The 57,671-nt window shown below is 44.1% G+C and carries 49 protein-coding genes, 1 riboswitch and 1 other annotated feature (2 of these 51 only partly in view); of the genes, 26 read left to right on the top strand and 23 right to left on the bottom strand.

Annotated elements, in window-relative coordinates; genetic code table 11:
• The 12 genes from L4D74_RS09140 to L4D74_RS09085 form a co-directional block, all read left to right on the top strand.
• Positions 1-1,539 carry the 3' portion of a sigma 54-interacting transcriptional regulator gene (locus tag L4D74_RS09140; RefSeq protein ID WP_428751820.1) on the top strand. Its footprint begins 42 nt before the window's first position, so 1,539 of the gene's 1,581 nt are visible here — the last part of the coding sequence; the start codon falls outside the window, past its left edge; the stop codon is at positions 1,537-1,539.
• A complete protein-coding gene (locus L4D74_RS09135) occupies positions 1,523-2,593 on the top strand; it encodes a glycosyltransferase family 4 protein (RefSeq protein WP_428751819.1) in 1,071 nt (356 codons plus the stop codon). The genes L4D74_RS09140 and L4D74_RS09135 overlap by 17 nt, the downstream gene beginning before the upstream one ends.
• A gap of 223 nt (positions 2,594-2,816) precedes the next feature.
• Entirely contained in the window at positions 2,817-4,049 is a 1,233-nt protein-coding gene (locus L4D74_RS09130) for a glycosyltransferase (protein WP_428751818.1), read from the top strand.
• Positions 4,042-5,220, top strand: a complete 1,179-nt coding sequence (locus tag L4D74_RS09125; RefSeq protein ID WP_428751817.1) for a glycosyltransferase family 4 protein — start codon at positions 4,042-4,044, stop codon at positions 5,218-5,220. Before L4D74_RS09130 ends, L4D74_RS09125 begins: the two co-directional genes overlap by 8 nt.
• Entirely contained in the window at positions 5,213-6,622 is a 1,410-nt protein-coding gene (locus tag L4D74_RS09120) for a lipopolysaccharide biosynthesis protein (RefSeq protein WP_428751816.1), read from the top strand. Before L4D74_RS09125 ends, L4D74_RS09120 begins: the two co-directional genes overlap by 8 nt.
• On the top strand, positions 6,623-8,002 hold the full coding sequence (locus tag L4D74_RS09115; RefSeq protein ID WP_428751815.1) for an O-antigen ligase family protein: 1,380 nt from the start codon (positions 6,623-6,625) through the stop codon (positions 8,000-8,002).
• Positions 8,003-8,100: 98 nt separating this feature from the next.
• Positions 8,101-8,835 carry an acyltransferase gene (locus L4D74_RS09110; protein ID WP_428751814.1) on the top strand — a complete coding sequence of 245 codons (735 nt, stop codon included), beginning with the start codon at positions 8,101-8,103 and terminating at the stop codon, positions 8,833-8,835.
• A 52-nt stretch (positions 8,836-8,887) separates the two neighbouring features.
• The gene (locus L4D74_RS09105; protein WP_428751912.1) at positions 8,888-10,009 is read left to right on the top strand and encodes a glycosyltransferase; all 1,122 of its coding nucleotides are present in this window, start codon (positions 8,888-8,890) and stop codon (positions 10,007-10,009) included.
• The gene (locus L4D74_RS09100; protein WP_428751813.1) at positions 10,006-11,430 is read left to right on the top strand and encodes a GumC family protein; all 1,425 of its coding nucleotides are present in this window, start codon (positions 10,006-10,008) and stop codon (positions 11,428-11,430) included. The genes L4D74_RS09105 and L4D74_RS09100 overlap by 4 nt, the downstream gene beginning before the upstream one ends.
• A 229-nt stretch (positions 11,431-11,659) precedes the next feature.
• Positions 11,660-12,775, top strand: a complete 1,116-nt coding sequence (locus L4D74_RS09095; protein ID WP_428751812.1) for a glycosyltransferase — start codon at positions 11,660-11,662, stop codon at positions 12,773-12,775.
• A gap of 74 nt (positions 12,776-12,849) precedes the next feature.
• Positions 12,850-14,031, top strand: a complete 1,182-nt coding sequence (locus L4D74_RS09090) for a glycosyltransferase family 2 protein (RefSeq protein WP_428751810.1) — start codon at positions 12,850-12,852, stop codon at positions 14,029-14,031.
• 10 nt (positions 14,032-14,041) lie between these two features.
• Positions 14,042-14,683: a sugar transferase gene (locus L4D74_RS09085; RefSeq protein ID WP_428751809.1), complete on the top strand. Its 642-nt coding sequence runs from the start codon at positions 14,042-14,044 to the stop codon at positions 14,681-14,683.
• Between the two features lie 66 nt (positions 14,684-14,749).
• Here the strand turns inward: L4D74_RS09085 and arnF are convergent, their stop codons facing one another.
• The 7 genes from arnF to L4D74_RS09050 all read right to left on the bottom strand — a co-directional run bounded on the left by arnF (position 14,750) and on the right by L4D74_RS09050 (position 22,353).
• Entirely contained in the window at positions 14,750-15,172 is a 423-nt protein-coding gene (arnF, locus tag L4D74_RS09080) for a 4-amino-4-deoxy-L-arabinose-phosphoundecaprenol flippase subunit ArnF (RefSeq protein WP_428751808.1), read from the bottom strand.
• Positions 15,172-15,519 (bottom strand): DMT family transporter, encoded by a 348-nt coding sequence (locus tag L4D74_RS09075; RefSeq protein ID WP_428751807.1) that lies wholly within the window; start codon positions 15,517-15,519, stop codon positions 15,172-15,174. The genes arnF and L4D74_RS09075 overlap by 1 nt, the downstream gene beginning before the upstream one ends.
• Positions 15,519-17,171: a lipid IV(A) 4-amino-4-deoxy-L-arabinosyltransferase gene (gene arnT / locus L4D74_RS09070; protein ID WP_428751806.1), complete on the bottom strand. Its 1,653-nt coding sequence runs from the start codon at positions 17,169-17,171 to the stop codon at positions 15,519-15,521. The genes L4D74_RS09075 and arnT overlap by 1 nt, the downstream gene beginning before the upstream one ends.
• 99 nt (positions 17,172-17,270) lie before the next feature.
• A complete protein-coding gene (gene arnD / locus L4D74_RS09065; protein WP_428751805.1) occupies positions 17,271-18,185 on the bottom strand; it encodes a 4-deoxy-4-formamido-L-arabinose-phosphoundecaprenol deformylase in 915 nt (304 codons plus the stop codon).
• On the bottom strand, positions 18,185-20,167 hold the full coding sequence (arnA, locus tag L4D74_RS09060) for a bifunctional UDP-4-amino-4-deoxy-L-arabinose formyltransferase/UDP-glucuronic acid oxidase ArnA (protein WP_428751804.1): 1,983 nt from the start codon (positions 20,165-20,167) through the stop codon (positions 18,185-18,187). The genes arnD and arnA overlap by 1 nt, the downstream gene beginning before the upstream one ends.
• 26 nt (positions 20,168-20,193) lie before the next feature.
• Complete coding sequence (gene arnC / locus L4D74_RS09055) at positions 20,194-21,189, bottom strand: undecaprenyl-phosphate 4-deoxy-4-formamido-L-arabinose transferase (RefSeq protein ID WP_250616733.1); 996 nt, start codon at positions 21,187-21,189, stop codon at positions 20,194-20,196.
• 3 nt (positions 21,190-21,192) lie between these two features.
• Entirely contained in the window at positions 21,193-22,353 is a 1,161-nt protein-coding gene (locus L4D74_RS09050) for an aminotransferase class I/II-fold pyridoxal phosphate-dependent enzyme (RefSeq protein WP_428751803.1), read from the bottom strand.
• Positions 22,354-22,834: 481 nt separating this feature from the next.
• Here L4D74_RS09050 and L4D74_RS09045 point away from each other — a divergent pair, with 481 nt between their 5' ends.
• Positions 22,835-23,770: a 1-aminocyclopropane-1-carboxylate deaminase/D-cysteine desulfhydrase gene (locus L4D74_RS09045; protein WP_428751802.1), complete on the top strand. Its 936-nt coding sequence runs from the start codon at positions 22,835-22,837 to the stop codon at positions 23,768-23,770.
• Between the two features lie 141 nt (positions 23,771-23,911).
• On the opposite strand, the gene L4D74_RS09040 is transcribed toward L4D74_RS09045, so the two are convergent.
• Entirely contained in the window at positions 23,912-24,691 is a 780-nt protein-coding gene (locus L4D74_RS09040) for a tetratricopeptide repeat protein (RefSeq protein ID WP_428751800.1), read from the bottom strand.
• Between the two features lie 296 nt (positions 24,692-24,987).
• Between L4D74_RS09040 and L4D74_RS09035 the strand changes: the two genes are divergently transcribed.
• Positions 24,988-25,434, top strand: coding sequence for a dCMP deaminase family protein (locus L4D74_RS09035; RefSeq protein ID WP_428751799.1), 447 nt, complete (start codon positions 24,988-24,990; stop codon positions 25,432-25,434).
• A 219-nt stretch (positions 25,435-25,653) separates the two neighbouring features.
• Positions 25,654-26,532, top strand: coding sequence for a TonB-dependent receptor (locus L4D74_RS09030; protein WP_428751798.1), 879 nt, complete (start codon positions 25,654-25,656; stop codon positions 26,530-26,532).
• Between the two features lie 69 nt (positions 26,533-26,601).
• On the opposite strand, the gene L4D74_RS09025 is transcribed toward L4D74_RS09030, so the two are convergent.
• The 3 genes from L4D74_RS09025 to L4D74_RS09015 all read right to left on the bottom strand — a co-directional run bounded on the left by L4D74_RS09025 (position 26,602) and on the right by L4D74_RS09015 (position 31,274).
• Positions 26,602-29,115, bottom strand: a complete 2,514-nt coding sequence (locus L4D74_RS09025; RefSeq protein WP_428751797.1) for an efflux RND transporter permease subunit — start codon at positions 29,113-29,115, stop codon at positions 26,602-26,604.
• A gap of 252 nt (positions 29,116-29,367) precedes the next feature.
• Positions 29,368-30,066 carry a DUF2057 family protein gene (locus tag L4D74_RS09020; RefSeq protein WP_428751796.1) on the bottom strand — a complete coding sequence of 233 codons (699 nt, stop codon included), beginning with the start codon at positions 30,064-30,066 and terminating at the stop codon, positions 29,368-29,370.
• A 167-nt stretch (positions 30,067-30,233) separates the two neighbouring features.
• Complete coding sequence (locus tag L4D74_RS09015; RefSeq protein ID WP_428751795.1) at positions 30,234-31,274, bottom strand: porin; 1,041 nt, start codon at positions 31,272-31,274, stop codon at positions 30,234-30,236.
• 534 nt (positions 31,275-31,808) lie between these two features.
• Between L4D74_RS09015 and dinG the strand changes: the two genes are divergently transcribed.
• The 4 genes from dinG (at position 31,809) to rsmS (ending at position 35,420) form a co-directional block, all read left to right on the top strand.
• Positions 31,809-33,899 carry an ATP-dependent DNA helicase DinG gene (dinG, locus tag L4D74_RS09010; RefSeq protein ID WP_428751794.1) on the top strand — a complete coding sequence of 697 codons (2,091 nt, stop codon included), beginning with the start codon at positions 31,809-31,811 and terminating at the stop codon, positions 33,897-33,899.
• Between the two features lie 14 nt (positions 33,900-33,913).
• A complete protein-coding gene (locus L4D74_RS09005) occupies positions 33,914-34,684 on the top strand; it encodes a TSUP family transporter (RefSeq protein ID WP_428751793.1) in 771 nt (256 codons plus the stop codon).
• Between the two features lie 62 nt (positions 34,685-34,746).
• The gene (locus L4D74_RS09000) at positions 34,747-35,256 is read left to right on the top strand and encodes a primosomal replication protein (RefSeq protein ID WP_428751792.1); all 510 of its coding nucleotides are present in this window, start codon (positions 34,747-34,749) and stop codon (positions 35,254-35,256) included.
• Positions 35,256-35,420 carry a pleiotropic regulatory protein RsmS gene (rsmS, locus tag L4D74_RS08995; protein ID WP_428751791.1) on the top strand — a complete coding sequence of 55 codons (165 nt, stop codon included), beginning with the start codon at positions 35,256-35,258 and terminating at the stop codon, positions 35,418-35,420. Before L4D74_RS09000 ends, rsmS begins: the two co-directional genes overlap by 1 nt.
• 98 nt (positions 35,421-35,518) lie before the next feature.
• Here rsmS and L4D74_RS08990 read toward each other — a convergent pair whose 3' ends face one another.
• On the bottom strand, positions 35,519-37,636 hold the full coding sequence (locus L4D74_RS08990) for a methyl-accepting chemotaxis protein (RefSeq protein ID WP_428751790.1): 2,118 nt from the start codon (positions 37,634-37,636) through the stop codon (positions 35,519-35,521).
• A 180-nt stretch (positions 37,637-37,816) separates the two neighbouring features.
• Here L4D74_RS08990 and xthA point away from each other — a divergent pair, with 180 nt between their 5' ends.
• The gene (gene xthA, locus L4D74_RS08985; RefSeq protein ID WP_428751789.1) at positions 37,817-38,623 is read left to right on the top strand and encodes an exodeoxyribonuclease III; all 807 of its coding nucleotides are present in this window, start codon (positions 37,817-37,819) and stop codon (positions 38,621-38,623) included.
• Between the two features lie 140 nt (positions 38,624-38,763).
• On the opposite strand, the gene L4D74_RS08980 is transcribed toward xthA, so the two are convergent.
• The 10 genes from L4D74_RS08980 to hisG all read right to left on the bottom strand — a co-directional run bounded on the left by L4D74_RS08980 (position 38,764) and on the right by hisG (position 48,289).
• Positions 38,764-39,441, bottom strand: a complete 678-nt coding sequence (locus tag L4D74_RS08980; protein WP_428751788.1) for an ABC transporter permease — start codon at positions 39,439-39,441, stop codon at positions 38,764-38,766.
• A gap of 2 nt (positions 39,442-39,443) precedes the next feature.
• A complete protein-coding gene (locus tag L4D74_RS08975; protein WP_265673431.1) occupies positions 39,444-40,184 on the bottom strand; it encodes an ABC transporter permease in 741 nt (246 codons plus the stop codon).
• 122 nt (positions 40,185-40,306) lie between these two features.
• Complete coding sequence (locus L4D74_RS08970; RefSeq protein WP_265673430.1) at positions 40,307-41,077, bottom strand: ABC transporter substrate-binding protein; 771 nt, start codon at positions 41,075-41,077, stop codon at positions 40,307-40,309.
• 110 nt (positions 41,078-41,187) lie between these two features.
• Positions 41,188-41,958: an ABC transporter ATP-binding protein gene (locus L4D74_RS08965; protein WP_428751787.1), complete on the bottom strand. Its 771-nt coding sequence runs from the start codon at positions 41,956-41,958 to the stop codon at positions 41,188-41,190.
• Positions 41,959-42,443: 485 nt separating this feature from the next.
• Positions 42,444-43,184, bottom strand: a complete 741-nt coding sequence (hisA, locus tag L4D74_RS08960) for a 1-(5-phosphoribosyl)-5-[(5-phosphoribosylamino)methylideneamino]imidazole-4-carboxamide isomerase (RefSeq protein WP_428751786.1) — start codon at positions 43,182-43,184, stop codon at positions 42,444-42,446.
• A gap of 128 nt (positions 43,185-43,312) precedes the next feature.
• Entirely contained in the window at positions 43,313-43,936 is a 624-nt protein-coding gene (hisH, locus tag L4D74_RS08955; RefSeq protein ID WP_428751785.1) for an imidazole glycerol phosphate synthase subunit HisH, read from the bottom strand.
• Positions 43,936-45,009, bottom strand: a complete 1,074-nt coding sequence (gene hisB / locus L4D74_RS08950; RefSeq protein WP_428751784.1) for a bifunctional histidinol-phosphatase/imidazoleglycerol-phosphate dehydratase HisB — start codon at positions 45,007-45,009, stop codon at positions 43,936-43,938. The genes hisH and hisB overlap by 1 nt, the downstream gene beginning before the upstream one ends.
• A gap of 27 nt (positions 45,010-45,036) precedes the next feature.
• A complete protein-coding gene (gene hisC / locus L4D74_RS08945) occupies positions 45,037-46,089 on the bottom strand; it encodes a histidinol-phosphate transaminase (RefSeq protein WP_428751783.1) in 1,053 nt (350 codons plus the stop codon).
• Positions 46,089-47,387, bottom strand: a complete 1,299-nt coding sequence (gene hisD, locus L4D74_RS08940; RefSeq protein WP_428751782.1) for a histidinol dehydrogenase — start codon at positions 47,385-47,387, stop codon at positions 46,089-46,091. Before hisD ends, hisC begins: the two co-directional genes overlap by 1 nt.
• Before the next feature lie 5 nt (positions 47,388-47,392).
• On the bottom strand, positions 47,393-48,289 hold the full coding sequence (hisG, locus tag L4D74_RS08935) for an ATP phosphoribosyltransferase (RefSeq protein ID WP_428751780.1): 897 nt from the start codon (positions 48,287-48,289) through the stop codon (positions 47,393-47,395).
• Between the two features lie 44 nt (positions 48,290-48,333).
• Positions 48,334-48,468: a sequence feature (His leader region), on the bottom strand.
• A gap of 447 nt (positions 48,469-48,915) precedes the next feature.
• On the opposite strand from hisG, the gene L4D74_RS08930 reads away from it, so the two are divergent.
• The 6 genes from L4D74_RS08930 (at position 48,916) to L4D74_RS08905 (ending at position 55,711) form a co-directional block, all read left to right on the top strand.
• Entirely contained in the window at positions 48,916-49,404 is a 489-nt protein-coding gene (locus L4D74_RS08930; protein WP_428751778.1) for a toxin-activating lysine-acyltransferase, read from the top strand.
• A 39-nt stretch (positions 49,405-49,443) separates the two neighbouring features.
• Positions 49,444-50,826: a protein adenylyltransferase SelO family protein gene (locus L4D74_RS08925; protein WP_428751777.1), complete on the top strand. Its 1,383-nt coding sequence runs from the start codon at positions 49,444-49,446 to the stop codon at positions 50,824-50,826.
• Positions 50,827-50,832: 6 nt separating this feature from the next.
• Positions 50,833-52,005, top strand: coding sequence for a glycosyltransferase family 2 protein (locus L4D74_RS08920; protein WP_428751776.1), 1,173 nt, complete (start codon positions 50,833-50,835; stop codon positions 52,003-52,005).
• 90 nt (positions 52,006-52,095) lie between these two features.
• The gene (locus tag L4D74_RS08915; RefSeq protein ID WP_428751775.1) at positions 52,096-52,269 is read left to right on the top strand and encodes a hypothetical protein; all 174 of its coding nucleotides are present in this window, start codon (positions 52,096-52,098) and stop codon (positions 52,267-52,269) included.
• A 92-nt stretch (positions 52,270-52,361) separates the two neighbouring features.
• Positions 52,362-53,624 carry an HlyD family secretion protein gene (locus tag L4D74_RS08910; protein WP_428751774.1) on the top strand — a complete coding sequence of 421 codons (1,263 nt, stop codon included), beginning with the start codon at positions 52,362-52,364 and terminating at the stop codon, positions 53,622-53,624.
• Entirely contained in the window at positions 53,621-55,711 is a 2,091-nt protein-coding gene (locus L4D74_RS08905; protein ID WP_428751773.1) for a peptidase domain-containing ABC transporter, read from the top strand. Before L4D74_RS08910 ends, L4D74_RS08905 begins: the two co-directional genes overlap by 4 nt.
• A 92-nt stretch (positions 55,712-55,803) precedes the next feature.
• Here the strand turns inward: L4D74_RS08905 and L4D74_RS08900 are convergent, their stop codons facing one another.
• Positions 55,804-57,405: a Na+/H+ antiporter NhaC family protein gene (locus tag L4D74_RS08900; RefSeq protein ID WP_428751772.1), complete on the bottom strand. Its 1,602-nt coding sequence runs from the start codon at positions 57,403-57,405 to the stop codon at positions 55,804-55,806.
• Positions 57,406-57,536: 131 nt separating this feature from the next.
• Positions 57,537-57,671, bottom strand: a riboswitch (Lysine riboswitch) (it continues 48 nt past the right edge of the window).

Genomic DNA, 57,671 nt, shown 5'->3' with positions numbered 1-57,671 from the left:
GCTGTACTCTATAAACAGTTTTTGAAAGATGAACCCTACGACGTCATTCATGTCGCGACTGGCGGTGAAGCAAAGCGCATGCTTGAACGCACATTGCCTGCCCTAGTTATTCTCGATTTGCAACTTCCAGATATGCAAGGTGAAGTGATATTAGAATGGATTGCAGAAAAAAACCTGCAAGTTCCTGTCATTATCGCCACTGCACACGGCAGTGTTGATATTGCGGTTCACTTAATACAGAAAGGGGCAAAAGACTTTTTAGAAAAGCCCATTCGAGCCGACCGTCTCAAAACCTCGATTAGCATTCATTTGAAGCAAGCAAAACTTGAGCACATGTTGGACGATATCCAACAACGTTTAGACCGACAGCATTTTCATGGTTTCATCGGTGCCTCACTGCCAATGCAGGGGGTATATAAGATTATTGATGCGGTCGCAAACACCAATGCCAGCGTCTTCATTATTGGTGAAAGTGGCACGGGTAAAGAAGTGTGCGCTAACGCAATACATAATGAAAGTGACCGTCGCGACAAACCATTTATTGCTATTAACTGCGGTGCTATCCCAAAAGATCTCATGGAGAGTGAAGTTTTTGGTCACATGAAAGGCGCATTTACAGGCGCGACAACCGATCGAAAAGGCGCAGCAACCCTCGCCCATGGCGGTACGCTATTCTTAGACGAACTGTGCGAGATGGATTTAGAGATGCAGAAGAAGCTTCTGCGATTTTTGCAAACCGGAACCTTTACACCTCTAGGTGGTACGAAAGAACATAAAGTCGATACACGCATTATCTGTGCGACCAATCGTGATCCCCTTCTCGAGGTCCAAGAAGGACGTTTCCGGGAAGACCTTTACTATCGGGTTCACGTGGTCCCTGTCCATATGCCTCCATTAAGAGAGCGGGGGCAAGATATCGTTACGCTTGCTGAACATTTCTTAAACCAGTATGCCAAGCAAGATAACCGTCGCTTCCAAAGTATTTCACAAGATGCCCAACGCTATTTTAAAAAATACGCGTGGCCAGGTAACGTGAGACAGCTTCAAAACATTATCCGCAATATTGTCGTACTTAATGACGATAAATCGCTTGGTGTCCAACACTTACCCCCTGAAGTGAAATCTGGTAGCCCCTCGGTTTCTCTGAGCGTTGTCTCACCGCAACATCCCTCAATCACCACTCCCCCTTCGCAAATACGCGAAGTTTCGTCAACAAACCATGATGTTGCAGCTAGAGACGTATTACCCAATGGTATCGAACGCCGTAAGTCTGATATTCACCACCCCGAGATGGAGCCAGAGCCTGTCTTTTCTCAGCAGCACACTGCAAGCAACGATGCCTCCTCATCAACATCAGACATTAGTAATAGCAATGGCATAAGACCAATGTGGCAAATAGAAAGGGAAGCTATCCAACAAGCTATTGATTTTTGTGATGGAAATGTCCTGAATGCAGCGGTATTGCTCGAACTCAGCCCATCTACCGTGTACCGTAAAAAGCAAGCATGGGAATCTGAGGAAGATGCCTATCAACAATAACGTTTGGCTTGTTTTAGACAGCAGCCAATTTGGCGGCATAGAAACGCATGTTCTAGAGCTTGCTAAAGGATTGAAGCACCACCAGCAAAACGTCGTTGTGGTCATATTTGACCAGTACGACGAGTCACCACCTTTAATTGAAAAACTCAAACAACATCAAATTGCTACGCTAATACTCAGTACCCACTACCCCAACGTTCCAATATGGCGACAGTTACACTGTGCGATTCAGCAGGCAACCGCGTCATCAAATACCCCCGCAGTCATCCACTCCCACGGTTATAAAGCCAACATTCTAGCGAGGGTTACTCGCGTTTGGGGCCGTTACCACAACATCGCTTTTGTCGCCTCATTCCATGCCGGCGAGACCCCATCGGGCAAAGTTCGGCTATATGACTGGTTAGACCGTTATAGTTCAGTCTATAACCATTTGCGTATTGCTGTCAGTGAAGCAATATTGGCAAAGCTACCTCGTAGACAGGATGCAGCACTGGTTAATAATTTTGTTCCACTTCAGCCTGTTCAATCGCATTGCCACAACCGAATCGCTTTTGTTGGGCGTCTGAGTGAAGAAAAAGGACCGGATCGCTTTCTAGAGATCGCAGCATCCTGCCCAAGTGGTCACTTCGATATTTATGGAGACGGGATCATGCTATCGCAGCTGCAAGATAATGCTCCGTCCAACGTGACATTCCATGGCCAACAAAAAACCATGGATGTAGTGTGGGAGCGCATCGATCTACTGCTCATTACCTCCCGATTTGAAGGGTTGCCCATGGCTGCATTAGAAGCCATGTCTAGGGGCATACCCGTGATGAGTTTCCCGCTAGGGCAACTGCCCACATTAATTGAAACCGACAAGAATGGCTGGATTGTCGAATCCAATCTAGAAATGGTGACCGCACTCAATAGATGGCTAGAAATGCCAGCTAAACAGCGCCAACGGCTCAGCCAAGCGGCTCATCGACAAATTCAACAGCACTACTGTACTGACATTATCATTCCACAATTACTTGACCTATACCAACACGCCTCACCAGAAACATCACTGTAGTATTGAGAGCAATAAACCATCGGTTTTCTGTCTTTAACTCTGCTCTCAAGCGAACCCACTCACATTGCAAACTGATTCCTATATTGAGAATCCCTGTCACTCGTCCTTAAAAGCACGCCAGTAAAATTGTAAGTTATTGTTTTTAATCATATATTTTGTTGGCATTGCAATTGCTCTAGTAAAGTATCGATTGAACTATTGCGTGAATGATTGCGAGGCCAATATGAAAAACATCTTGTATGTCCACTTTGGAGAAAACTGGATTCGTGGTAGTGAGCAATGCCTCATTCAACTCATCGACCACTTAAACACCGCAGAGTACCACCCGGTTGTCTGGACGAATAACCACACTCTTAATGATCTGCTGGCGACCCACTCCATTGACTCCCAACTGGATAATTTCACACTACTAATGGGAGGATACCAACCGAATTTCAACGTCAAAAACTGGTTCCAACTCATCAGTAAAGGGATCGCGCTCATTAAGCAATTCGACATTGATGCTATTCATGTCAACAGTGGCGCACCATGCCAATGGATGAACCTCGTTGCCAAGGTAACGGGTACACCTTTGGTCACCCAGCTACACTCCGACTATATTCTACGCGATCGTTTTTGGCTTGGGTTACATCTCTCACCACGAGTCGTGACTGTAAGCCATGCCATCTCTAAAAACCTGCTTGCTGACGGCTTCCCAAAAGATCAACTTGATGTGATTCACAATGGTATACCTAATACCTCAGCCTCAGAGACTGCACCAGAACAGTATCAAGAACTGCCGTCATCGTGGGTAAAACAGGAACTTCAACTCCCTGATGACACGCTTCTATTTGCAACGGTAGGTTCTCTTATTCACCGCAAGGGCGTCGATCGGTTGCTACATGCTTTAGCTCGACTTACTCCCCACTACCCGAACCTGCACTTGGTAGTTATTGGCGATGGGGAATTAAGGCAAGCGCTGCAATCCCTCACTATGCACCTTCGCATCGAAAAGCATGTCACTTTCGTTGGTGAACAATCCAATGTCTCGCAATGGCTGATCGGGGGTGTCGACGGTTTTATCAGCGCAGCTCGAGAAGAAGCATTTGGCCTAGTTATCGCCGAAGCAGCCTTAGCTAAGTTGCCCATTATTGCCCCAAACACAGGCGGTATCCCAGAATTTGTCACCCACAATACCAGCGCTCTTCTCTTCGACAATCATGGTGACGATGAGCTCTTAGTCCAATGGTGCCGACTCATTGATGAGTTTCCAAGCTTATCTCCAGCACTAGCCGACCATGCTTATAGCTATGTTTCTAAGCACCTCAGTGTAGAAACCAATACCCGTGCAATTGAGCATATCTACGACAAAGTAATCAAGAACCAAGCTCAGGAGAGTGTGTCTCTTTTTGCAGCATTAAGACCACTAAAAACGTATATTCAGCGCCGTTGGGTGGGAGGTGTCCGTCATGTCTAATTTGAATCCAGTTCCTGACAGCAAGTCTACACCAAACCGCCACGCGGTGATCTTTGATCCAATGCCTTTCCATGGTGGTTCAAAGGTCGCCACTCAAGCCATTCTCTCAGTTTGTGATGAGCCTGATTTTTCAGTCAGCGTTATTACCGCTCACCCTCGCGGGTGGCAAGAGTATGCTCGAAGTGAGGGAAAGGAAATCAAAATACTCACTATTCCTTTTTCATCTTGGATGTCGTCGATCACGGGGCGAGCATTTTATTTAGTACTGCTATTTCGCCTATGCTTGTGCATGGCTTATCTCACTTGGTTACCCAAGGCTACCTTACTAATAGGGACAACTCAGCCAGGGTCGGACATGGTACTTTACCTGCTCAAAACCCTACTTAAACTGCCGATTATTCAATTCATCCACGGACCGGTTGGCAATTCTCGCTCTGTCGCATGGTGCCTAAAACAAGCTGACCAGATTTATTACTTAGAAAGCACAAAAGCCTCTATTCAGCTCGCATTATCGATGCTAAATGATGGCACTCAACTTCGCCATATTAATGCGACACCATTCATTAATGGGCTCAGCGTATCGCAATGGCCAAGTCTTCGCCAACAATCTCAAGCACGAGTATTTTGGGCAGCATCACTGCTAAAATGGAAAAACCTCGACCTTCTTACGGCTGCAATAAAGAGCATGAGTTGCCCTGTTGAAGGCGATATTTGTTACATCAAACCTAGTTCAATGATATCGCAACACGATCAATGCGCCGCCCCTCAGCCAGTGCCGACACTAAGTTGGCACGAGCAACCAGACAATCTTGATGATATTCGCAAACAGTGCAGTATTTTCGTCTCCACCAGTACCCATGAGCCTTTTGGTCTTTCAGTACTTGAAGCGATGGCGACAGGCTTATGCCCTGTCATTCCAGAAGACGGCGCGTACTGGGACCAAGTACTCACCGATAACGTTGATTGCTTGAAGTATCAAGCAAACAATGCACAGTCTCTTGCAGATAAACTTGTGTTACTCAGTCAGTCACCACTGTTACGCGAAGAAATCAGTATTGCAGCATTAGAGAAAGCTCAAAACTACCGTGCCGATATTTGTTATCACGATGCCGCTCATTCAATTTCGATACTTTCTCAACCAATGTGCCTACGAGAAAGTTCTCATGAATAAGTCGTGGCAACACTTCATCACTTATGGCTTTAGCATTGTCGTGACACGAGGGCTTTCACTCATCATGCTGCCGTTCATTACTCGATATTTAGCGCCAGAACAAATTGGTAAGCTTGAACTACTGGCAACAATTAGCGTGTTTGTTGGCTTATTCATTACCTTTTGCCTTCATGAAGCCCTTTATCGATATGCTGGTCACTTTACCTCTGTAAAAAAACAATACGTAATCGCTAATCGACTCTTTAGTTTATCGTGCTTAGTAGCCGCTATTATCGGTCTACCACTTTGTTTGTTAGCGTTTACTCTAGACCACCAGCTTCTGTCTCCTATAACGCATAAAGAACTGCTACTGGTATTAGTGAGCGTACTCTTTACTGGACCACTCTCTGTCTCCACTGCTTGGCTTCGAATGCAGGACAAAGCTCGCTCATTTTTCATCATTAGTGCAATCGCCAGTCTCATTCAAGTCATCTGGATCGTTATAGCGCTCAATCTACACGCAACAGTGGGTGCCATTCTTTGGGCAGGCCTGGTGGCGACATTATTCCAAATGGTGGCGCTACAAGTCGCAAACCAGTTTCGTTTGCGAAAAATGCCAAGTTCACAGGTGAAACAGTACCTTATTTACAGCCTACCCATTGTCGGTTCAGGCCTTGTTGCCTTTGGCCTAAGTGGTGCGGAAAGATGGATACTCGCGGCGAATACATCACTACTGGAACTTGGGCTATACGCCATCGCGGCTAAATTTGCGCTTGCCATGTGCCTATTAGTTCAGCCTTTCGGTATGTGGTGGATGCCAAAACGATTTCAGATGATTAAAGAACAAGGCCGCACGGCAGTCATCAGAATATCGCAAGCCGGACTCATCTATATTTTTATGCTTGTCGCAGCGATGAGTTATGCTGCCCCGCTGTTTATTTCAATCGCGTTGCCCATCGACTACGAGCCTGCCATCACTTTCATCGTTCCCGCCCTTATGATCGCCATGTTCAAGGAAATGGGTGAAATCACTAACATCGGCATTCTTTATCGCAAACAGACTCAACACCTATTCACCATCAACTTAATCAGTGCCGTCGTCGGCGTTTCTAGCGCTTTTTTTGCAGGCCAGTGGGGAATAATCGCCATACTAACGGTCCTATCCCTAGTGGGCATTGGACGGTTTGTCGCTATTAGTATCGTCAGTCACCGTTTGTACCGTCTCTATTATGACTGTGGTTCATTACTTGCTTTAGCGACACTATCCATAAGTTTTTGTTTCCTGTCTATCTATGTACAGGACATGACGACTCGCTTGCTCATGAGCGTCCTCTCACCTATTTTTATTCTATTAACCGCATTATTGCTGCAGCGTTTTGCATTAACCCAACTGCCAACCCTACAGCAGCAGAGTGAGCCTTAAATGACAACAACGCATGCTAACCCAACCGCAAAACATGGTTTGCTCAGCCTTGGGGTTACCTTGTGCGTTGGCCTTATTTGGTGGTTCATTCCTCACCCGGTATTGGGGCTAGCACTCAGTTTATTGCCCATAGCAATTTTATTTGTTCTTAGTCAAACCTTTTGGCTCGTGACCCTCTTCATTGTCTTTTCATTTTTCCGAATCCATGAGGTTTTCCCGGTCCTTTACCCTTTAAAGTTCCCACTAATACTGTCTGCAGGGGCACTTGGTGCTTTACTTTGGCATACGCTCATCAGCCAGCAAGTCAAACTCTATTGGCACCAAACCTATATTTGGCTGCTTGCCTTTTGGGGACTGGTCATTGTCGGCGTGATTCTCGCAGCCAATAGAGGAGTCGCTCTGGCTATGTTCAATGGCACCTATTGGAAAATCATGGTCATGACATTGGCGGTATCGTGGCTTATCACGTCTCCCAAAGAGCTGTCTCGCTTCTCTTTTTTGATGGTAACTTCTGGGTTACTCGTGGGTTGCGTTGCCTTGTTTAATTCCGTTAACGGTATTGGGTTGGTTGAAGGCTCACGTGTAACTATTGGGCGAGATTTTGGCTCTATGCTTGGCGACCCAAACGATCTCGCGTTAGTGCTAATGTTCCCACTGGCGTTTTCTGTCGGCGCTGCGACGACAAAAGGGATAGGTGGCTTTTTTCGTACTTTTTCTTTCATTACCTCTATCGTGTTGTTGCTCGCCGTTATCGCGACTCAAAGTCGTGGAGGGTTGCTTGGCTCAATGTCCGTATTCGGAGTCTATGCTTGGCGACTTATTCAATCTAAAACCTTATTCTTTTCTATCGGCGGAATTGCCGCACTTGTTTTATACGCGGTTGCCGGTATCTCTGACCGCGCTTCTGGCGGTTCGGAAGAAGCTGGGATTGATGCGTCCGCAATGGGGCGGCTGTATGCGTGGGAAGCGGCTTATAAAATGGCACTAGATAATCCAATCTTTGGTGTAGGTTTGGATAATTTTTATTATAACTATTTTTTCTACAGCCCCCATTGGGATGGCGTCAATCATGCGGTTCACAGTACATGGTTTGGCGTGTTAGCCGAAACCGGTTTTTTAGGTCTAGGGCTATTCATCATGTTTATCTATTCTTTAGTAAAATGCGCTCGCCAAACCCTTCAGACCATCGATAGCCAAATCGATGTTCCCCCTTATCTTTTATCAATGGCACTCGCCGTCTACAGTGGATTAATCGGCACCATCGTTTCTGGTACCTTTCTTACTCAAGGCTTCAATTGGCCTATTTATCTCCTCGCTGCACTCACTATCGCCGTGTCACAAATTGCTTCTCAATTTGAGAACGCTCACGAACACCAATAACAACAGTTCGTAAGTAACTGTTTTAAAACAACTAAAATAGTTGGCTCGCTTCTTGTAATTCTATGAAGACCTCTAGCTTTTTGACAAGGACTTCAAAGATGAACGCCACTACTTCATTTGATTTTAAAACTTGGTTACGCTCGCACCCGAATCCTAAAATGCAAAAGCTGTTTGTCTTTTTGAAAAAAACACGAGCAGCTGGCCTCCCAACACCAAGGTTCTACAATAAAGTCCTCTATGCGGTGGTGACCTTATGTCGCAATAGTATTGAGACCTTCACTCGTTTAGTTATTTATACGCCGGCATTCAAAGGGCGTATCGCCAGCTACGGCCACTCATTGTATCTTTATAGTGGCCTCCCCCTTATTACCGGGCCACTGACCATTGAATTAGGTAACGAATGCCGGGTCTCTGGCCACACAACATTCAGCGGTCGAACCACTCCCCACCCTGATCCTCAAGTACAACCCAAACTGCTAGTGGGTAGTAATGTCGACATTGGTTGGCAAGTCACCATCGCCGTGTCAGAGCTAGTTGAGATTCAAGATAACGTGAGAATTGCGGGTCGTTGCCAGCTATTTGGTTACTCAGGACATCCTCTCAACGCAGAAAAACGTGCATTAGGCGATCCTGATGAAGACCACCGTATCGGCAGTATCATTCTTGAAAAAGATGTTTGGCTAGCTACAGGCGTCACCATACAACCTGGAGTGACTGTCGGCGAAGGCACAATTGTCGCTGCTGGAAGCGTCGTCACCCATGACTTACCTTCAAACGTGATTGCGGCGGGTAGCCCAGCAAAGGTAGTCAAATATATCAACCAAGATCAGTAATGGATCAGCGCAAGTGAATAGCCGTCATTGCCACTCAAGTAAGGAAATAATGATGAGAGATCTGATTGTATTTGGGGAAGATTTTGGTGCTCTGCCGTCAAGCACGCAGCACTTGGTCAAGCGTCTAGCCAAGCAAAGAAAAGTGCTGTGGATCAACTCAATTGGCTTACGTCAACCCCGTTTTAGCCGCCACGATCTTCACCGAGCGGCGAACAAACTTCTTGGCAAAGACAAGTCTCATCAACTTGATTTAGATACTGAAACGGTGCCGAATTCGATAACAATCGTTAACCTCATTACCATACCCGCGCCTCGTTCAATGGTCGCAAGAAAGCTGGCCGCAAACCTAATGGCTTATCAGCTTCGTCCCATCATCAATAAGTTATCATTAAATAACGCGCTCGTATGGACGTCGCTTCCAACCGCGGTTGACGTCTGTCCACTACTAGGAGACTACCCTGTTGTTTACTATTGCGGCGATGATTTTGGTGCGCTTGCCGGTGTTGACCACCGCACCGTGTTGGAACACGAGGAGAGACTGGTTGCTACTGCCAATATGATCATTACAGCAAGCGATAAATTACTTAGCAAGTTTCCAGGCTCTAAAACGAATGTCTTAAGCCATGGTGTTGACTGCGGAAAATTTTCCACTCCTGCAATTAGAGCTACCGATCTTCCTAATAATAACCGTCCTATTGCTGGCTTTTATGGCAGCCTGTCCGATTGGTTGGATTATCCACTGTTGAATGACGCTATCCGAGCATTGCCCCATTGGGACTTTGTTTTTATTGGGCAACTAGAGCTAGATAGTTTTCCTATCATTCAAGCCGATAACGTTCACTATCTTGGCCCTCGTCCTCACTCTCAGTTGCCGAGCTATAGCCAGCACTGGACGGTCAGCCTACTGCCCTTTGTGTTGAACGAACAAATAATCGCATGTAATCCACTCAAACTTAAAGAGTATTTAGCCTCTCGACGCCCGATCGTAACCAGTAACTTTCCTGCACTCGAACCTTACCGCGAGCACGTGAACGTCGTCCATGACTCTGCGTCACTGATAGAGGCACTAAAACGTCTTGAGTTACACTCCGCAGAGTTGCCCAAAGGGATTGTAGACAGCGAAAGTTGGGATCAGCGAGTCATAACACTAGAGCGTTATTTGGAGGTGATATGAGTGAATTAAAGCTGCGCCTTCTCATTATTTTCACCGCGGCATGGCGACGACGTTATGCCATCGCGATTCCAATATTGGTCATGCCATTTATTGCCTATGCGATTGCCACTTTAGCGCCATTAAAATACAAAGCTCATACCAGTATGCTGATTCAAGAAACAGCAAAAATGAATCCGTTCCTTGAAGATCTTGCCGTGTCTACCATGCTCAAGGATCGCATCGCTGCCTTAAAAACACTGCTCAACAGTCGCCACGTTTTATTATCTGTTGCCGCTGATCTCGGGCTAACCAATGATCAAATGCGCCCAGAAGAAGTGGAACAAGTCATTAATAAAATGTCTGCAAGCTTGATGGTGACACAACTCAGTAAAGATTTTATCAAAATAGAACACACTGCCTCTCGACCTGAAGGTATGCAAGCGATGCTCGAAGCCGTCAGTGTCCACTTTATAGAAGAGTTACTTGCGCCAGAGCGCTCATCCATTCGTGATTCCAGCGAGTTTCTCGCCATACACATAGACAAACGACAAGAAGATCTTGATTCAGCAGAACAAGCACTGGCTGATTATTACAACCAGTATTCATCTTCAACACCCGAGATGCAAAATGAGAACCTTAGCCGCCTAGCCTCTTTACGCCAAACCCTCGCGGAAAAAGAAGCTGAGCTATCTGGGGTAGAAAAAAGTCTCGGGACGCTAGACCAACAGTTATCTAAAACCAATCCTATTGTCGGAAAGATTGAAGAACAAATCATAGAAACCCGCAGTGCCCTCACGCTACTCAAGGCGAAATACACCAATAGCCACAGCGCTGTGCAAGCGCGGGAGAGAGAACTCGATAGACTCGAGCAGGAAAGAACCTTACTTCTCAACTCAGAGCAATCCAGTTTAGATAATGATCAACTATGGGACATTGCCAATGCTTCTGTCAGTACGCAAGCAAGTGAGCTACAACCGCTACTTATTACGCAGCTACTGAGTCTGCAAGTCGTCAGAAGTCGCTACGAGTCGCTAAAACAAGAGACTGGCAGCTTAAAACGAATGATAAACGACCTCTCTGATACAGCCCAAAACTACGGTAGTACAGCAAAACAACTGTTAAAACTGCAGCGAGACGTGGCGTTAAAACGCCAGTTATATGACGAGCTGGTCGAGCGTTACGAAATGGCTCAATTAACGGGTTCCCTTGGGGTCTTTGAACAAAACAAACGAGTTAAAATTATTGACCGCCCTTTTACCCCTAGTGCCCCAGTCAACATTCCACCGATTGTTTTCCTTTTGGCTGGGATTTTTGCTGGGTTAGCACTTGGTATAGGTATGGCCATTGTCTTAGAGCTTTTTGATACCACCATTAGACGTAGACAACAACTCGAAACGATATCAGGTGTTCCACTCATCACAGCTATACCAAAATTTGAATAGCGTGTTTATCTCGCTTCAAACTGATTCTCAATTTAGGAACTGGCTACCACAACACCTGGGATGGTTTTAACTCACTGAAATAACGCTATTTAATTTTTGGCATGAGGAATGCAATAACTATTTATCAATTATTGAAAACCCAAATTATCAACTATCAGATACTCAAACATCCACATTCCCCTCCCTTAAGGATGAGTGCAGGACAAGTTAGACATTAAAGGAGAACACCATGAAAACGTCGCCTCTGATTGCCCACAAAGGTAAAGGATCCACTTTAAAAGTCATTCATGTTGTACAACATATGGCACCCGGTGGCCTTGAGACCATGGTCCTAGAGCTATTAAAGCAAGCTAACGATACCGAACGCGTTTTTATAGTAAGCTTGGAGGGTGAAATGGAACAAGCATTGGAACATTGGCCAAAGCTACGTCCATACCGCTCACATTTATTCTTTCTTGCTAAACCATCAGGTACTCAAATCACCTTAGTAAGAACGCTTTCGCGTCTGTTTAAAGTTCTGTCACCTCAAGTTGTTCATACTCACCATATAGGTCCACTTCTATATGGCGGTATCGCGGCAAGACTCGCTAAAGTACCGATTCGCATTCACACCGAACATGATATGTGGCACCTCAATTGCGAAAAGCGTCAGAGCGTAGAAGGCCTTGCACTTAAACTGGTGAAACCCATCTTAGTAGCAGATGCGTGTGGCGTACAACAACAGCTTATCGAGCTATTCCCCAACACTGAACCGCTGCTCATCAAAAATGGCATCGACTGTGACCGTTTCATACCTGGCGATCGTCTAAGCGCCCGTAGAGCACTCAACTTACCGGCTCACCCAATGATGATTGGTACTGCGGGTAGATTAGAAACCGTCAAGGGCCAGGCCTTCTTGCTCAAAGCATTAGCTCGAATGCCTAAGCACATCCACTTAGCCATCGCAGGAATTGGTTCACTCGACACCGACTTGAAACAACTGTGCCATAAGCTTGATATTCAAGACCGAGTCCACTTCCTTGGTCTTGTCGACCAAATGCCGACATTTTACCAATCCCTAGACGTTTTTTGTTTACCGTCTTTGCAAGAAGGCTTTCCTCTATCACCTTTAGAAGCACAAGCATGCAATATTCCAGTTGTCGTTACTGATGTTGGCGCTGCAAAAGAAACATTGTGTCCGCTATCAGGGGTAGTGACTGAACCCCAAAACGTCACTTCGCTTATTGATTCTCTTACTCTTACCCTTCAAACCAAGCATCTATTTTGCCCTCGGGATTTTGTTGTAGAAAACAACGATGTGAGAGCAATGAGTCAAGCCTATCGCAATCTGGTATTCAAGGCTTAGCGTAATACCACTAAATCATAACGGTCAATGTCATCTACAAAGTAAGTACAACATCTTTGCATAGGAGCAATTCAATGGACGGAATCTGGTTAGGTATATTTTTGATATGCGCGGCGCTCATTATTTACCATCATGCTGGCTACCCTTTGCTACTACGTTGGTATTCGAATAAACATCCGCTCAAAGCTGTGGCGTCATCGAACCGAGGCTATCACGAACAAAATAAAGACCGCGTCCTACCTAGCATTACCATTTTGATGCCAGCATTTAATGAAGAGCTGTGGATTGCGGAAAAAATTCGAAATATCGCCAGCCTTGATTATCCCCAACGCAAGCTTCGTGTGCTTATTATTGCCGACGGCTGTACCGATGACACTGTACACGTAGCAGAGTCAGCGATACAGGAAGCGATATGTTCAGAAGCCCATTTTGAAGTCATCGCCCACGAGAAGAACCGCGGTAAAGTGGCTATATTAAATCAAATGTTACCCTGTATCTCTTCCGACATTACCGCGATAACCGATGTATCATCACTTATCTCTATCGATGCTCTCCTTATTGCCGCTCAGCAATTTAATGACCCAGAGGTTGGGGTAGTGAACTCCACTTATCATTTGCTCAATGAAGAAAGTAGTGAAGCGGCATACTGGCATTACCAAAACCAGATCAAATATAGAGAAACGACATTAGGCTCGACTATTGGCAGTCACGGTGCATTGTACTTTATCCGTACCGCACTATTCGAAACACTGCCCGCCAACGCCATCAACGATGACTTTCTCATTCCAATGCACATTGTGCACAAAGGGTATCGCGCCGCCTATTCACCTGACATGAACGCCGTTGAACTAGAAGCGACCCAAGCTGGGGATGACTTCAAACGTAGGATCAGGATTTCCGCTGGTAACATGCAGCAAGTTGTTCAGTTATTTGACTTATTTTCCCCGCGCTTTAAAGGGGTCGCTTTTGCCTTTTTCTCAGGAAAAGGACTAAGACTACTTACGCCTTACTTAATGATCACCTGTCTCATAACATCGGGTTTATTGAGCCAAAACCTTTTGTTTCTATGCTTTTTTATTGCTCAAATTGCGATCTATAGCTTAGCGGCTTTAGCCTATTACTTCCCTCATTTACAACGAGCTAAACCCGTACAGCTTTTAACGTATTTAGTCGTTGGTCACACTGCAAATTTCATTGGTGGCTTGCGCTACCTGCTAGGACTTGAAAACGGAAAATGGAAACGTGTTTTACGTTAGGAGAATTACCATGAAAAATAACACCTATGAAAAGCCAACCATTCGCATCGCTAAACGTATCTTCGATCTCATTGGCGCAAGTATCGGTGTGGTAATCTTAGCGATTTCCTTTCTTCCCGTTGCTATCGCGATAAAGTTAACATCTAAGGGCCCGGTTTTTTATCAGCAATTAAGAGTGGGCAAGTTTACCCCGACAAAAGTCGACCTTATTCACGTCCTTAAATATCGCACCATGTACATTGATGCGGAGAGCCGAAGCGGCGCAACTTGGGCGACGGAAAATGATCCAAGAATAACGCCTGTAGGACGCTTTTTAAGAAAAACTCGACTCGATGAGTTACCGCAGTTTATTAATGTCATCAGAGGCGATATGTCCTTAATTGGACCAAGACCTGAACGCCCTGATTTCTATACAAAGCTTGAACAAGATATCCCATTTTTTACCGAGCGAACCTATGATGTTTTACCCGGTATCACGGGATTAGCACAAGTCAACCAAGGTTATGATACCTGTGTCGACGATGTAAGAAGAAAGGTAGGATTTGATCACAGCTACGCATTATCGCTATCATCATTAAAAACATGGTTCATTACAGATGTCCATATCGTCATCAAAACATTGAAGATCATGGTTGATGGTCGTGGCCGTTAAGCCGTTAAGCCGTTAAGCCGTTAAGGGTAACTAATCCTGTGGCTACAAATATAAAAAAATCCAGCCTTAGCTGGATTTTTTTGCGGTAAAGATGCACATCAGTCCGACAAGAATAAACCCAATGCCAAACAGCTTCACTCCATTAAATGGCTCATTCAACCACGGAAGCGTTACGGCCAGCGCATAAACTAAAACATAACTCAAACTCAATAACGGATAAGCAACGCCTAAAGGTAAATGTTTAAGCGCCATGACCCAACATGCCATTGAGGTGGCATAGCATAACAAGCCTATCGCGACACAAACTAACGCAGGCCAAGTCGCTAGCCAGAGTTGTACTAACGCATATTTGCCAAGCAGCTCTGCTATTAAGGTCCACTGAGAAGATAAATTTCCCATCCCCCACTTCATCGCCAATTGAGCGACGGAGATGAGCACGACGCTTAGCAGGGCAACCGGAAGTCCTGCTTTTAAATCTTTCAATACCATTAGCCAGCACCACCCAAAATACCGACACCAATCATGATAAACATCACACCAAGCCACTGCTTCGGAACGATTACTTCTCCAAATGCAAACTTCGAAACCAACAGCATGATGACAAAATTAATACTCAATAATGGGTAGGCAATGGATACATCCCACTGACTCAGAACCCCAAGCCATGTAACAGCACTGGTTCCTAAAAACGTAATGCCAAGCATCATAGGGAAGCTAAAAAGCTTCCCTATGACCGATAAGTGTGGATTTTCTTCAAAGTGCATCGCCGCCCGTTTTTGCCAATATTGGCTTAACGAACTGGCGAGCACTGAAAGAACAAACAAAAAAACCGTCATTAGTTTTGCGCTTTCTTATCAAAAATCAATGCATGATAACGACCTAAATCAACATGATCACTGGATTTAGGAAAACCTTCAGGCAGCGCTGGTAAGTCTCTAAAGTGTAGCAATACAGGTCCTGTTAATTGCTTTTCTTTAATGAACTCACCTAATTGATTCCACTCAACATAGCGATGTTTTGAGTCTTCATACTCAAGGCCATAGTCCACTTCACCCATCCCCTTAGTTAAGTACACGTCGCTGCGTTTTAGGTACCAGTTTAATGCGGACATTGTGTCAGGGTAATCGGCAATCAGCACCATGTCGTCTGAGACTTTTGGCGCTAACATTGTCATAAAGTCTTCTGGCATTTTTGAGTGAATCGTTGTGTTAGGCACAGCAAAAGAAAACAAAGCAAACAACGCTAGTGGTGACACCATGTACGCAGCAAACTTTCTCTCAAATGACGACGTTTTGGTGGCGTAGAAGGCACAAACAGCCCAAAAACCAAGAATAAACGCAGCTACTGCAACGCGGTAAGATTCGGATGCCTCGAGTGGCAGTTTGCCCATAAAGAACATCACCACTAATACCGTAGCGACTACAGCAAAGAACAAACCATTAATGGCTGAACCAATTGTTAAACCTTTTACTTTTTTCTCGCCCGCTTTCAAAAGACCATGAGTCAAAAGAATCGCGATAGGCGCCATACAAGGAAGGATGTATGTCGCTAACTTCCCACTGGCATATGAGAAAAATAGGAAAGGAACAATCGCCCAAAGCAATGAGTAGCGAATGAGCGGTTTTGATACTTCACCTTTGAGTTGCGCCACAGCCGACGGAGCCCAAAATACCCACGGAAGCGTGCCCAAAAACAGGAATGGCACGTAGTACCAAACAGGTGCAACGTGTTGAGCGTCTTCAGCGGTAAAACGGTGAATATGCTCTTCCCAGAAGAAATAATTCCAATAATCGGCTTCGGCTGCATGCACAGCAAGTGACCATGGTAAGCAAGTGATAAACGCCACAAGCATAACCCACCAGCCCCAACGCAGTATTTCCAGAAACTGCTTTTGCATGATCATATAAGGGACAACAACGATCACTGGTAGCGCCAGCGCCAGGAAGCCTTTGGTTAATACAGCGCATCCACAGAAAAACCCTGCCAGACCATAATTAAGCCAGCGCTGAGCACTGGTTTGAGATTGGGTAGCAAAGAAGAATGCGACGTAACAAGCACTCAACCAGAACGCAAGCATGCCATCCAGTACGCTGTAGGTGCCAACCGCTGCCACCATGAACATACTTAGGAATACGCCAGCCGTTAACCAACCTTGACGGCGTGTCGTCATCTTACCGACAACTAATACTAAACTTAGAGCAACACCTAATGTGGCCAGTGCCGAGGCAATACGCACAGAAAAGTTATTCTCACCAAAAATCACCTGAGCGATCGCATTGAACCAATAGCCCATTACCGGCTTTTCAAAATAACGCAGGTCATTAAACGTCGGTACAATCCAGTTTCCGGACGCGACCATCTCTCGAGAGATTTCACCGTAACGCAGCTCATCAGGAGACCAGAGTGGACGAATATCCAACGGTAATATGTAGAGAGCTATAAAGAAAAGCGGAACCCATACCGCCCAGTTGATTCGAGATTGTTGCATTCTTCATCCAATTGAATAAAAGCCCACGACGATCATGGGCTTATGTTTTTGTATACAGCTAGCTTTATATACAGATAGTTTTATATACGATAAGGCGACTTAGAGTCCCATTCGTTCAACGAATGAGGCTTGGTGAGTCAACCAACCTTCACGTCCTTCCATCTCGATATTTTTTATCGAATCATGAGGAAGTGGATCAACTGCATCATTAAGCAGATCAATCATAGGCACGAATTCTATATTTTGTTGCTTAGCTCTGACAATCAATTCTTCAAACATTTCGGCACATACGATACCTTCCACTTCGGCATGAATCGTATAAACGTTCAGACCATCGCGTTTAATCAGCTTAAGAATAGCGTCATTATAGTTGCTATTGTCCACGCCATCTTGGCCAACCAATTCATCATACGTTGGCAAGGTGACAGGGATCTGTGGTGCCATCCCTTCTCCTGGTGAGAAAATGGAATCGCCACGGCAGTCACTGTTGTACTTGAAAGGAAAGGCATTTTTCTCAATCAAAGTCTGATCAGTACAACGCCATCCAGCGACAGCACTACAAGGTAAGTTTTTACCGGTGATGTCTTTGAGAAGATTATAGCCAAGGGTTATTTGATTGCGAAGTTCCGCATCAGACATGGTATCTGTTTTCATTTGCCATTTATGGTGATCCCACGCGTGGAGACCAATCTCATGGCCAGCGCGATCGGCGGCTTCAATGATAGGACGTAATTTCTTACCAATGATTGGACCCGGCCACAGCGTACCACGGATGAGAATATCGTAACCGTAAAGGCTCGCAGCTTTTGAGCGAAGCATCTTCTTCAAAAATGCAGGACGCAAAAGGCGCCATATATGGCGCCCCATGTTATCAGGTCCAACAGTAAAGAAGAATGAAGCCATCACTCCATGCTTTTCGAAAATTTCGAGCAGCTTAGGCACGCCGAGTTTAGTTCCTCGAAACGTGTCTACGTCGATCCTAAGACCGACCTTAGTGACTTCATTCTGATTCATTACTTATCTTCTGCTACTGCACCTTTAAGGAAGAAATCTAACGTCTCTTCGATAGTATCGTTCATGTGAACCTGTGGTTCCCAATCCAGAAGTTTCTTCGCGTTAGCAATGCTTGGTTTACGGTGTTGAACGTCTTGGTAACCGTCGCCGTAAAACGCTTTGCTTTCTACTAGATTGTAGCCTGCAAATGGAGGGAAGTTGCCACGTAATGGGTGGTTTTCAAACTTCTCTACCAATGTTTCAGCCAACTCTTTGATGCTCGCTTCGTTTTCTGGTGCACCAATGTTGATGATTTGACCGTCACACAGACCATCTTTGTTTTCGATGATGCGGAATAGTGCTTCAATCGCTTCAGAGATGTCAGTGAAACAACGCTTCTGCTCACCACCGTCAATCAGTTTGATTGGCGTACCTTCAACAAGGTTTAGAATAAGCTGAGTAATTGCACGGCTAGAACCAACACGTGCTGAGTTCAAGCTATCAAGGCGAGGACCCATCCAGTTAAATGGACGGAACAGCGTGAAGTTAAGGCCATCTTTTTTACCATAAGCCCAGATTACACGGTCAAGCAATTGCTTAGACACTGAGTAGATCCAACGCTGACGGTTGATAGGACCGACGATAAGTGGCGACGTATCTTCGTTGAACTCAGAATCCGTAGACATACCGTAAACTTCTGAAGTCGATGGGAAGATAATGCGCTTGTTGTATTTCACACAGCCACGAACAATCTTCAAGTTCTCTTCAAAATCTAGCTCAAATACTTTTAGCGGGTTACGCGTGTATTCAATTGGAGTCGCGATAGCAACCAATGGTAGTACGATGTCACACTTCTTAATGTGGTACTCAATCCATTCGTTATGAATCGTGATATCACCTTCAACGAAATGGAAGTCAGGGTGGCCCAGGTGATCAGAAATCTGATTTGAGCTCATGTCCATCGCGTAAACTTCGTAACCGCCATCATCAAGAAGACGCTTAGTTAGGTGAGTACCGATAAAGCCATTGGCACCAAGAATCAGTACTTTTTGACGTTTCTTAGCATTGATGATCGCGCTTGCTTGAGGACCAAAACGCATACCTTCAATCAAGTGAAGCTCTGCTGCCAGTTGCTCACCACCAAGGTACAGACCGTTTTCAGCTTCACCAGAGTTAACAATCACTGAGCCTTGAGCACAGGCAATTGTTAGTGGAGAAGTGGCAACAATCGTACCTGGCGTCGCTTCAAATGTTTTTTCGCTTGGTGTGACACTCCAGATTGTCAGCTTACGCTCACCTAGGAAAGTAAACGCACCTGGGAATGGTTCAGTAACCGCGCGCACTAAGTTAAATACTGTGCGAGAGTCTGTAGACCATTTGATTTCACCATCGGCGGGTGTACGGCGACCAAAGTACGTCGCTTTTATTTCATCTTGTGCTGTTGCTACTGCGCTACCATCAACGATAGTTGGCAATACTTTAGCCAGTAGATCGCTTGATGCTACCGCTAGACGCTTATGCAGCGTTTCTGCTGAGTCTTCGTCAGTAATGGCAATTTTTTCTTGTCCAACGATGTCACCAGCGTCTGCTTTTTGCACCATTTTGTGCAGCGTCACGCCCGTCTCTGTCTCGCCGTTAACCAGTGCCCAGTTGATAGGAGCACGACCACGGTAAGTTGGAAGCAAAGAACCGTGCAGGTTAAAGCCACCTTTTGGCGCAAGATCCAACACTTCTTGGCTGATCATATTGCGGTAGTAGAAAGAGAACAACGCGTCAGGTTTCATCTGGCGAATTTTCTCAACCCAAAGTGGGTGGTTTACGTCTTCTGGCGCATAAACTGGGATACCGTTTTTCGCCGCAAGCTTCGCTACAGACTCAAAAAATACGTTTTCGTTGCTATCATCAACATGGGTAAATACCGCTTCGATTTCAACGCCTGCTTCAAGCAAACTACGAACGCCTGTACAACCGATATTGTGGTAGGCAAACACGACTACTTTCATGGAATATTCCTCTAATATAAATCTTATTATTTGTTCTTTGATTCGTCAGTTTCACGTGCACTGCGAGTTGCCTCGCCCACCAAAACATCCTGTACGTAGTAACGCGGCCTTGCTCGCACATCGGAATAAATTCGTCCAATATACTCACCTAGCAAGCCTAAGCCGATAAACTGCCCACCAACAAATACAAATAGAATCGCAAATAACGTAAACAAACCGTCGCCAGCCCATTCTGAGCCAAATAAAATACGCATTAGCATTAGTATGATACCGAATGCGATACCTGCCGCAGCAGTCATACCACCAACGATACTAAGTAAACGTAACGGTGCGGTTGTCATACTCGTGATCAAGTCGAACATCAGACTGATCAACTTCATAAAGCTATACTTAGATTCACCATCGGCGCGTTCGTCGTGGTGAACCGGGATTTCTGTGGTATGACGAGAGAAGCCATTCGCCAATACAGGAATAAATGTGCTGCGCTCATGACATTCTAGCATTGCATCAACAACATGTCGGCGGTAAGCGCGCAGCATACAACCGTAATCGTTCATTTCAACGCCTGTAGAGCGCTTAACCAGTTTATTGATAACTTTAGATGGATAACGACGCAACGCACTATCTTGACGGTTTTGACGCACAGTGCCGACCGAATCAAAACCTTCTTCCGCTTTAGCAACCAGGTTTGGAATTTCTTCTGGTGGGTTTTGTAAATCAGCATCTAGAGTGATAATTAAGTCGCCACGAACCTGCTCAAAACCAGCCATGATCGCATTGTGCTGACCATAGTTACGGTTAAGGATAACACCAACAACATGACTGCCTTCTTTCGCAGAGGCTGCTTCAATAATTTCGACACTGCGATCTCGGCTGCCGTCGTCGACCAACACTAACTCGTAGTCTTTACCTAGGCTGTCTGCTGCCTTCGTCGTCCGCTCTATTAGCTCTTGTAAGCAGCTTTCTTCGTTGTATACCGGTATGACGATAGACACAAAATTGATAGGTTCATTCTGTTTCATGGGTTATCCAATTATTTCTGACACGGCATTCACTACTCGCGCAACATCGTCCTGAGTCATATCAGGAAATAGCGGTAGTGAACAAATTTGCTGGCTATTACGCTCTGTATTTTCTAGGTTTGGCGTTATTGCACCAAATTGTTCTGCGTAATTCTCTCGATAATATTTCTGGGTATGACACGCTTTAAAGTGAATTCCAGCGCCAATCCCTTTCTCTTTTAGTTTAGCAATCAATTCGTCACGAGTAATACCCGCTTGCACAGGGTCAATACGTACGATCATTAAATGCCAACAGTGTTTGTGGTCATGATTGGCAAGACCTAACGGGGTCACACCTTTAATGGCACTTAACTTCTCACGATAGCTTAACGCTAACTCAGTGCGAGCCTGCGTGATCTCTGCAATACGATCCATTTGACCGAGTGCTAATACGGCGCAAATATCTGGCATATTGTATTTGAAGCCAGGTTCGATGACTTCGGCTTGCGGAGCTCGACCTTGAGTCTCGCGATCAAAAGCATCGACGCCTAGGCCATGAAATTTCAAACGGCGAATCTTATCAGCCAGCTCTGCATCAAACGTGGTGAAAACGCCACCTTCTGCCGTGGTGACATTCTTAATCGCATGCATGGAGAACAGACACGTACCGCGAGCACCAATAGGCTGACCTTGATACTCAGAGCCTAAAGCATGCGCCGCATCTTCAACCACTGGAATACCAAAACGTTCACCAAGTGCATAAATTGGATCTAAATCCAATGAAGCGCCAGCATAGTGAACTGGGATGATCAGTTTGGTTTTATCGGTGATAAGCGGTTCAATCTTTTCTGCATCCGTCATCAACGTGTCAACATCAACATCGACAAAAACTGGCTTAGCACCCACTAGGGTGATCATGTTGATCGTAGATACCCACGTAAGAGAAGGGGTAATGACTTCATCACCAGGACCAATACCAAGTGCCAATAAGACTAAATGCATACCTGCCGTCGCGCTACTTAACGCTACTGCATGCGGCGCTCCTGTATGCTCAGAGATTTTACTTTCCAAATCCGCATTTTTGGGACCGGTTGTAATCCATCCTGAACGCAGTACATCAACGACAGCTTGAATATCTTTTTCATCGACCGCAGGGCGACATAAAGGGAGAAAAGACTGGCTCATATATTTAACTCACAGATAACACGTGCGCATTGGCACGGAGAACGACAAAGTTTACTAGGGCGTTCAAAGAATTAAAAGGGCTGAAGGTGTTCAAATGTCTAATTTATTGACCTTTTAGAACACTATTAAATCAAACATTCACTGAGTATATTGTATTGTCGGCAAAACCTGAAAAAACTTAACAATCGACACGTAACATAAATTCGCAATCTAAACGTGACTACTTGGCATAGTATAGGCTCAGACTCTCAATTATTCCGTAATCCGCTTAAAAGTCAGATTTATGTCAATAATCACGTTAAACGGTCTATCAACATCCGTCTAGACCTATATGCCGCGCAGTTAAGCCACTTAACACTCATTGCAGATAATTATTACATATCTACGCAAAAGCAAATGTATGCGTTTGTAACATGTGTCATTTGTCACCGAGCCTGGTTAGCGTTAGAATTCGGTCCTTCCTATTCAAGCGGTTTTTCCAGTGAAACTCAAAGACAGCCCCGTCACTCAACATAATGTCGAAGGTCACTCGTTTTATTTAAAGCGCGATGATTTGCTGCACAGCCACTTCAATGGCAATAAGGCGAGAAAGTTTGCCGCATTATTGGAGCAAAACAACCCTAGCATCGTTCGTTTAGTTGGGTGGGGCTCAGCGCAAGCAAATTCTTTGACGTCACTTGCTGCACTCGCAAAGGTTAAAGGCTGGCAGTTCACGTATTATGTAGATCATAAACCCGCTTGGTTAGATGAAAAACCGATGGGCAATTATCGAATGGCATTAGAGCTTGGCGCAACCATCGTTTCACTCTCCGACCATCCTAATAACCTTGAAAAGATCCACCCCTGTGACTTTATTCAACGCCAACATGGCGATGATGACGCATGCCTCATTGTCCCAGAAGGCGGCCGGTTTCAACTTGCAGAAGTCGGCGTGCAAACGCTTGCCAGAGAAATTTTGGCATGGGCAAGGTTTGAAAAGAACCCTAACCTGAAAGTGGCTCTGCCTTCTGGCACGGGTACCACTGCGCTATATCTTGCTAAAGCACTGCACTCAGAAGGTATTGAAGTACTCACCTGCCCTTGTGTTGGTGGGCGAGAATACTTAGTTAAACAGTTTCAGGAATTGAACGAATTCGACGTTTATCCAACTATTTTGCAGCGGGACGCGAAACACCATTTTGGTAAGCTGTATCAGGAAGACTATGCCATGTGGCGCTTGTTATACGAGCAAACTGATATAGAGTTTGACCTACTGTATGACCCACTTATGTGGCGCTGCTTGCTCCCTTGGTTAGAAGCAAACCCCGATACTACTGTACTTTATGTGCACCAAGGCGGGTTATTGGGGAACGAAACCATGTTACCGAGATATGAACGAAAGTTTGGCGCAAGAGATAACTCGATACTGAGTTGGTAATGGTTCTATGGCTCTATGGTTCTATGGTTCTATGGTTCTATGGTTCTATGGTTCTATGGTTCACACAGATACTGGAAATACTAAAAAGGGAAGCGTGGCTTCCCTTTTTTGCTAAGTCTACTTTAACTTTACCGTACTGGGTTACTTATGAGATGAATAAGCCGCTAAATATTGCTTCGCCAAAAGGTTCGCTTCATCTATCTCTTCATTCGATAACTTGGCAGTTATTTCATCACGCAGATTCTCAGCGCTTTGATAGCCGTTTGTGGCAGCAACCGACGCCCAAGCAAGCGCTTGAACATTGTCGAGATCAACACCCTCACCTAATGAGTACTTAAAGGCTAAGTTGCGCTGGCCGTAGGCATAGCCATTTTCCGCCGCTTTACGATACCAATTCACCGCTTCAATGTCATTTTGCTCAATACCCAGTCCTTTCGCGTACATCACCCCTAAGCTGTTTTGTGCTACATCATAGCCACGCTCAGCGGCTAAGCGATAATACTCGACTGCCTTGGCATTGCTCTTGGGAACACCTCTGCCCCACTTGTACATACCAGCAAGGTAGTATTGTGCTTGGTCATGACCAATGTTTGATGCTTTCTCAAACCACGACGCCGCTTCTTTCGCATCGTAATGAACACCGTGACCATTGTCATACATCATGCCCAACTTATACATTGCCGTCTCACTGCCTTGTTCTGCAGCTTTGAAATACCACTCAACAGCAATCTTATCATCTTCTTTAATGCCATTACCGACGGCGTATCTGTCCCCTAACTCAATCTGTGCAAACAAATCCCCTTGTTTCGCCCCTTGAGTTACGGCTTTTACACTTGATGCAGACCAATCTTTCGTAAATGCTAAGCTCCCTGCGCTAAAACACAGACTACATAGTGAAACCGCTAACAGTGTTTTTCGCATTTCCTTTTCCCTTTCTGAAGAACTCGTCGAATACTGACACATGTTCATAGAAGTTTTAGGGATTTTAAACAGAATTCGCAATACTCTGACAAAGAATTTCGTTCAAGTCACAAAACCAATGCAACTTCCATTCACGCAAGCAATCTAACGCAACCAACCCTGTCCCAATTAAATAAAGCGTCCCTTTAGTTGAGAATAGCGGGAGAAAAAATGTAATCGTTTGCAATTAGCACTCGTGTTACTTGGCTAATTTTTGTAAACTTTGTCACAAGTGGATTTAAAATTACGGTATTTACATGGCTTCAAAATGGGCAAAACGATTTATCCAAATGGCCGAGCTTGTTGGGTCGTGGAGTAAAGACCCCTCGACGCAAGTTGGCGCGGTGATCACTAAAAACAATCGCATCGTTTCAGTGGGCTTTAATGGCTACCCACACGGTATCTCTGACAGTGCAGAAAGTGACGAAAGAGAAACAAAATACCTGAAAACTCTGCATGCAGAAGAAAATGCTATCCTCTTTGCAAAAAGAGATCTAGATGGATGTGAAATTTGGGTTACACACTTCCCTTGCCCTAACTGCGCAGCTAAGATCATTCAAACGGGCATTTCAGTCGTCCATTGCCCCGCACAATCTGAAGATTTCCTTTCTCGCTGGGGAGATAAAATCTCGCTCAGCCAAGATATGTTTGAGCAAGCTAATGTTCGCATTAATTGGCTGACGTTAGAGCAAAACGACGCTTAATTAATGTAACCGGTGGTATTAAGTATGCGATATCATTCAACTCAACTTTCGCCTACTTAATACACCTTAATACTCAACCTCTTTCGCCTTCAAGCCCCTACCTGCAAAGCAGATTCATAAAGAAAGTGATATATATCACTTTCCAACAATAATGCTATCCTTTAGAATTCGCCATCTTTATTAATGTGACCTAGTCACATCACGAGCAAGAGTAACTTCATGGTCAAATTCCGTTCGCTGTCTATTGCACTTATCGCAATGATTAGCGGGACTATTTCCCCAACACTACATGCCTTTGAGCTCCCTTTATTTAAAGCAGAGGCAGAAGAGCGTGGTTATACGTTACCTGAAGCCATAGGGTTAAGTTTTGGCTATATGAACGTTTCTCAGGGGATAAATGTTGATTCAATAGTTTTAAGTGGGCTTCCTAGTATTGTTAAAGATCTGAATATCAAAACTGAAGGAGGCTACCAAGAAAGCGAAGTGTTCACCCTAAAAGCAGATGTTTGGGTTTTACCGTTTCTCAACTTTTATGCCATAGGTGGAAAGTTAAATGGCTTTTCAGAGACCACTATAAAGTCAGTAAACGGAACTCTGGATTTAGGATGGATTGGCGAGCGAGAAATAAACATCGATAACATTAACGCTCCTTTCCGCCTTGATCTTGATGGCTATATGTACGGGACAGGAACGGTAATTGCAGGCGGATACGAGAGTTTTTTCGCTCTGGTTGATGCGAGCTACACCAAAACAAAATTAACGGTGATTGATGGTGAAATCGACTCCATAGTAGTATCACCACGTATTGGTTATGATTTTTCTCGTAATACCGATGTCCCAATCCGAGCATGGGTGGGAGCACAGTATCAAAACATAGAGCAAACTTTAACCGGAAACGTAAAAGATTTACCGCTTGGCTCTTTAGGTGATATGGGGATTATCCGAAATGCAAAATTTACCGTCAACCAAAGCCTAGCCAACAACTGGAACTCTTTAGTCGGTGCTCAATACGAGTTCACTCCTAACTGGGTGCTTATCAGTGAAATTGGTTTTGGACAAAGAAAAAGCTTCTTCATGACATTGGATGCTAGATTCTAGTCACAAGTAGCCGCTACTCCGCAATGACAGCCACTCAACACTTGATGAGTGGCTCACTTGTTACAGCGCTTAACTTTCTTTACTACTCGTTTCCACTCCGGTGATTTTCACCGGTTTCTTCGTCGCTTCTAACATAATAGGTAGCAGCACTAAGCTGTAAACAAGAATACTCGCCAAAGCGATCGTTAGCACAAGTCCGATAGAGTGCATCCCTTGATGTTTAGCGACAATTAACGCGCCAAACGTCGCGAGAGTAGTTAAACAACTGATTAGAGATGCTTTTGGTGTTGAGGTCTTAAAAAATGCCTCTAAACTGCCCACCGAACGAAAACGTTTAACGATATGAATGCCATTATCTACTCCCAAACCAAAAATCAGTGGTACCACGATAATATTGGCCATATTCATCGACAAATTGAGCCAATACATCATCCCCAACGTGGTGATGGTCGCTAAGCCTAACGGAATAAAGATCAGCACAATGTCGCGCTTTTTGTTCACTGTCCAAATAAGGATCAATGCGATCGCCAAGATCGACATCAAAATCGCCGCTTTAAAAGCGTCAACAACGATAACACCCACTTCTTTTTCCGCGACGGCGCGTCCTGTCGCATTCGGAGCGATAAACTGCACATCGTTAATAAACTGGTTTAATTCTTCAACATTGCTCATGTCACCCTGCGGCGTGACCGCCACCAACCATTCACCCTGCTCACTGATATAGCGTTGGTAAAGCGAGCGGGGCAAATCTCTCTCAATACTAAGTGGCGCTGTATTTGAACTCAATGCGGATAAAGTATCACTGTCTATACTAGAAAATAGCGCTTGTGTCAGTACTCCAAGATCAGCACTATCGCTATTAGTATTAATATTAGTCGGAATACGCTCGGCATTTTTCCAACCCTCTTCTACCGCTAAGCGCTTAAATTCACTTAATGACAATGGTTTTGCTGCCATATTGGGCAGTAAGGCATCAGACAGTTGCTGCGCGCGCTGAGTCAGTTCCGTCGGCATAAAATCGCTGGCAATGATGACTTGGCTGACCGTTGGCTCGTTAAGTAACTGTGACTTCCATTGCTGCGCTTCTTGCTCGTTTTTGGCAACGGCGTAAAGCTGGTAACTAGAACCTAGACCATGTTGCTGCAGTGCGTATAACCCTAACACCGACTCCGATTGCGGGTTCTTCAATACTAACGTCGAAAAATCAAACTTAAATTGGGTCGCGCCATAACCCATCACCAATGACGTGCAAACCACTAAAAAGGTGATTGTCCGCTTATAAGTCGCAAGCCCATGACCAAACGCAGAAAAATAACGTGTGTCGACTTTGTGTTTAACGGTTGGATAACCAAATAGAGTAAAAAATAGTGGAATAACTACGAATGTCGCTAATAACCCAAGGAGCATGCCTAAAGCGGAGACAATACCCAATTCACCCAGCCCCGTGTAGGCGGTTGGATAAAAGCTAAGAAACCCGATACCAGAGGAAAGCGCACACAGAGCTAGCGGGCGAAACGAATGACCGGCAGCATGCGCAAGGCTATGACGGTTATCTTCGCCTTTAATCCTGAGTTCTTGAATATGAAGACAAAGATGAATGGAAAAGTCGACAGCAAGGCCAATAAACATCACCATAAACACAATAGATATGGTGTTATAAGACCCCACAACGAATAAACCAGCAGCGAACGTCCAAACGAGTCCTATTATGACCGTCAAATAACACGCGACGATGACGCGAAGCGAGCGAATGCCGATGGCAAGTATCAATACTAGACCAATTAGCGACGCGCTACCTGCAATGGCGATGCTATTATTGGCATCAACGATTTCGTCGAAATCTAAGGCGGCTTGACCGGTAACCTGAACATCGACACTGGATGGTAAATCCGCCGCCGTTACAGCATTATGAATTGCTTCGATAATCGCTCTGTTTGGCTCTTTTACGCTATCATTCGGCTGCGCAACTAAAGTGACCGCGTATGCGCTTGGCGGTTTGATATGACCACTTAGCTCACGTGCCCAATCAAATTTCTGACCGCTAGCCGCGGACAATAAAGGCTCAAGTATATTTTCGTTAGCTTTATCTACACCTAGAGCACTAGCAGAAATATTACTATTACGGTCAATTAATTGCCCCAAATACACCTCTAAGCGCTGAGCATTGGCGCCAGCAACTAATGGTGCAACCTGTTGGCTAGCAACCTCTTTAAGGGTTTGATAGTCACTGTCGGAGATAAACCCCAGCGCATATTGCTGGAACCAAGACAAGGCCGAAGGAGCAAATACGTCTTTAATAACAGAAGACGAGGCCAACTTATCAACCAGTGTTGCAACACTTTGCTTAGCAAGCTCGCCATCTTGGCTCGTGACTAACACCACCACGTTGCCCGTTTCAGGGAATGCCTCTTCAAGGTGAGCGAGATCATCGACCCACGCGCCATCTTGTTTCACCAGAGAGGAAAGATCGGCGTTCATTTTGAAGTGATGTTGGCTATACCAAGCACTGACTGCAGTCAGCGAAAGTACTAAAAATAGGACACACTTAGGGAAACGTTGGATAAGGGTAATAAGTTGATTCACGATAAATTGACAATCAGTAACGATAAGGCATTAAGTTTAACTCAAAATCACTAAATTCCAGTCAGATTATTGTTAGTACGCCTTCTTTTCTAGCGACTTTTATTTTCTCACTGCTTTATAGAAACCTGTACTTTTATGGATTCATATAGCAGTCATTATCGGTGTCATTCGTGAACGGCTTGCATAAAAAAAGGAGCCGAAGCTCCTTGCACTGTATTTTCATCCGATCATAATCGCTCAAAGCAGCGCTAGCTATTCTTGATCGATCATCCACTTACGGAATTCTTTACGCTCTTGCTTAGAAGCTTTTAAATACCAAGCCTGTAGCTGACCAACATTATCTGATGCTTGCGGGGCAACCGCTTCTTTAGAGGCTGTGCTAGCCGACACTCTAGGAGCAGCCGCTGCCGTCGTGGTGACTGCCGCAGTTGCGACTGCCGCTGTGGCTGTAGGTGCTGCGGACTTCGCCACCACCATTTCACCGGATGTAAAAGTAATGCCTCGCTCAGCATTATGCGCGGCAATGAGTTCATCCATCTGCATATATGGCATAAAGCCATCTTTACCTTTCAGCTTCTCTTGCTCATACGCTAAGGCATAACCATCTTGCGTCACGCGCCATTGTGGCGCGTCACCACGAAAGGCCACTTTCGCTTCTTGCTCGCTGCGCGCCACTGGGTGATTAATTTTCACCTCGTCGCCCGTTACGTTCACAGTAAGGACATAAGGCGCAGAGGTGTAAACATTCGAGCTGCTGCCTTTCCCCAGTTTTTTATCCATACGAACGACAACTTGGTTTTCACCTTGCTCTAGCTCGTTTTTACCAATTCTATTTTCGGCTTCTTGACCGTTAATAAAGTAAACCGAGACGCCCTTCATTGGCACAAGCGTCGCCGCATTTACACTAAACGCCAGCCCTAATGTGGCGAGAACAACCATACTATTTTTCACGATCGGCTTCCTTTACTGCTGCCTACTATCTTGTCAAACAGCATGACACAGAGAACTCCTGCAAAAAAGGCTTTTTTAGATAAATTGACATCTAAATCACTCAATTACAGACGTAAAAAAGCCACCCTAGGGTGGCTTTTAGAATATTCTTTTAGCTAAAAGCTAGATTAGAATTCAGCTTTAACACCAACTGCGAATCCAGTACCGTTTTTCTGAATGTTTGGAGCAGTTGTAGTACCTACATCTGTGTAACCATCGTTACCACCAACTTCAGCATAAACTGTTGCGCCAGGTGCTACTTTGTAGCCAGCGTTTACGAACCAACCAATTTGCTTGTCGTACGTAGAAGCATCTGTTGAGCTCGCTGATTGAGCTTGGTCGTAGTTAGATTGGCTTACACCACCAGCAAATACGATTTGGTTAAATGTATAGTCTGCAGCAAATGCAATTGTTGAATCTGTTGTTGAGTCACCTGCAGTTGGATCCATCTTCATGCTGTAGTAGCCAAGCTCAAGGTTTAGGTTTTCAACACCAGCAAAACGCGCTTCTACTGCCATTAGTGATTCTTTATCTAGACCCGGCTTAGCACTAGCGCCTTTAAAATCAGCTTGGCCGTAAAAACCTGTGAAGTCAAAATCAGCTACACGTACACCAACTTTCGCATCAACCATGTTGCCGTCTGCGCCAAGGCCGTTGTTTTTGTTTTTGTCTTGCTTGTAAGCGATACCGCCGTAGAACATACCTTTGTCTAGGTCGTAACGAATCGCTTCATCACCGCCAAAAGGAGAGCCGTTAGAGAAGAAAGAGTTCACACCGAACTGGTAGTCAGAACCAACACCAGCATCATCAAGGATAGTATCTAAACGACCAACTTTAAGAGAACCTGCAGCTTGTGAGTAAAGCGCTACATATGTGTTACCAGCGTGAGCTGCTGTGCTTGTACCTTTAGTTACGCTGCTGTTTGCGCCGTCAAATTCCCAGTACGCACCAAATTGTAGGTCATCGTTAATTGCATAACGCGTATCAAAACCGAAATCCGCATCTTGGATTTCTTGGTGCATTGAAGCACCGTCTTCAACACCTTTCAGGTAAACAACTTCGATGTCACCCTTAAGGTTAACCGTTACTTTGTTCTCGTTATAAATTTCGATACCTGCTTGCGCAGAACCTGCTGCCAATACTGCTAGAGCTACTAGAGTCTTTTTCATGATAATCCACTGCCTTTTCATTAGATGGGAATTCCCTTTCGGTTCCCTTTTTTAATATATATCGCGCCAAAATCATTTTTTAGAACAACAACCTTTTGTTCCTAAGTCGTTTCAGCGTCGTTAAATCTCGAAATCAAGAATGCAAAAGATATAAGATAATGTCAAACACCCTAAAACAAATAAGTAAATTACCCTAAACACCTATAAATCAATGAGTTACAAGGATGCACGTGATACAGCGCAAAGTTTACAAGCACTCATATCGTGCAACCCCTACACTAAAATCCGCACACCAATTAGCTAAAAGCTCCAATACAGACAAATTAAGCGCATTGCCATCAGAATAATACACCAACCAAATGTCTTTTTTGGGGTTTTATATTTTTTGACCACTGAAAGATATATGGCTTTATGAAAGTTCACTCTGTTTTTGTGACATTGATCAAAACTATCACCGTAAAGTGATGATGAGAATCTCTGAATGTCACCAATCGAAGTGTGCTATCATCGCCGCACTGCAATTTGGATCACAGTATGACAACCAGTAAAATACAATCATCAATTCGCCAAAGTTATCAAAACCTGCAACATCAACTGGATAACTTCGTTCCTAGACGCGCACAAAACTATCTTGTTTCTGAAATTGCCAAGACGTTGCTTGGTCAATATCACAAGTCGACGCGTATTATTGTTGCAGAGGCAGGGACAGGAATTGGTAAAAGTCTGTCTTATTTGATGGCAGCGATTCCTATCGCGGTACAAAACAATCGCAAAATAGTCATCTCTACTGCAACGGTGGCACTGCAAGAGCAGTTACTTGATAAAGACTTGCCTCTGTTTCGGCGTATTACTGACCAAAACTTCTCTTTTATTATTGCTAAAGGTCGTCAGCGCTATTGCTGCGCAGAAAAATTAGCCGTGGCATGCGGTGCAGGCCAAGCAGATGCCAATAACAGTCAGCTTGCCATGTTTGAGTCCAAACCCAAGAAAAGTGATATTAAGCAACTTCACGACATGTACGAGAAGCTGTCGAAAAATAAATGGAATGGTGACCGCGATTCATGGCCCGCTCCTATTGATGATGCGATTTGGCAGACCATTGTCAGTGAAAAGCACAGTTGTAATAGTGGGCTGCCTGCGCACAGACAGTGCCCTTTTGCCAAAGCACGTTCAGAGCTGGACAAAAATGATGTCATTATTGCCAACCATAGCTTAGTCATGGCTGACGCTGATCTGGGCGGCGGGGTGATTTTGCCTGAACCAGAAAACACCATTTATATCTTTGATGAAGCCCACCACTTACCCCATGTCGCCAGAGACCACGCTTCAGCCTCATCGACATTAAAAGGGGCCGTGAGTTGGTTAGAGCGACTAAACCAAGCCGTATCGAAATTCTCTGGACTGGCAGATGAAAAACGCGTTGGTCGTTTTCGCAATGAATTGCAAGACTCCATTCAGCAACTTATTCCAATATTGGGTGAAGTAAACACCTTCTGTTCATCGCTAACTTTTGAAGAAAGTTATTGCCGATTTGAAGATGGCGAACTGCCTACGTGGCTTGAAACCCAAGCTAAAGACCTAAAATCCATCACTCAAAAAGGCTCACAAGCCTCTGGTAAAATTGCGGATTTGATTTCAGAACGCCTTAAAGATGGCGAAATTGCCGCTAAACTCGCCGAGCCTGCACTCGCCGAGCTAGGCTTTTATATTCAGCGTTTTGAAAACCTTGCCGCCGTATGGCGACTTATGAGTGAGCCTAAAAAAGAAAAAGGCGCGCCACTTGCGCGTTGGATTGAACAAAGCAAAGAACGCGATAGCGACCATATTATTAGCGTATCGCCTTTAGAAGTGGGTTGGCAGCTCGACCAGCAAATTTGGTCTCGTTGCGTTGGCGCGGTGTTAGTCTCGGCAACAATGCGAGCACTAAATTCTTTTTCTTTCTTTTGTCACCAAAGTGGCATTAGCCAAAAGGAAGAAGACGGCGTTCAGTTCTTAGCACTGGCATCCCCTTTTGATTACGCCAATCAGGCGGAACTTATCGTGCCAAAAATGAAGTACGAACCACAAGCGAGTCCGTTTACTGATGAGCTGAAAGAGAAATTGATGCAGTACATCGCCGATGGCAAGAGCAATCTGGTGCTATTTTCTTCCTATTGGCAGATGAACCAAGTAGCGAACGACATTAAAGGAAAATTTGCCTTAAAAGGCTGGCACCTGCAAATCCAAGGCGAATCATCACGCACAGAAATTCTAAATAAACATAAAACGCTGACTCAATGCGGTAAAACCAGTGTGCTTTTTGGCACCGGCAGCTTTTCCGAAGGGTTGGATTTGCCCGGAGAGTTACTTGAGAACCTCATTATTACCAAAATACCATTTGGGGTACCAACTTCACCGATTGAACAAGCACATGCAGAATATATAGAACGTAAAGGCGGCAATCCATTTCTACAGATTACAGTTCCTGAGGCCAGTAAAAAGCTGATACAATCAGCAGGGCGTCTATTACGTAAAGAAAGAGATTGCGGTACCTTGTACATTCTAGACAGGCGCATCGTAACAAAAAGGTATGGCAAGTCACTTCTCGATTCCCTACCCCCATTTAAAAGAACTATCGAATACTAAGGTGACAGGTCTCCATGGAATTTATTGAACCAAGCATGCTTGTGGTGCTTGCGCTTGTCGCATTTGTGGCAGGCTTTATCGATGCGGTCGCTGGCGGCGGTGGTATGCTCACCGTTCCCGCCTTACTTTCTCTTGGGCTACCTCCTCATATTGCCCTTGGCACCAATAAATTGGCGGCGACCTTTGCCTCATCCACGGCGGCATTTACATACTATCGTAAGCGACTGTTTAATCCAAAGTGCTGGAAAAGAGCATTTATAGCCACACTTATTGGCGCTACTTTGGGTACGTTTGTCGTGGATATGATTTCAACAGAGTGGTTAGAAAAAGTATTGCCTCTCGTTATTCTTGCCGCAGCGCTTTACACCGTTTTTCATAAATCACCAAGTGCCGACGGCAATGGTGTCAATAAAGGCTGCCCTAAATTCAACCGTAAGCAATACCTGCAAGGTTTGTCACTTGGCTTCTATGACGGTGTTGCTGGCCCTGGAACTGGCGCGTTTTGGACGGTAAGTTCAATGGCTTTATATCGGCTAAATATTCTACTCGCCTCTGGATTGGCAAAAGCGATGAACTTCACCAGCAACTTTACCTCTTTAGTGACGTTTGCTTTCTTAGGACACATTAACTGGGTACTAGGACTTACCATGGGTGTCTGCCTTATGGCGGGAGCTTACATTGGTGCCCATTCCGCGATAAAATTTGGTGGCAAGTTCATTCGACCGATTTTTGTCACCGTGGTCAGTGTTCTTGCCATTAAACTGGCCTATGACGCGTGGTTTTAAAGCGTCCGTTCCAATACAAATCATTCTATAATTACTATGCGATTGACCACTGAGAAAAAAAGATGAAACTCGCGGATCTGCATACTCGTCTAGAAAAGCTTCGCCAATCAGCCGCTGCCTATGACGCTGAACGCAAAAAGAGCGTAACGGTGTTATTTGATGATCAACTCTTTAATGCATCCTCTCGTTTTCTTTCACCTTGCGTGCACGAAGCAAAAGATAACCTAAGGCAACTTTCGTCGAATACTATTTCTCTGACTAAAGCGCAGTACTTAGCGGATCGCTTAGTGGCTCAACTCGAAGCGTTGGAAAGAGCCCTTGCCCCATTTGCTCAGCCCAATGCTACTAGCCCGCAGGAGTCTAACGACCTTCACAGCCAATTACGCCAGCACCAAGAATGGGAAGCCCGTTTATGTGCACTCGTCAGGCATAAAGAGAGTCTGTTAGGTTCTGGGGGAAATAAGGAGACGCTTGAGAATGAATGGCAAATCGCCGAGCAGCGCTTGCAACGTTGTCGAGCGGCTTTACTCAACATCGAACATCAAATTAATGAAAGTGAGAAGTTTCTATAATGGCAACAAATCAAAGTTTAGAAAATGCACCAGAAGACGTTAAACTGGCCGTCGATCTCATTTATTTGCTAGAAAGCAATGACATCTCCCCGGAAGTTGCACTTAAAGCAATCGATATGGTACGAGCGGATTTACTACGACAGATCGAACAAGGCCAATCATAATCCTTACTTATTATTAGCCGATTCAAAATAAAAAAGATAGGTATCGCTTGTTTGCCCCACCTATCTTTCTCCACTTTCAGCCGCTGTGCTTATCGCCGCTACACTTTAAATTGCTTCATCAACGCCTGCTGCTGCGATGACAATTCATAAATATCGTTGCCAACATTTTCAGACTCACTCGCTTGTTCTAAGATCTTCGCACTAAGATCGCGTATATTCGTCACGTTTTGATTCACTTCGGTCGAGACTGACTGCTGCTCTTCAGCGGCCTTGACGATTTGTGAGTTCATGTCGTTGATCGCTGAAATAGACTCAAAGATCTTACTCAATGATGTCACCGCTTGTTGCACATGCGTGGCGGTAGAATCGGCGAGGTGCGATCCTTGCTGAATCGCGTTAACCACATCTTTAGTGCCCGTTTGTACACGCTCGATCACTTCGCGGATCTCACCTACCGAGTCATGTGTGCGGCTCGCTAAACTGCGCACTTCATCAGCAACCACAGCAAAGCCCCTACCCTGCTCACCCGCACGCGCCGCCTCTATAGCAGCATTAAGTGCGAGTAGGTTGGTTTGCTCGGAAATTCCCTCAATGACCACCAAAATAGCGGTAATATTGGCATTGTTCTGAGCCAACTCTTCAACAACTGGTACCGTCGCTTTCATTTGTTCAACCAATCGTACCATCTCGGCGGCAGACAACTCGGCCACTTCTTGACCTTGGCTAGCTGAATCATTAGCGGAGGCAGCTGCTTGTACTGCCGTTTCCGCATTTTGTACCACTAACGACGCCGTTTGTGTCATCTCTTCTGACGCCGTGGCGACGAGATCCACCTCTCTAAACTGCGCATCACAGCTCACTCGACTAGACGCTGCCGTCGACTTAGCCTGCTCCGCCGTTTCAATGACTTGTTTCGACGTCGTGGCAACCTGAGAAATGGTTGACTGTAGCTTCTCTAAAAAGGCATTAAACTGCGTGGCAAGTTGGCCTATTTCGTCTTCAGACTTCACGTCTAGTCGCTGAGTTAAGTCCCCTTCACCGGTGGCAATATCCTCTAACCTCGACACAACTTCGCGAATGGGTTTTACTAGGCTATGAGACATAACCCCAATGATCACAAGACCAATGAATACAAACCCTACACCGACTAAGATTTCACTAACGATCCCTTCTTCAAGTTGAGATGACAGTGTTTGATCAAGACGAATGGCATCGCTTAATACCGAACTTCTTGGCATATCAAAAAACACGCCCCAAGTCTGATTTGCAATAGAAATCGGGTTGAATACTGTTAACCACTCACCATTAGCACTCCACTGAATAACCGCTTCTTCGCCAAACATCAGATCTGTCACTTGATTGTTTGACAATACTGAGCTGACAAATGGCGTGCCGGCTTTTACATTAGCATTGTCACTGGCAATGACCGATTCGTCCAAGCTGACAATATTGACCTGACCACTGCCCCCAAACAAACTTGCATCCGATTGGGTGACGGTCTGAGCCAGTTGCGTCAAACCTAAGTCAATACCTAAAAAACCAATAATCATATTATCAACTTCAATCGGTATCGATAACGACGAACTCAGATGCGTACTGCCCGCTATCTGCGTCGCCTTTGGTGTACTTACACAAGCAGATTCTGTCGCCAACGGGCAATAAAATCGCTCAGCGTCTGCAAAGTTATCTAAATCAGCCTGACTCAACACATGACGGTTGGCATTTTCACCAGTCTCTGCAATTTTCCAATAAGTGGCAAACTGACCGCGATCATTGGAGCCGACATAATCTGCTCCTTCATAATTCGAGTCTTCGCCATCAAGCAGATTAGGTTTAAATACTAAGTAAGCCCCTTCGATTGAAGGAAACTGAATAACAGCTTGGCGAAGCATTTCATCTAACGCGGTGCGTAAGTCTTCACTCGGTACAAAGTTTTCTTCCGCGTTAGATTTTTGAAATATCGCGTTGGAAATAAGCATCTCAGCCCGAAAAATAGCTTCGCTGAAATAATCTTTTACTTCTCTCGCATTGATTTCGGCACGCGCTTCTAATAGCGCCTCCGACTTCTCCACTACGGATTGGGAACTAAGCTTCTGAGTGGCTTGTTGATTATTGGTGGCGTTGTAAAGCGAAAAACTAATCAGCGCTAAAGAGGTAAATAATAAACAGCAGCCGGCTAAAATCGTAATTTTCCACTGAACGGAGAGAGTTCGCATAATACATCCTTTTCGCAAACGGTTATCCATATAGGCATGTTATCGACAGAACATCCTTTTTATTGAGCTTTTTATTACAACATTATTACACTTTTAACTCAATAATTTGAAGTATACCCATCTCTATGACAATGCTAATATTTCTGTTATCGGATCGGACAAAATACAGGACCATCTCCAATGAAAGTCATCAGTTTTAACATCAATGGACTCAGAGCTAGATTGCATCAGTTGCAAGCCGTCATTGATAAACACCAACCCGATGTCATCGGGCTACAAGAAATCAAAGTACACAATGATGCCTTTCCTATTGAAGACGTCGAAGCCATGGGTTATCACGTCTATTTTCATGGTCAAAAAGCGCACTATGGCGTCGCCATGCTGTGTAAACAAAAGCCAACCTCTGTGCAGTACGGGTTTCCTACAGATAATGATGATCACCAAAAACGCATGATCATGGCGACGTTTGATAATGATAACGGCAAAAAAGTGACAGTGCTAAACGGTTACTTCCCTCAGGGTGACAACATCGCCCATGAAACTAAATTCCCGTATAAACGGGCGTTTTATAACGATTTAATGACTTACTTAGATGATCACCATACTGCTGAAGACGATGTCATCATTATGGGCGATATTAATATCAGCCCAATTGACTTAGATATTGGCATCGGCGCACCTAACCAAAAACGCTGGCTCAAAACTGGCAAATGCTCATTTCAACCAGAAGAACGAGAGTGGCTAAAGCGCCTGCTTGACTGGGGTTTTGTTGACACTTTTCGTCAACTACACCCTAATGTTGATGATCAATTTTCATGGTTTGACTATCGTTCAAAAGGATTTGTAGATAACCGCGGGCTGCGTATTGATGTTGTTCTCGCCACACCATCGCTCTCAGCTCGATGTGTCGAAGCGGGTATTGACTACGAACTACGTGGCATTGAGAAACCTTCTGATCATGCGCCTATTTGGTCGACGTTTAAGTAAGAAGTGGCTCTACTCGTTGGTTATAGAAGGCTAGACAGTCTTTATTCGCAATACATGTACCAACAACAAAAAAGCGCTGCGATGTTCAACCGCGGCGCTTTTTTATCTGTTACTTATTATTTATTATCTGCTTCCATTACTTAGCTTAATGGTCGTAAATAGGCGAGGAAACGTTTTTCGGCGTTTTTAAATACCCAAAGAATAATAAACGTTAGCGCCATATAAAATAAACCGGCCGCTAAAAATGACTCAAATGGCGCATAATAGCGAGCGTTCACCAACCTTGCAGCGCCTGTAAGGTCCATAATAGTGACAATCCCTGCTACGGCAGAACCATGTAACATGAAGATCACTTCGTTACTATAAGCAGGAAGCGCTCGACGTAGCGCACTTGGCAAAATGATTCGACGATAGGTTTTCCAATATCCCATTCCATAGGCCTTTGCCGCTTCAACCTCACCTTTTGGCAAGCCATTAATGGCACCACGAATGATCTCCGCAGTATATGCCGAGGTATTTAAAACGAATGCGACAAGTGCACAAAACCATGCATTCTCCCATAAGGTGCCTTTAACTGGGAAAAACTGGTCCATACCATAGTAAATGAGATACAGCTGAACTAATAATGGTGTACCACGAAAAAAATAGATAAATGCCCACGAAGGTGCTACCGCGAAATAGTTACTACTATTGCGAGCAATCGCCAACGGGATGGCAACACACAGGCCAATGACTAATGCTAGTGAAACCAGCCATGCCGTCGTCCATAGTCCGTCAAGGTAAACAGGGAAACTGTCGATAATGATAGAAAAGTCCATATCTACCTCGTATGAATACTGAATTTGCGCTCAACCAGCTTGAGAAAGCCTGTCGATACTGCGGTAAAAAACAAAAAGATTAAGGCAACCGTCATGTAAAACGTAAATGGCATCTTAGTAGAGCCTGCCGCTAACGAACTCACACGCACCATGTCTTCCAAACCAATGATGGAAACAAGCGCTGTTGTTTTCAATAATACTAGCCAGTTGTTACCAAAGCCGGGCAATGCATGTCGGATCATTTGCGGTAGTAAAATGCGTCGAAACGCCATTGGTCCACTCATGCCGTAAGCTTTCGCCGCTTCCATCTCACCTTTATCAACGGCCATAATTGCACCTCGAAAGGTCTCCGCCATATATGCGCCAAAGATAAAGCCTATGGTAAGAACACCGGCAATGAATGGCGAAACATCAATATAATCAGGTAAATAAGACGTCCACTCGTGATTAGGATCACTAGATGTAAACCAGTTATTGAGCCATTCATTGGCCGCATACAGGCTATTATTGAGTAGGATCTGCCCGCCAAAGAAGATCAACATCATTAGCACCAGATCTGGGATGCCGCGAATAACGGTTGTATATAGCGTGGCTATCGCACGTGCCCAACGGTAAGGAGCAAGTTTAGCCAACGCACCTAACATGCCCAAAAGCATGGCAAGAATGAGCGACAGTACCGCTACTTCTATCGTCAACACCGCCCCTTTTAAAATTGAGGCTTCATATCCTTGTAAATCGAGCATAGCTTCTTCCAACAGCGAAACTTAAATATTGATAAACTTACCAAATACGTTATCGAGCCTTATTTGGTAAAAAGGCTTGAGATAATACTCAAGCCTTATCAAAGCGTAATTAAATGAGTAATTTACTCACCGTATACGTCGTAGTTAAAGTATTTTGCGGCGATATCTTGGTAAATACCTTTCTCACGTAATGACAGGATTGCCGCATCCAATTGCTTGGTCAGATCTTTATCTTGTTTACGTACTGCGATACCAAAGCCGTCACCAAACCATTTTGGATCAGTTAAAGAAGGACCAACGAATTCGTAAGCTTCTCCGCCTTCTTTCTTAAGTACGCCATCTTCCAATGCTGACGCATCACCAAGTACAGCGGCAATACGACCATTACCTAAATCAAGATAAGCTTCATCGAATGAGCCATAACGTACAATTTCAACGCTATCGCCGAAGTTGTCCGTTAGATATTTGTCATGGGTGGTTGCACGTTGTACGCCAATTTTAACGCCATTTAGATTTTCAAAATCAATACCAGCGCCTTTCTTAGCAATAAACTTGTTCGGAATCAGTGCGTATTTACCAGTGAAATCGATTTTCTTTTTGCGTTCTTCAGTAATCGACATCGCGGCAATGATAGCGTCATATTTACGAGCCAATAGTGAAGGAATAATGCCATCCCAATCTTGAGGTACGATGACACATTTTGCTTTCAACTCTTCACAAAGCGCATTAGCCATGTCAACGTCAAAACCTTTTAATGACCCATCAGCTTCTGTCCAGCTAAACGGAGGGTACGCACCTTCAATGCCAAAACGCACTGTTTTCCATTCCTTTGCTTGCGCTACCCCAGTTGCTGCTGTTGCAACAATCGCTGCTGCTAATAACCACTTTTTCATTTCCATACTCCTGTGATTTACATTATTTCTAACTTACATTATTTTGTTTTTGTGTTGTGTTGCTTTTTATCGTTATTTTGAGCGGCACTCAAAATAGAGATGCTCTCAAATTAATATATCGAAGAGATAAATTGCTTTAAACGTTCTGATTTTGGCGTAGTAAATAGCTGCGCAGGATCGCCCTGCTCTTCCACCAGCCCTTGATGAAGAAACATGACGTGGTTAGACACATCACGTGCAAACGCCATTTCATGTGTTACCACTAGCATTGTTCGCCCTTCTTCAGCTAGATCACGCATCACACCTAGAACTTCTCCAACAAGCTCGGGATCCAGTGCAGAAGTCGGCTCATCAAATAGCATGACTTCAGGTTCAACAGCAAGTGCACGCGCAATGGCTGCTCGTTGTTGTTGACCACCAGATAGATGACCCGGATAGTAATCCTTGCGTTCGTAAAGACCGACTTTTTTCAGAAGTAGTTCTGCGTTTTCAATAGCTTGAGCTTTAGGGACACCCAGTACATGAATAGGTGCTTCGATGACGTTCTCTAGCACTGTCATGTGAGACCACAGATTGAATCCTTGAAATACCATCGCTAAGCGCGAGCGAATACGTTGTACTTGCTTTTCGTTGACAGGAACGGCTTCACCAGAGCGGTTGTTTTTCATCTGGATCAATTCACCATTTACCCAGATCTCTCCCTGAGTAGGGGTTTCTAGAAGGTTAATGCAGCGAAGAAATGTACTTTTTCCAGAACCTGATGAGCCAATTATTGAAATGACATCACCTTTATGAGCGGTAAGGGAAATTCCCTTTAAAACTTCATTTTGACCAAATGTCTTGTGCAGTTCTTTTATGTCCAGCGCTGGTACATCATTCATGCGCTTGTGCTCCCTGTATTTTATTGACTGCGAAGGTACTCCGACCTTTTGATATTCGATACAAGCTAGCACTACAAAGTGCCGTTTGCAACAAATTATTAACCTAATATACTCGCTAATTCAGAGATTATAACTGAGAAAATATGCATGTTAAAGTGCTTTAACCTCGCCTTTATGAATAATAGCAGCCAATAGATGCAAATCTAGTCACTTCCCACTCATAATTAAAATCAATCTGATATATTTCCAAAATGTTACATAAAGCCACTCGATATTAGAGCTTATGCCTATAGAAACCACCAATATTCAGAACATAAGTCCAACTTATTTACCATTAGCGAAACTTATGCCCCGTTCGTTTATTGATAGAAATGTGATTTTAGTGGCCATTTGTTGATGGAAACTAGCCAGGAAGCATAAAAAAACAGCACGCTTAGCGTGCTGTTTTTATTTTCGTTACGTGTGTTGTCAATGGCTTATTGTCGTTACGTAGGCGTATTCCACAACGAAAATGCCTGCTCGGCAGTAAACTTGCCATCAAGCAGTGCTCGCCCAACAATAACTCCAGAAACACCACTGCCTTTCAAAGCGGCAATATCATCTAAGCTACCAATGCCACCTGATGATTGAAACTGGACCTGCGGGTATTGCTGACATAAATCGACATAAAGCTCTACATTGCTACCTTTTAGCGTCCCGTCACGTGAAATATCTGTACATAACACATGAGTTAAACCAACCGTTAGGTAATCATCAATAAGCGCTTCGATGGTCACGCCAGAATCTTCTTGCCAGCCTGAAATAGCGACATTTCTGATTCCGTTAGCATCAATGTTAATATCAAGAGCAAGGACGATTTTTTCAGGTCCATATTTTTCCATCCATCCTTTCACAAGTTCAGGCTCCTTGACCGCAGTCGAACCAACGACAACACGCTGAGCCCCAGCTTCTAATAGATCAACCACGTCTTGCTCACTACGAACCCCTCCGCCAATCTGAATATGGGCAGGCGTACTCGCGAGTAAGGTCGCGATTAAATCCAATTGGCGTGCCGTGGTATCTTTTGCACCAGTAAGATCAACAAGGTGCAGCCAGTCTGCTCCTGCTTGATGATAGAGATTGAACTGCTGCGCAGGATCAACCTTATACTCGGTTACTTGACCATAGTCGCCTTGATAAAGTCTAACGACTTGTCCTTCGATTAAATCGAGTGCTGGAATTATCACTGTTAAGTCCCTTTCACTAATTTTTTAACTAATAGTTTCTAACTAATCTTAAATAGCGCTCTTTTCGCTGCCTATCAACACACCATAGCAATGCTGATAAGTTGGCTTTCTTATGAAGAATAAACGCCTTATACCAACTCAAGAAAATTCTGGATTAGTTTTGACCCAGCTTTAGACGAGCGCTCGGGGTGAAATTGCACACCATAATAGTTGCCACTTTGGATTGCAGCACTAAAAGGGAAACCATAATCACATTGCGCAATTGTGTAGTCACCCACCGGCATACCGAAGCTGTGAACAAAGTAGAAATACTCCGAGTCTTCAATACCCGAAAACAAAGGGTTTCCTTCATCAGCCTTCACGGTATTCCAGCCCATATGTGGCAATGGTAAGTCGCCAGTTTCTAGTTTTTTAACTTCACCAGAGCAAAACCCAAGACAGTCGACTATTTCATCCGCTTTTTGTCCCTTCTCTTGTGACAGTTTTCCCAACAACTGCATGCCCAGACAAATTCCAAGCAGTGGCTGCTCGACCTTTTTCACAAGTTCAATAAGATCCCGTTCTTCGAGGTTTTTCATCGCCTCGCTCGCCGTGCCGACACCGGGTAAAAACAGTTTATCGGCGGCAAGAACGATATCCGCATCTTTTGATATTGTGACCTGATAACCAAGGCGCTCAATAGCAAACTTAACTGAAGATACATTGGCGCAGCCAGTATCAATAATAACGACTTTTTGTTCTGCTTTAGCCATTACAACACTCCTTTACTGCTCGGGAGCTCTGTACCTTCCACTTTAATCGCCTGACGCAAGGTTCGACCAAATGCTTTGAAAAGGCTCTCAATAATGTGGTGATCATTGTGGCCTGATGACGAAAGGTGCAGCGTACACGCTAGAGTATCCGTTAGCGAACGGAAGAAGTGCACAACCATCTCAGTAGATAAATCGCCAACTTGTTCGCGGGAAAATTCCGCTTCAAATTTCAGGTATGGACGTCCAGACAAATCTAATCCACATTGCGCTAAACATTCATCCATCGGTAAACTAAATCCGAACCGACCAATACCACGCTTATCACCTAACGCTTCTTTTAGTGCCTGCCCTAGTGCCAACGCCGTATCTTCAATCGTATGATGATCATCGATATGTAGATCACCTTTCACATCAATTTTCATTTGAAAACCGCCGTGTGTGGCAATTTGATCCAACATATGATCGAAGAAACCCATTCCAGTAGAGATCTCGTTACCGCCCGATTCATCAAGGTTAACTAACACCTTAATGTCGGTTTCTTTTGTCGTTCTTATGACTTCTGCAGTACGAGCATTAACGGTGAGATCTTTGAGAATATCTCTCCAACCCATCGTTTTCGGATGATATTGAATACCACGAATTGCCATATTTTCGGCAAGCTGCAAATCTGTCTCTCGGTCACCTATAACAACCGATGTTTTAAAGTCCACTTTGCCACTTTGTAAATACTCTTTCACCATGCCCAGTTTAGGCTTACGACATGAACAGTTATCTTCATCAAAGTGCGGACAAATAAGCACATCGTCAAACATGACACCTTGCGACTCAAAGATTTCCATCATCATATCTTGCGGCGCATCAAAATCAGCTTGAGGATAACTATCGGTACCCAATCCGTCCTGATTGGTCACCATGACAAGTCGGTAACCTGCATTTTGTAATGCCAACAAGCTTGGGATGACATACGGTTCTAATTTCAGCTTATCCAAACGATCGACTTGAAAATCAACGGGCGGCTCGACAATCAGCGTGCCATCGCGGTCGATAAATAAGATTTTTTGTTGATTGCTCACTATAAAATTCCTTGTCAGTATGCTCTGTTAGGCAGCGCTTTGATTAATTTGATTGCGGATAAATGCCAACGTTTTTTCGCACTCTTCACGATTACCAACACTGATACGTACACAGTTTTCAATTGGTGAATTACGTAAAATAATACCGTTGTCCCAAGTGGCTTTAAAAAGCTCATCACCATCGGTAAATTCAACTAGAAGGTAGTTCCCCCACCCTTCATGAACCACGACCCCCGGCAAGAGTGATAAACCCGCCTGCAAATACGCACGGTTGGCATTGAGATCCAATACTTGATATTTAGTACGAGCCAAGCCATGTTCTGATAACGCTTGAATCGCAATATCAGCAACAGGAACAGGCACTGGATACGGAGCAATAACCTTAAGTAGTACATTAATGAGAGATTCATTTGCTAAGGTAAAGCCGCAGCGTAACCCCGCAAGTGCGAACGCCTTAGATAGCGTACGTAAAATCGCCAGATTGGAATAGTCTGCGAGTAAATCGACCGTTGATGCCTCTGGACAAAAGTCGATATAAGCTTCATCCATAACGACGATCGCTTTATCTTTGGTCATTTCGAGCAAGGCGATAATATCGTCACGATTAACTAAGTTGCCCGTCGGATTATTAGGGCTGCAAACGAACACCAATTTTACTGCGTCCAAATTTGCTTCGATCGCAGGAAGATCAAGCTGCCAATCATCCGTCAATGGTACAACCTTTCTCTCAACACCAATGGTTTCTGCGCTAATGGCATACATTCCATAGGTCGGCGGACAATACAAAATACTGTCTTTACCTGGTTCACAGAAAGCGCGAATCAACAACTCAATACCTTCGTCGGCACCACGTGAAGTAAGAGTCTGACTTGCCTCAACACCCGCATAAGAGGCGTAAGCTTCTATTAACGCTTTAGGTTGGCATTCGCTATACCGATTAAGACGAGCAAAATCTGTTTTATATTCATTATCAAATGGTGATTCATTGGCATTCAACCAAATGTCGCCACTGCCACCAATTCGTCTTGCCGACATATAAGGGGTAAGAGCCTGAACTTGTTTACGAGCTAATTTTTCCATCACTTCTGCTCCTGCATCAGCTTTTCTACACGGATTGTGACTGCTCGCTTGTGCGCATCTAACCCTTCCGCTTCTGCCATTGTCACGACAGTTGGCGCGAGTAACTGTAGCCCCTCTTTTGAAAGCTCTTGTACTGTCATGCGCTTAGAAAAGTCGGCTAAACCCAAGCTCGAGTGCGTTCTTGTATAACCGTAGGTTGGCAATACATGGTTCGTCCCTGAAGCATAGTCACCGACGGACTCTGGCGACCAATCACCTAAAAATATCGAGCCTGCGTTGTCGAGCAGTGATAACAGTTCACGCGGGTTCTTCGTTTGAACAATAAGGTGCTCTGGTCCGTAATAATTCGAAATGGAAACACACTGAGTTAAAGAGTCAGCAATAATCACCAAGCTCGACCCTAATGCTTTCTCTGCAATTTCTGCACGCGACAGTGCTTTTAGTTGGTTACGTACTGCTTCTGTGACTTGATCTGCTAATACCGCTGACGGTGTCACCAAAACAACCTGAGAATCTGGACCATGCTCCGCTTGACTCAACAGATCTGCTGCGATGAATTCTGGGTCGGCACTATCATCGGCAATAACCAGCACTTCAGAAGGACCCGCTGGCATATCAATTGCCGCACCACGAAAATCGTTACTAACCTGACGCTTCGCCTCTGTGACATAGGCATTGCCTGGACCAAAGATCTTATCCACTTTGGCTACCGTTTCTGTCCCATAGGCCATTGCCGCCACAGCCTGACCACCGCCGACATTATAAACTTCGTCAATCTTACATAGCTTTGCCACATATAAGATTTCATCCGCAATAGGAGGAGGCGAACACAATACGACCTTCCGGCATCCCGCTATTTGTGCTGGCACGCCTAACATCAATACCGTTGAAGGCAGTGGTGCGCTCCCCCCAGGAATATACAAGCCCACTTTATTAATTGGGCGCGTCACTTGCTCACAAACCACGCCTGGTTGCGTTTCAACCTTCAGTGATTGCGGCTTTTGCGCTTTATGAAAGGTCGAAATATTGGCATACGCTTGCTCTAGAGCTTGCTTCATGTTCGCAGAAAGACGATCTGAGGCGGCGTCAATCTCGTCACTAGACACTCGAATGGAGTCGGGACAAACCTTATCAAACTTTTCGGTCAGCGCTAATACAGCACTATCGCCGCCTTGACGCACCTGATCAATCACTGAAGAGACTGCAGCAGTAATACTCACTCCGTCAGCAATAGCTGGTCGCTCCAAAATTGATTCCTGTTGGGATTGGCTCAGTGAGCGCCATACAACGGTTCTCATAGTCATTACCCCATCATTTTTTCAATTGGCAATACAAGTATTGAGCTAGCACCTAGCTCTTTTAAGCCTTCCATTGTTTCCCAAAAGAGATTTTCAGTACTCACTAGGTGAACGGCAACGCGCTCTTTATCAGTAGATAGCGGCAATACCGTCGGGTCTTCAGCTCCCGGTAGTAGCGCTTTAATCTGTTCCAATTTTTCAACTGGAGCATGTAGCATAATGTACTTAGACTCTTTCGCTTGCTGCACACCTTGCATACGCGTCAGAAGCTTTTCAATCAGCGCTAACTTATCAGCATCAAACTCACCTTTACGCTGAATCAGCGTCGCTTTAGAACGGAAGATCACTTCCGCTTCTTTCAAGCCGTTAGCCTCAAGCGTTGCGCCAGTTGAAACCAAATCAGCAATCGCATCAGCAAGCCCTGCTCGTGGAGCAACTTCTACCGAACCCGTTAGCATACAAGCGCTGAAGTTCACGCCTTGCTTATCCATGTAGGATTTCAAAAGCTGAGGATACGTGGTAGCAATGCGCTTACCTGCCAAATCTTGCGGTCCGTTATACGTTTCGTCTTTATCTATCGCAATGGATAAGCGACACCCACCAAAATCTAAGCGGCGCAATGTAAGAAATTCGTTGGGTTCACCCAGTGCAATACGGTCTAAACGCACTTCTTCTAGTTCATTTTCACCAATGAAGCCCAGATCAACGACACCATCCATAATAAGTCCAGGAATGTCATCATCGCGAACCAACAACAAATCAATTGGCATATTTAGTGAATGAACCACAAGGCGCTCACCCATAACGTTGAACTTCACTCCACATTTTTTTAGTAGATCTTGGCTGTCTCTACTAAGACGACCTTTCTTTTGAATTGCGATTCTTAGGCGTTGTGATTGCATTGCTGTATCCCTGTGCAAATTATTGATTTTTTTTAAATTATAAAACGAAAAAACCCTCGGGAGCTTTAGTCTCCCGAGGGTTAAATTCTTAAATCTTGCTTCGAACCACCGAGAGTTTTTTTAGCTCTCAGGTATGCGTGCATCTCCCGAAAGACTAGATTGGGTGATGATGGTGATGATGAATGTTCATATCGTTATTACGCATAGTTATTTGGCGATTCCTTTTAAGCTGTGACTTCACACTAACTAAGCTCAGCTAAATTTTCAACAATTAATTCAAAGAAATTTTGATTTTTTTCAAGCAAACTCTCGTGGCTACACCTCGCCCCGACAGACTGACACTCTGAGGCTACAACAACACAATCTTTCATATGCGCGACTCATATTGTCGATTTAAGTTCTTACTCTATCCGATTTTGACGACTTTCACTCCAACGCGCGCTGATGCCTCAACCCCAAGCCTATTCGATTCACTTCATGATTTTATTTTTGTCAGTTACATTTTGTTAGACAGAAAGGCAATTTTGTTTGATTTGCGTCGTATATAACATTCACTCTCATTTTAATAGTAGTAAATATAAACAAACATAAAGCCCATAAATAGAAGGCTGCGAAAGAATCAAACTATGTATGATAACAAAGAAATACCCAGCATCCATGATTGGAATAGCTATATTCTTGGCACCACGTCCAGAAGTATATTTATGGAACCTCGAATGGCCACCTTAGGTACTCTGACTTCTATTGTTGCAAAAATACCATCTCGAAGATCACTGTCAATCAGTTCTTTTTATCACTGGGTTGCCAACGGAATAAACAACGAACAAATAAAATTATTGCAAGGTGAATTAGATATTGAGCCGACTGGATATTTAATTTGGGCATGGGCCAATGATAAAACTGTCCAGGAGTACTTGTCCGACAGCAAGTTTGTTCCTCACCCATCTCAATGGAGTGAAGGTCGCAACCTTATAATCTTAGATATCTTTCTTCCCTCTCCACAGCTAGATCTTATAAAAGAGTTACAACATATAAGGCGTCAGCTAAAAAAATCCGGCGTGAAAAACATCTACTATCGTAGTTCTGAAAATAGAACAAAACAATACATTTGGTAGTGCATACCAAATTAACTACAACAATTGGTCCTAACGATTATGTCAAGCATATTTGAGACATTTAAAAAGCCAACAAAAGAAAACACCCTGCTATTTGGGTCAATTCTTCCTAGTCTTAGTTTTGTCGAATATAGAACCTACAAAATAAAGGGCGCAGAAGTATACTGGCTGAATGAAGATTATTGCAATGAGAATAAAATCAACATTACAACCGCTCAACAAGAGATATTAGACAACTTTGCATATGTCTCAGATAACTTTACGTTAAGCAGTGAAATAGACATCAATGATAGTAAAGTGTTCCTGGCTGACCGTTATGGTAGTCCCGGAGAAGTATGCAATGGCGGTAGCGCTCGCTGCGGCATAAATGGCAATTTTCAAGTTAAAGGGAATGGCACAAACCCCTTAGTCGCTATCAATGTCGATGAAGGACACTCCACCGGAAAACTTCCTCTGGCAGAGGCCGTAAGTGAAGCTATTTGGAGCGAAATATGCCATAGAGAGCTTCCTTATGGTGCTCTACGCATCATCGCAATTATTAAGACACCACAGACAATTACAATCGCAAATACATTTGGTGAAACCGTAGAGCAACCGTGCGCATTAATGGTAAGAGAAGTCGCATCTCGGCCAGCTCACTATGAGCCTGCGCTAAATTTTTGGCCCCGCCAGGAGTTCGCCTATCTTAGAAACGCCAACCATATGATAAGTAGCCAAGCGGTAAGTAAACTCGAGCAACAGTCGAGCATACAATTTGGTACCGAATTACCTTTGTATGAAAGTACTAAGCAGTTTGTCACTCGATTCGCAAAACAAGTTGCCGCAAGTCGAGTAAAAGGAATGCCCCACGGCTCGTTAACGAGCTCAAATATCGCATTAGATGGGCGATTTCTAGATCTTGGCACAATCTCCGCAGTTGGTGATTTCTCCAATGTGATATTAACAGCCGGCTTAGGAGCTACTTGGGATGACCATGAAAGCATCGTCATTTGGTTGAACAACTATTTTTATTATCTTAATAAAAATAGTGACTATGGTCTTACAAAGTCTGAGCGTTCATCATTAATTCAGATATTTCTTACTACTCTTGAAAATAGTGAAAATATATACACAGCACAACAATGTGGAATAGATCCAAGCAACCCTCAACTTTCCAACATTGGCCAGAAACTAAAATATGACCTTAGAAAAGACAAAGAAAAAGTATCTAGACTCGTCGATTTTGAAGAAGATAAATTCAATGCTGAAGTAGAAAAAGCTCTAGATGCCATAGGGTACCAAGACTCGACTCCTGACTTTAAATACAGGAAGCAAAAATTCTCAAGATTCACTATATTTTCTGACAAACGACTACAGGGTCTATGCGGTTCGAAAGGTGATATCCAGACCTTAATTAATGAATATATCCACCATAATGAGTAGACTACTATGGATAATTTATCGTTGATCATTGCTATTCCTTTGTTACTTGAGCTCATATGCATGATTTCTTTAATGGTAATTTTCATCACTAAATGGGAACCAAGCGAGCAGTTAAAAAACCTCCCACTGGTTACTATATTTATGCCTTTTTATAATGAAGACAGAAATCTTATAATAGAGGCCCTAAACAAAATAGACAGCCAAGATTACCCACATGAAATTCAAGTAATAATAATAGATGATGGTTCGACAAACCATACTCCTATATATGTTGACACTTGGTTATCACAAAGTAGGAGCCATAACTTTAAAATTATTAAAAAGCCGAAGAACTCAGGGCGAAAAGGCGCCGCACTAGATTTTGCATTAGAAAATGGTGAAGCGAAAGGAGAAATCTATATTGTCGTAGATAGCGACACTTTTATCGAAAAAGATGGAATAAAAAATTTAGCCAACAAAATTTGGAGCAATCCAAAATACGCTGCTGTTTGTGGTTATATTGTACCTAAAAACCATGCTGATAACCTGCTTTGTAAATCACAATTCTATGAACACCTTGGTGTTCACGGAGCTCTACGCACCTCTCAAGATCAACTCGGTGTTGTTCCTGTTCTCGCCGGTGCGTTTGTCGCTCACAGGGCTAGTGTTGTTAAGGAAATTGGAGGATGGAGTGAATGGCTTGTTGAGGATATATCTTGGTGCTGGAAAGCATTGGCCAATCGTTATAAGACGGGCTACACCTCTGAAGCCAAAGCAACAACACAATGTCCCGAAAGCAAGGATGCATTATTTAGGCAAAGAAGACGTTGGTCTAGAGGCAGAGTAGAAGCATTGTCAGAAGCATGGAAAGTGTCACCAACCATGGGAGTGATTTCACTACCTTGGTTTGTAATATCGGCAATAGAGTTTCTGTTTCCTCCCATGCTCTTAGCTATTCCTATTTTTATCTGGTTTGATCTTTGGGCGCCTCTAATTTTAACCATCATAACCATTTTCATTGAAGCGATATTCATCACGGCATTTATTCGAAAGACAGGAAACACCCATCAACTCACAACTATTGAGATGGTGCTCCTACCAATGTTCACGCACCTTTTAAAACTCATTACTTGGGTCCCAAACATACTGGGCTACTTTGATGAAATCGCGCGACGAGATAAAAAATGGCTTACACGCTAGGCATCGATTTTAGTGGATTGTTAATTGGACTAATCATGGTCTAAAAAGTGAGCAGCGCACTTTCGCTGCAAATAGAAAAAAGGAAATACTATGTTTGAACTAGATGACAGTCAAATTCTGTTAGTTTCAGGAGCTGAAGAAGGTGGAAGTAGTGGCGGTGGCGGTGGCGGTGGCGTTAACGAAGAAGGTCGTCCAATCGGTGGTGGCGGTGGTTCTGAAGAAGATCGCTGGCGCTCAAGTAACTCAGCCAATGGATATAACTAAGTAGACCCGTTTCGATCACTAATAGCCAAGGCTCATGATCGAAGTGTAATGAAGGGGCTCTGCCCCTTCTTCATCAACATAATTTTAGAATAATGTCTCAGAATATATTTAGAGAAGAATACCTTAAAAAACAAAAACAAGCCGAGGCTGGGCAAATTCTTCTTTTATCAGGCATCAACCAAACACTAGTCACCCTATGCTGCATCATAATCATAAGTGTTCTGTTGGCATTTTTAACATTAGGTGAATACACCAAAAAAGTGCACTTAAAAGGTGTCGTCATTCCTTCGACAGGACTAATATCCGTACGTTCATCCCAATCTGGCGTGATCAAAGAAATACAAGTTGATGATGGTATATTCGTCGAACGTTCGGATGATTTATTTACAATCACCAATGAGTTATTTGATAGAGACGGGGTAAGTGTCTACCACAGCCTTAATAATAGTTTGACTCAACAATACCATAGCTTGTCCAGTCAGAGAGACTATGAAGCTCTTATGTCTACCTCTAGAACAAATGAATTAAATAGTAAAATCAACAGACTACAGATTGAAGCGGATGGCGCCAAACAATCTCTCCTTTTAGCCAAAGAACTAACAACCATTAAGCAACAAGCAAACCTCAGTTACAAAAAATTAAGAGAGAAAAACTATATTTCCGAACTCGCTTTCAAGGACTATCAATCCAGCTTGGTTCGCCTTCAAGCAGAAGAAGAAACTCAACGGATGCTAATTAGACAATTAGAACGTGAAATTATTAGTACACAACATCAACTAGACTACATTTCGTTACAAGGCAATATGCGCTCACTAGAACTTTCCAGACAACTGGACATTATTCAACAACAGAAAATCGAATTAGATTCCGGAGTTGAGACCACTGTGTTATCTCCGGTAGAAGGGGAAGTTGCAACCGTAAGAGTCGAGAAAGGGCAAACAGTAAGACAGCAAGAACTTGTTATGGACATCATTCCATCTCACGCTCTAATGCAAGTGGAACTCTACGCACCCAATAGGGCCATCGGGTTTGTCAAAGAAGGGCAAGAAGTAGGTTTGCGCTTTGATGCATTTCCCTATGAAAAATTTGGTATCCAAAAAGGCAAGATAAAATCGATCTCTAAATCAACACTATCTCCACAAGAACTCAGATCTACAGATCAAACCATACGCTCAGATCAAGAGACGCTGTATCGAATAGTTGTAGAACTCCAACAATATAATATTAGCGTTTACGGAGAAGAGAAGCCGTTTAAAGTCGGTATGAGTGTTATCGCAGATATACGAGTAGAAACCAGGCATCTTTATGAATGGCTACTTGGACCCATAACTCGCATTCAAGGAATAAGCCAATGATAGAAGTCAATAATCTTGAATGGAGCTGGAGGAAAAAACTTCGTCTTATTCGGCAGACTGAATCTGCCGAATGCGGTTTAGCATGCCTTGCTATGGTGTCTGACTGGTTTGGATTTAAAGTGGACTTATCATCGTTAAGATCTCAGTTCAACTTTTCTCAACAAGGACTAACATTGGCCGACATCGTTGAGAGTGCAGGCACGCTAAAACTGTCCTCTAGGGCTCTTCATGCCGGGTTGGATGATCTAAAACAACTCGCAACACCGTGCATCTTGCACTGGAATATGAACCATTTTGTTGTTCTTAATAAGGTGACAACTAAGCACTGTGAGATTTACGATCCCGCCTTTGGTGTGCGAAAGCTATCGTTTGATACGGTAAGTAAGCACTACACGGGAGTTGCACTAGAGCTAACACCCACTCATGAATTTCAAAAAGCAGACTTACGGCGAAAAATTCGGATTACGGAACTAGTTGGTCAAACTCTTGGTATAAAACGAGCGCTAATTCGAATTTTTGTATTCGCCACCGCTTTAGAAATACTCGCTTTGATGACACCTTTGGTTAATCAAATTATTATTGATGAAGTGCTCGTTAGCTACGATGAAAACTTATTAGATCTCGTTATCATAGCCCTACTACTACTGTCCTTAACTCAAGGGTTAATTAGTATGGCTCGTCAATGGTTTACTATCTACCTTTCGGTAAATTTCAACATGCAGTGGGCGGCCAATGTTTTTCACCACCTAATTGCCCTACCTATTGACTGGTTTGAAAAAAGAGAAATGGGCGACATCTCAGCGAAATTTTCGTCATTAGACACGATTCAAAATGCGATTACCAACAGTATTGTTCAAGCGCTTTTAGACGCTATCTTAGTTGCCGGCACTCTAATAATCATGCTCATCTACAGTCCAAAGCTCGCAATGATTGGCTTAGTGAGCGCCTCAATTTACGCACTTCTACGCTTTGCTTGGTTTGACAGTTTTAAACGGGCAGAAGAAGATATCTGGGCGACAAATGCCAAAGAACAAAGCCACTTTCTAGAAACTCTGCATGGTATTCTAAGCGTTCGTATCAATGGTGGTATGAGTTGGCGTGAAGGCGCTTGGAAAAACCTAAATGTCGCAAGACGAAATGCCCAACTCAACGAATCTAGACTGATGATGTTATATAACGTTGTCATGGATGGTCTAATGGCTTTATCGCTAGCCGCTGTTCTGTGGTTGGGTGCAAAATTAGTATTGGACGGTCAATTTACGGCAGGAATGCTCATTGCGTTTTTATCATTCCAAGCTCGTTTTTCCGGAAGTATTACCGCGCTGATAAACTGCTTCTTTGAGCTAAAAATGCTTTCGGTGTACACCGAAAGACTTGCTGATATCGTTCTCACGGAAAAAGAAATTGGCTCACATTCATTGCCTGTTATCTCAAGTAAGTCCGAAAAAAATGCTGATTCCGTTGTCGTAGATAACGTCAGTTTTTCCTATTCAAAAAACGCGCCTATGCTATTAAAAGATATTAGTTTCTGCGTCAAAAAAGGGGAAATTGTTGCCATTACTGGTCGCTCAGGATGTGGTAAGACAACACTCGCTAAAATACTATTAGGACTGTATAAACCATCAAGTGGCAGCATTCAGATATTAGGGCAACCAGCGACTAACTCTAGTCTGACAGACATAAGATCAAATATAGGCTCAGTACTACAAAATGATGAACTCTTCAATGGTTCTATTTTGTCTAATATCTGTTTTTTTTCACCTGACATCGACATTGATTTTGCAATCAAGTGCGCAAAATTGGCGAATATTCATGAAGAAATTGAACTGATGCCGATGGGATACCAAACACTGGTTGGTGAAATGGGCAACACCGTATCAGGGGGACAAAAACAACGGATCATTTTCGCCCGAGCCCTTTATAAAAAACCCAAACTACTCATACTCGATGAAGCCACCAGCCACTTAGATATTCAAAGTGAAAAACATATTATTCAATCGATAAGGCACTTAAATCTACCCGTCATTCAAATTGCCCACAGACCTCAAACGATCGCCAGCGCAGATAGATGCATTGAGTTATCATAGTAAGAATACCAGTGCAAGTAGCAGACTACTCAAGCTCAGAGCCTAATAAAAAGGAGCCGATATCGACTCCTTTAAGGCATTTATTTTTGTGTTCAGGCAGCGGTTTCTTTTGTCATTCTTGCACGTGAAAGTACAGATAGAACGAAGCAGACCGCGGCAAATGTCACACTGGCTGCGGCAAATGAAATCCAGACAGAGTTTGTCATACCTAGCGCGATGAAGCCGACGCAAGACACAACAGCGACTGACAATGCATATGGCAACTGAGTCGATACGTGGTCAATGTGATTACAACGAGCACCTGTTGAAGACAAAATCGTAGTATCTGAAATTGGTGAACAGTGGTCACCAAATACAGAACCAGCCAGTACCGCACCTAACATTGGTAACATCATAGCGATATCCGTCGCACCAGCCATGTCACCCGCAATTGGTAACATAATACCAAACGTACCCCATGATGTACCTGTTGAAAATGCCATCAAGCCAGCCAATAGGAACAAAATCACCGGCAACCAATGAACATCAATATTGCCTTGAACGGTAGACGACAAGTAAGCACCGGTCTTCATATCGCCAATCACAGAGCCAATTGACCATGCAAAGAACAAGATCAGAATTGCACCAAACATCGATTTAGCACCAATCCACATCGTTAATGCGATGTCTTTTGCTGCTAGCTTTTGCTTCACTACCGTATAAATCGCCATTGCAAGGCCAGCACTGCCACCGTAAATCAGTGACATGCCTACATCGGTATTTTCAAATGCCCCTAACATATTAAACGGTAGGCCGTCAGCAGCTAGGGCTTGGCTACCAGTAAATAGCATCGCCCCAACCATTGCAAAGATAAGCACGACAATAGGAAGAACAAGATCAGATACTGACCCAAAGTCGCTTTCTTTAATATCAAGCTCTTCGTTTAGTTCGTGTGCTTCTTTTGCATCGTTTTCTTGGTCATGATCAAAACCAATACCTTGCTTCGCGCGCATCTCATGTTTACGCATTGGGCCAACATCAAGTTGGAACCAAGCTACAGCAAACACCATTAGTAACGCAAAGACAGCATAAAAGTTCATTGGAATGAGTCGAACATAAGCACCAATTGCCGAATATTCAGTAATACCATGACTAATTAAGATGCCACTGACAATCGTCATGATATAAGCGCCCCAGCTAGAAGCTGGCATCAAGACACACATTGGAGCGGCTGTTGAGTCCAAAATGTAGGCAAGCTTAGCACGTGACACATAAAAGCGATCCGTGACTGGGCGTGAAATGGCGCCAACCGCAAGGCTGTTAAAGTAGTCATCAACAAAAATGAAAACGCCAAGGAATGCTGCCAGTAATTTGGAACCGCGCTTGCTTTTTACGCGAGACTGGGCCCATTCAGCAAATGCTTTTGTACCACCGGATAAGGTGAGAAGTGCCGTCATCATACCAAGCAACAATAAGAAGCCGACGATACTCATATTCCAAAGATTCAAGCCACCGTCTTCAATGATGACACCAGAAACAGTATCAAAGACGTAACCTGCAGCATTGGCAACAGAGTAATCATTAAGAAGGAAGGCACCGAGAACAATACCTACTCCTAAAGAGAGTAAAACGCGACGTGTGATAATAGCCAAACTCAAAGCTACGATCGGCGGTAGCAGTGACAATGGTGAGGAAGCAAAATCGATTAAGTTCATGATCTTCAAAAACCAGTTTTAATTATGGTCAGAGATCTACTGCAGACATATGTAAGCACCCGTTTTGGGTATACACATACAGATTTCAACAAATGTTGAATAAGCGAAAGAAAAGCGATGGCTTTCCCAACCCCTACAGTAGCGCTCCATAGTTTAACAAATAATAGACTATGGCAGTGTTGTTCCTTTCAGAGACAACCCCAGCGAGAAAGCGTGATCTTCTATTCCCACTTCGGCGACTGCGCCTTTTGTTGTCGTTCATTGGC

This window comes from Vibrio cionasavignyae (assembly GCF_050337155.1).
Classification (GTDB): Bacteria; Pseudomonadota; Gammaproteobacteria; order Enterobacterales; family Vibrionaceae; genus Vibrio; species Vibrio nomapromontoriensis.
This window is presented reverse-complemented; position numbering and strand designations above follow the sequence as displayed.

Excerpts from the sequence above, each read along its gene's own strand:
- L4D74_RS09040 (WP_428751800.1), bottom strand. The coding sequence starts at position 24,691 with ATGCGAAAAACACTGTTAGCGGTTTCACTATGTAGTCTGTGTTTTAGC.
- arnC (WP_250616733.1), bottom strand. The coding sequence starts at position 21,189 with ATGAAACAGAATGAACCTATCAATTTTGTGTCTATCGTCATACCGGTA.
- hisH (WP_428751785.1), bottom strand. The coding sequence starts at position 43,936 with ATGGCTAAAGCAGAACAAAAAGTCGTTATTATTGATACTGGCTGCGCC.
- dinG (WP_428751794.1), top strand. The coding sequence starts at position 31,809 with ATGACAACCAGTAAAATACAATCATCAATTCGCCAAAGTTATCAAAAC.
- L4D74_RS08920 (WP_428751776.1), top strand. The coding sequence starts at position 50,833 with ATGGATAATTTATCGTTGATCATTGCTATTCCTTTGTTACTTGAGCTC.
- L4D74_RS08975 (WP_265673431.1), bottom strand. The coding sequence starts at position 40,184 with ATGCTCGATTTACAAGGATATGAAGCCTCAATTTTAAAAGGGGCGGTG.
- L4D74_RS08900 (WP_428751772.1), bottom strand. The coding sequence starts at position 57,405 with ATGAACTTAATCGATTTTGCTTCCTCACCATTGTCACTGCTACCGCCG.
- L4D74_RS09050 (WP_428751803.1), bottom strand. The coding sequence starts at position 22,353 with ATGAGCCAGTCTTTTCTCCCTTTATGTCGCCCTGCGGTCGATGAAAAA.
- L4D74_RS08965 (WP_428751787.1), bottom strand. The coding sequence starts at position 41,958 with ATGAATGATGTACCAGCGCTGGACATAAAAGAACTGCACAAGACATTT.
- L4D74_RS09135 (WP_428751819.1), top strand. The coding sequence starts at position 1,523 with ATGCCTATCAACAATAACGTTTGGCTTGTTTTAGACAGCAGCCAATTT.
- L4D74_RS09085 (WP_428751809.1), top strand. The coding sequence starts at position 14,042 with ATGAAAAATAACACCTATGAAAAGCCAACCATTCGCATCGCTAAACGT.
- hisC (WP_428751783.1), bottom strand. The coding sequence starts at position 46,089 with ATGGAAAAATTAGCTCGTAAACAAGTTCAGGCTCTTACCCCTTATATG.
- arnT (WP_428751806.1), bottom strand. The coding sequence starts at position 17,171 with ATGCAACAATCTCGAATCAACTGGGCGGTATGGGTTCCGCTTTTCTTT.
- L4D74_RS09035 (WP_428751799.1), top strand. The coding sequence starts at position 24,988 with ATGGCTTCAAAATGGGCAAAACGATTTATCCAAATGGCCGAGCTTGTT.
- L4D74_RS08970 (WP_265673430.1), bottom strand. The coding sequence starts at position 41,077 with ATGAAAAAGTGGTTATTAGCAGCAGCGATTGTTGCAACAGCAGCAACT.
- L4D74_RS09015 (WP_428751795.1), bottom strand. The coding sequence starts at position 31,274 with ATGAAAAAGACTCTAGTAGCTCTAGCAGTATTGGCAGCAGGTTCTGCG.
- L4D74_RS09120 (WP_428751816.1), top strand. The coding sequence starts at position 5,213 with ATGAATAAGTCGTGGCAACACTTCATCACTTATGGCTTTAGCATTGTC.
- hisG (WP_428751780.1), bottom strand. The coding sequence starts at position 48,289 with ATGCAATCACAACGCCTAAGAATCGCAATTCAAAAGAAAGGTCGTCTT.
- arnA (WP_428751804.1), bottom strand. The coding sequence starts at position 20,167 with ATGAAAGTAGTCGTGTTTGCCTACCACAATATCGGTTGTACAGGCGTT.
- L4D74_RS09105 (WP_428751912.1), top strand. The coding sequence starts at position 8,888 with ATGAGAGATCTGATTGTATTTGGGGAAGATTTTGGTGCTCTGCCGTCA.
- L4D74_RS09090 (WP_428751810.1), top strand. The coding sequence starts at position 12,850 with ATGGACGGAATCTGGTTAGGTATATTTTTGATATGCGCGGCGCTCATT.
- L4D74_RS09125 (WP_428751817.1), top strand. The coding sequence starts at position 4,042 with ATGTCTAATTTGAATCCAGTTCCTGACAGCAAGTCTACACCAAACCGC.
- L4D74_RS09095 (WP_428751812.1), top strand. The coding sequence starts at position 11,660 with ATGAAAACGTCGCCTCTGATTGCCCACAAAGGTAAAGGATCCACTTTA.
- L4D74_RS09075 (WP_428751807.1), bottom strand. The coding sequence starts at position 15,519 with ATGACGGTTTTTTTGTTTGTTCTTTCAGTGCTCGCCAGTTCGTTAAGC.
- L4D74_RS09110 (WP_428751814.1), top strand. The coding sequence starts at position 8,101 with ATGAACGCCACTACTTCATTTGATTTTAAAACTTGGTTACGCTCGCAC.
- L4D74_RS08905 (WP_428751773.1), top strand. The coding sequence starts at position 53,621 with ATGATAGAAGTCAATAATCTTGAATGGAGCTGGAGGAAAAAACTTCGT.
- L4D74_RS09115 (WP_428751815.1), top strand. The coding sequence starts at position 6,623 with ATGACAACAACGCATGCTAACCCAACCGCAAAACATGGTTTGCTCAGC.
- L4D74_RS08990 (WP_428751790.1), bottom strand. The coding sequence starts at position 37,636 with ATGCGAACTCTCTCCGTTCAGTGGAAAATTACGATTTTAGCCGGCTGC.
- rsmS (WP_428751791.1), top strand. The coding sequence starts at position 35,256 with ATGGCAACAAATCAAAGTTTAGAAAATGCACCAGAAGACGTTAAACTG.
- L4D74_RS08980 (WP_428751788.1), bottom strand. The coding sequence starts at position 39,441 with ATGGACTTTTCTATCATTATCGACAGTTTCCCTGTTTACCTTGACGGA.
- L4D74_RS09030 (WP_428751798.1), top strand. The coding sequence starts at position 25,654 with ATGGTCAAATTCCGTTCGCTGTCTATTGCACTTATCGCAATGATTAGC.
- arnD (WP_428751805.1), bottom strand. The coding sequence starts at position 18,185 with ATGAATCAGAATGAAGTCACTAAGGTCGGTCTTAGGATCGACGTAGAC.
- arnF (WP_428751808.1), bottom strand. The coding sequence starts at position 15,172 with ATGGTATTGAAAGATTTAAAAGCAGGACTTCCGGTTGCCCTGCTAAGC.
- L4D74_RS08915 (WP_428751775.1), top strand. The coding sequence starts at position 52,096 with ATGTTTGAACTAGATGACAGTCAAATTCTGTTAGTTTCAGGAGCTGAA.
- L4D74_RS08925 (WP_428751777.1), top strand. The coding sequence starts at position 49,444 with ATGTCAAGCATATTTGAGACATTTAAAAAGCCAACAAAAGAAAACACC.
- xthA (WP_428751789.1), top strand. The coding sequence starts at position 37,817 with ATGAAAGTCATCAGTTTTAACATCAATGGACTCAGAGCTAGATTGCAT.
- L4D74_RS09100 (WP_428751813.1), top strand. The coding sequence starts at position 10,006 with ATGAGTGAATTAAAGCTGCGCCTTCTCATTATTTTCACCGCGGCATGG.
- hisD (WP_428751782.1), bottom strand. The coding sequence starts at position 47,387 with ATGAGAACCGTTGTATGGCGCTCACTGAGCCAATCCCAACAGGAATCA.
- L4D74_RS08930 (WP_428751778.1), top strand. The coding sequence starts at position 48,916 with ATGTATGATAACAAAGAAATACCCAGCATCCATGATTGGAATAGCTAT.
- L4D74_RS08910 (WP_428751774.1), top strand. The coding sequence starts at position 52,362 with ATGTCTCAGAATATATTTAGAGAAGAATACCTTAAAAAACAAAAACAA.
- L4D74_RS09005 (WP_428751793.1), top strand. The coding sequence starts at position 33,914 with ATGGAATTTATTGAACCAAGCATGCTTGTGGTGCTTGCGCTTGTCGCA.
- L4D74_RS09000 (WP_428751792.1), top strand. The coding sequence starts at position 34,747 with ATGAAACTCGCGGATCTGCATACTCGTCTAGAAAAGCTTCGCCAATCA.
- L4D74_RS09130 (WP_428751818.1), top strand. The coding sequence starts at position 2,817 with ATGAAAAACATCTTGTATGTCCACTTTGGAGAAAACTGGATTCGTGGT.